At 65.7% G+C, this 57,516-nt stretch carries 47 protein-coding genes and 1 tRNA gene (1 of these 48 only partly in view); 18 read left to right on the forward strand and 30 right to left on the reverse strand.

What is annotated here, in order from left to right:
- Window positions 1-101: 101 nt before the first annotated feature.
- The 8 genes from QX128_RS14925 to QX128_RS14960 form a co-directional block, all read right to left on the reverse strand.
- The gene (locus QX128_RS14925) at window positions 102-1,019 is read right to left on the reverse strand and encodes an SDR family NAD(P)-dependent oxidoreductase (RefSeq protein WP_315803159.1); all 918 of its coding nucleotides are present in this window, start codon (window positions 1,017-1,019) and stop codon (window positions 102-104) included.
- Window positions 1,020-1,151: 132 nt separating this feature from the next.
- Window positions 1,152-1,628 carry a MaoC family dehydratase gene (locus QX128_RS14930; RefSeq protein ID WP_316237814.1) on the reverse strand — a complete coding sequence of 159 codons (477 nt, stop codon included), beginning with the start codon at window positions 1,626-1,628 and terminating at the stop codon, window positions 1,152-1,154.
- Between the two features lie 6 nt (window positions 1,629-1,634).
- On the reverse strand, window positions 1,635-3,365 hold the full coding sequence (locus tag QX128_RS14935; protein ID WP_316237815.1) for an AMP-binding protein: 1,731 nt from the start codon (window positions 3,363-3,365) through the stop codon (window positions 1,635-1,637).
- Window positions 3,365-4,255 (reverse strand): 3-hydroxyisobutyrate dehydrogenase, encoded by an 891-nt coding sequence (gene mmsB / locus QX128_RS14940; RefSeq protein WP_316237816.1) that lies wholly within the window; start codon window positions 4,253-4,255, stop codon window positions 3,365-3,367. The genes QX128_RS14935 and mmsB overlap by 1 nt, the downstream gene beginning before the upstream one ends.
- Window positions 4,256-4,283: 28 nt before the next feature.
- Entirely contained in the window at window positions 4,284-5,360 is a 1,077-nt protein-coding gene (locus tag QX128_RS14945) for an enoyl-CoA hydratase/isomerase family protein (protein ID WP_316237817.1), read from the reverse strand.
- Window positions 5,357-6,502: an isobutyryl-CoA dehydrogenase gene (locus QX128_RS14950; protein ID WP_316216313.1), complete on the reverse strand. Its 1,146-nt coding sequence runs from the start codon at window positions 6,500-6,502 to the stop codon at window positions 5,357-5,359. Before QX128_RS14950 ends, QX128_RS14945 begins: the two co-directional genes overlap by 4 nt.
- A gap of 168 nt (window positions 6,503-6,670) precedes the next feature.
- On the reverse strand, window positions 6,671-8,167 hold the full coding sequence (locus tag QX128_RS14955; RefSeq protein ID WP_316237818.1) for a CoA-acylating methylmalonate-semialdehyde dehydrogenase: 1,497 nt from the start codon (window positions 8,165-8,167) through the stop codon (window positions 6,671-6,673).
- Between the two features lie 187 nt (window positions 8,168-8,354).
- A complete protein-coding gene (locus QX128_RS14960; protein ID WP_316237819.1) occupies window positions 8,355-9,011 on the reverse strand; it encodes a TetR/AcrR family transcriptional regulator in 657 nt (218 codons plus the stop codon).
- Between the two features lie 154 nt (window positions 9,012-9,165).
- Here QX128_RS14960 and QX128_RS14965 point away from each other — a divergent pair, with 154 nt between their 5' ends.
- From QX128_RS14965 to QX128_RS14975, 3 genes are all read left to right on the forward strand, one after another.
- Window positions 9,166-9,936: an enoyl-CoA hydratase gene (locus QX128_RS14965; protein ID WP_316237820.1), complete on the forward strand. Its 771-nt coding sequence runs from the start codon at window positions 9,166-9,168 to the stop codon at window positions 9,934-9,936.
- Between the two features lie 137 nt (window positions 9,937-10,073).
- Window positions 10,074-11,261: an acetyl-CoA C-acyltransferase gene (locus QX128_RS14970; RefSeq protein ID WP_316237821.1), complete on the forward strand. Its 1,188-nt coding sequence runs from the start codon at window positions 10,074-10,076 to the stop codon at window positions 11,259-11,261.
- A gap of 85 nt (window positions 11,262-11,346) precedes the next feature.
- Complete coding sequence (locus QX128_RS14975; RefSeq protein WP_316237822.1) at window positions 11,347-12,630, forward strand: MFS transporter; 1,284 nt, start codon at window positions 11,347-11,349, stop codon at window positions 12,628-12,630.
- A 2-nt stretch (window positions 12,631-12,632) separates the two neighbouring features.
- Here QX128_RS14975 and QX128_RS14980 read toward each other — a convergent pair whose 3' ends face one another.
- Both QX128_RS14980 and QX128_RS14985 read right to left on the reverse strand, forming a co-directional pair.
- Entirely contained in the window at window positions 12,633-14,192 is a 1,560-nt protein-coding gene (locus QX128_RS14980; protein ID WP_316237823.1) for an acyl-CoA carboxylase subunit beta, read from the reverse strand.
- A complete protein-coding gene (locus tag QX128_RS14985; protein ID WP_315803147.1) occupies window positions 14,122-15,108 on the reverse strand; it encodes an IclR family transcriptional regulator in 987 nt (328 codons plus the stop codon). Before QX128_RS14985 ends, QX128_RS14980 begins: the two co-directional genes overlap by 71 nt.
- Before the next feature lie 381 nt (window positions 15,109-15,489).
- Here QX128_RS14985 and glsA point away from each other — a divergent pair, with 381 nt between their 5' ends.
- Window positions 15,490-17,349, forward strand: coding sequence for a glutaminase A (gene glsA / locus QX128_RS14990; RefSeq protein ID WP_316237824.1), 1,860 nt, complete (start codon window positions 15,490-15,492; stop codon window positions 17,347-17,349).
- 675 nt (window positions 17,350-18,024) lie between these two features.
- Here the strand turns inward: glsA and QX128_RS14995 are convergent.
- From QX128_RS14995 to QX128_RS15010, 4 genes are all read right to left on the reverse strand, one after another.
- Window positions 18,025-18,381, reverse strand: a complete 357-nt coding sequence (locus tag QX128_RS14995; RefSeq protein WP_315803145.1) for a Zn-ribbon domain-containing OB-fold protein — start codon at window positions 18,379-18,381, stop codon at window positions 18,025-18,027.
- Window positions 18,378-19,514: a thiolase family protein gene (locus QX128_RS15000; RefSeq protein ID WP_315803144.1), complete on the reverse strand. Its 1,137-nt coding sequence runs from the start codon at window positions 19,512-19,514 to the stop codon at window positions 18,378-18,380. Before QX128_RS15000 ends, QX128_RS14995 begins: the two co-directional genes overlap by 4 nt.
- Before the next feature lie 346 nt (window positions 19,515-19,860).
- Window positions 19,861-21,027, reverse strand: a complete 1,167-nt coding sequence (locus QX128_RS15005) for an acyl-CoA dehydrogenase family protein (protein WP_316237825.1) — start codon at window positions 21,025-21,027, stop codon at window positions 19,861-19,863.
- A 4-nt stretch (window positions 21,028-21,031) separates the two neighbouring features.
- The gene (locus QX128_RS15010; protein WP_316237826.1) at window positions 21,032-22,237 is read right to left on the reverse strand and encodes a CoA transferase; all 1,206 of its coding nucleotides are present in this window, start codon (window positions 22,235-22,237) and stop codon (window positions 21,032-21,034) included.
- Between the two features lie 264 nt (window positions 22,238-22,501).
- Between QX128_RS15010 and QX128_RS15015 the strand changes: the two genes are divergently transcribed.
- A complete protein-coding gene (locus tag QX128_RS15015) occupies window positions 22,502-22,927 on the forward strand; it encodes a GFA family protein (RefSeq protein WP_011926088.1) in 426 nt (141 codons plus the stop codon).
- Window positions 22,928-23,719: 792 nt separating this feature from the next.
- Here QX128_RS15015 and ybaL read toward each other — a convergent pair.
- Window positions 23,720-25,459, reverse strand: coding sequence for a YbaL family putative K(+) efflux transporter (gene ybaL, locus QX128_RS15020; protein ID WP_316237827.1), 1,740 nt, complete (start codon window positions 25,457-25,459; stop codon window positions 23,720-23,722).
- 165 nt (window positions 25,460-25,624) lie between these two features.
- On the opposite strand from ybaL, the gene QX128_RS15025 reads away from it, so the two are divergent.
- Window positions 25,625-26,188 (forward strand): DinB family protein, encoded by a 564-nt coding sequence (locus tag QX128_RS15025; RefSeq protein WP_316237828.1) that lies wholly within the window; start codon window positions 25,625-25,627, stop codon window positions 26,186-26,188.
- A gap of 84 nt (window positions 26,189-26,272) precedes the next feature.
- Here QX128_RS15025 and QX128_RS15030 read toward each other — a convergent pair whose 3' ends face one another.
- The 7 genes from QX128_RS15030 to QX128_RS15060 form a co-directional block, all read right to left on the reverse strand.
- Window positions 26,273-26,827 carry a GNAT family N-acetyltransferase gene (locus tag QX128_RS15030; RefSeq protein ID WP_316237829.1) on the reverse strand — a complete coding sequence of 185 codons (555 nt, stop codon included), beginning with the start codon at window positions 26,825-26,827 and terminating at the stop codon, window positions 26,273-26,275.
- Between the two features lie 169 nt (window positions 26,828-26,996).
- A complete protein-coding gene (locus QX128_RS15035) occupies window positions 26,997-28,166 on the reverse strand; it encodes an acetyl-CoA acetyltransferase (protein WP_315803139.1) in 1,170 nt (389 codons plus the stop codon).
- A gap of 72 nt (window positions 28,167-28,238) precedes the next feature.
- Complete coding sequence (gene denD, locus QX128_RS15040; RefSeq protein WP_316237830.1) at window positions 28,239-29,222, reverse strand: D-erythronate dehydrogenase; 984 nt, start codon at window positions 29,220-29,222, stop codon at window positions 28,239-28,241.
- 271 nt (window positions 29,223-29,493) lie between these two features.
- On the reverse strand, window positions 29,494-30,429 hold the full coding sequence (locus tag QX128_RS15045) for a carbohydrate ABC transporter permease (RefSeq protein WP_316180726.1): 936 nt from the start codon (window positions 30,427-30,429) through the stop codon (window positions 29,494-29,496).
- Window positions 30,426-31,382: a sugar ABC transporter permease gene (locus QX128_RS15050; protein ID WP_315803136.1), complete on the reverse strand. Its 957-nt coding sequence runs from the start codon at window positions 31,380-31,382 to the stop codon at window positions 30,426-30,428. Before QX128_RS15050 ends, QX128_RS15045 begins: the two co-directional genes overlap by 4 nt.
- A 247-nt stretch (window positions 31,383-31,629) precedes the next feature.
- Window positions 31,630-32,952, reverse strand: a complete 1,323-nt coding sequence (locus QX128_RS15055; protein ID WP_315803135.1) for an ABC transporter substrate-binding protein — start codon at window positions 32,950-32,952, stop codon at window positions 31,630-31,632.
- A 69-nt stretch (window positions 32,953-33,021) separates the two neighbouring features.
- Entirely contained in the window at window positions 33,022-34,083 is a 1,062-nt protein-coding gene (locus QX128_RS15060; protein ID WP_315803134.1) for a sn-glycerol-3-phosphate ABC transporter ATP-binding protein UgpC, read from the reverse strand.
- Between the two features lie 288 nt (window positions 34,084-34,371).
- Between QX128_RS15060 and QX128_RS15065 the strand changes: the two genes are divergently transcribed.
- The 7 genes from QX128_RS15065 (at window position 34,372) to QX128_RS15095 (ending at window position 40,846) form a co-directional block, all read left to right on the forward strand.
- Complete coding sequence (locus QX128_RS15065) at window positions 34,372-35,451, forward strand: LacI family DNA-binding transcriptional regulator (protein ID WP_316237831.1); 1,080 nt, start codon at window positions 34,372-34,374, stop codon at window positions 35,449-35,451.
- Window positions 35,452-35,589: 138 nt separating this feature from the next.
- On the forward strand, window positions 35,590-37,413 hold the full coding sequence (locus tag QX128_RS15070) for an IlvD/Edd family dehydratase (protein WP_316216298.1): 1,824 nt from the start codon (window positions 35,590-35,592) through the stop codon (window positions 37,411-37,413).
- A 137-nt stretch (window positions 37,414-37,550) separates the two neighbouring features.
- The gene (locus QX128_RS15075; protein WP_315803131.1) at window positions 37,551-38,285 is read left to right on the forward strand and encodes an SDR family oxidoreductase; all 735 of its coding nucleotides are present in this window, start codon (window positions 37,551-37,553) and stop codon (window positions 38,283-38,285) included.
- 126 nt (window positions 38,286-38,411) lie between these two features.
- A complete protein-coding gene (locus tag QX128_RS15080) occupies window positions 38,412-39,158 on the forward strand; it encodes an SDR family NAD(P)-dependent oxidoreductase (protein WP_316216297.1) in 747 nt (248 codons plus the stop codon).
- A 97-nt stretch (window positions 39,159-39,255) separates the two neighbouring features.
- Window positions 39,256-39,645: a GFA family protein gene (locus QX128_RS15085; protein ID WP_316237832.1), complete on the forward strand. Its 390-nt coding sequence runs from the start codon at window positions 39,256-39,258 to the stop codon at window positions 39,643-39,645.
- 54 nt (window positions 39,646-39,699) lie between these two features.
- Window positions 39,700-40,380, forward strand: coding sequence for a site-2 protease family protein (locus QX128_RS15090; RefSeq protein WP_316216295.1), 681 nt, complete (start codon window positions 39,700-39,702; stop codon window positions 40,378-40,380).
- A 61-nt stretch (window positions 40,381-40,441) separates the two neighbouring features.
- Complete coding sequence (locus tag QX128_RS15095; RefSeq protein ID WP_316180740.1) at window positions 40,442-40,846, forward strand: hypothetical protein; 405 nt, start codon at window positions 40,442-40,444, stop codon at window positions 40,844-40,846.
- Window positions 40,847-40,888: 42 nt separating this feature from the next.
- Here the strand turns inward: QX128_RS15095 and QX128_RS15100 are convergent, their stop codons facing one another.
- The 7 genes from QX128_RS15100 to QX128_RS15130 form a co-directional block, all read right to left on the reverse strand.
- Complete coding sequence (locus tag QX128_RS15100; protein WP_316237833.1) at window positions 40,889-41,680, reverse strand: TonB family protein; 792 nt, start codon at window positions 41,678-41,680, stop codon at window positions 40,889-40,891.
- A 14-nt stretch (window positions 41,681-41,694) separates the two neighbouring features.
- Window positions 41,695-42,165 (reverse strand): biopolymer transporter ExbD, encoded by a 471-nt coding sequence (locus tag QX128_RS15105; RefSeq protein WP_316237834.1) that lies wholly within the window; start codon window positions 42,163-42,165, stop codon window positions 41,695-41,697.
- Window positions 42,166-42,171: 6 nt separating this feature from the next.
- Window positions 42,172-43,131, reverse strand: a complete 960-nt coding sequence (gene exbB / locus QX128_RS15110; RefSeq protein WP_316237835.1) for a tonB-system energizer ExbB — start codon at window positions 43,129-43,131, stop codon at window positions 42,172-42,174.
- An 11-nt stretch (window positions 43,132-43,142) separates the two neighbouring features.
- On the reverse strand, window positions 43,143-43,832 hold the full coding sequence (locus QX128_RS15115; RefSeq protein ID WP_316237836.1) for a Fe2+-dependent dioxygenase: 690 nt from the start codon (window positions 43,830-43,832) through the stop codon (window positions 43,143-43,145).
- 2 nt (window positions 43,833-43,834) lie between these two features.
- Window positions 43,835-46,258, reverse strand: coding sequence for a TonB-dependent receptor (locus QX128_RS15120; RefSeq protein WP_316237837.1), 2,424 nt, complete (start codon window positions 46,256-46,258; stop codon window positions 43,835-43,837).
- Window positions 46,259-46,517: 259 nt separating this feature from the next.
- A complete protein-coding gene (locus tag QX128_RS15125) occupies window positions 46,518-46,778 on the reverse strand; it encodes a hypothetical protein (protein WP_316237838.1) in 261 nt (86 codons plus the stop codon).
- Window positions 46,779-47,153: 375 nt separating this feature from the next.
- Window positions 47,154-47,615, reverse strand: a complete 462-nt coding sequence (locus QX128_RS15130) for a MarR family transcriptional regulator (RefSeq protein WP_315803121.1) — start codon at window positions 47,613-47,615, stop codon at window positions 47,154-47,156.
- A gap of 146 nt (window positions 47,616-47,761) precedes the next feature.
- Here QX128_RS15130 and QX128_RS15135 point away from each other — a divergent pair, with 146 nt between their 5' ends.
- Both QX128_RS15135 and QX128_RS15140 read left to right on the forward strand, forming a co-directional pair.
- Window positions 47,762-48,943: an efflux RND transporter periplasmic adaptor subunit gene (locus tag QX128_RS15135; protein ID WP_409997941.1), complete on the forward strand. Its 1,182-nt coding sequence runs from the start codon at window positions 47,762-47,764 to the stop codon at window positions 48,941-48,943.
- Window positions 48,940-52,086 (forward strand): multidrug efflux RND transporter permease subunit, encoded by a 3,147-nt coding sequence (locus tag QX128_RS15140; protein ID WP_316237839.1) that lies wholly within the window; start codon window positions 48,940-48,942, stop codon window positions 52,084-52,086. Before QX128_RS15135 ends, QX128_RS15140 begins: the two co-directional genes overlap by 4 nt.
- A gap of 26 nt (window positions 52,087-52,112) precedes the next feature.
- On the opposite strand, the gene QX128_RS15145 is transcribed toward QX128_RS15140, so the two are convergent.
- Window positions 52,113-54,392, reverse strand: a complete 2,280-nt coding sequence (locus QX128_RS15145; RefSeq protein ID WP_316237840.1) for an arylsulfatase — start codon at window positions 54,390-54,392, stop codon at window positions 52,113-52,115.
- 168 nt (window positions 54,393-54,560) lie between these two features.
- Here QX128_RS15145 and QX128_RS15150 point away from each other — a divergent pair, with 168 nt between their 5' ends.
- The 3 genes from QX128_RS15150 to QX128_RS15160 all read left to right on the forward strand — a co-directional run.
- A complete protein-coding gene (locus QX128_RS15150) occupies window positions 54,561-55,271 on the forward strand; it encodes a TetR/AcrR family transcriptional regulator (RefSeq protein ID WP_315803117.1) in 711 nt (236 codons plus the stop codon).
- A gap of 181 nt (window positions 55,272-55,452) precedes the next feature.
- A tRNA-Gln gene (locus tag QX128_RS15155) sits at window positions 55,453-55,526 on the forward strand.
- A gap of 227 nt (window positions 55,527-55,753) precedes the next feature.
- A protein-coding gene (locus tag QX128_RS15160; RefSeq protein ID WP_316237841.1) for a tetratricopeptide repeat protein crosses the window boundary here: on the forward strand, window positions 55,754-57,516 show its 5' portion. It continues 466 nt past the right edge of the window; the window shows 1,763 of its 2,229 coding nt (coding positions 1-1,763); it begins with the start codon at window positions 55,754-55,756; its stop codon lies off the right edge, out of view.

Raw genomic sequence — 57,516 nt, forward strand, 5'->3', positions numbered from 1 at the left:
AAAAACCCACAACAGTTGAGCCTCGCAATATGCGGAAGCTGAACCGGACAGCCGTGGGTCAAGCCCGGCCATGACGGTGAGTGTGGAGCGGGCTTCGTGCCCTACAGCTTGATCCCCAGCCGTGCCGCGGCCTGCGACACGTACTTCTGGGTCTGCTCGAACGCACCCTGCAGCGCTCGCGCCTTCGACATGTCGCTGATCTCTTGGAAATGCGCGGCGACCGCGTCCGGCGTCCACTCCTCCGGCGGCAGATTGATGCCCTCGCTCTCCAGGATCCTGATCACCGCGAACGAGCCCGCACCCGCACCCATGATGGTGCGCGTGGGCGCGTCCTCGCTGAGCAGATACTCCACCGCAGGCGTGATCGATTCCGGCTTCATCAGCTCCAGCGCCTGCGGCGGCAGCAGCTCCTCGGTCATGCGCGTGGCCGCGGTCGGCGAGATGATGTTGACGCGGATGTTGGTCTTGCGGCCCTCTTCCGCCAGCACGTTCATCAGGCCGACCATGCCGGTCTTCGCCGCGCCGTAATTGGCCTGGCCGAAATTGCCGAACAGGCCGGAGGACGAGGTCGTCATGACGATGCGGCCGTAGTTGCGCTCGCGCATGCCGTTCCACACCGCCTTGCAGCAGTAGAAGGTGCCGACCAGATGCACGTCCAGCACCTTGGCGAAATCCGCCACCTCCATCTTGGCGAACGACTTGTCTCTGAGGATGCCGGCATTGGCGCACATGATGTCGACGCTGCCCCACTCCTTGGTGGCGCGCTCGACCATCGCCGTGACCTGCTCGAAATTCGAGACGTCGGCGCCGTCGGCCATCGCGGTGCCGCCGGCCTTGCGGATCTCCTCGACCACCGTCTCGGCAGCGGTCATCGAGCCGCCGGTGCCATCGCGCGCGCCGCCGAAATCATTGACCACGACCTTGGCGCCGCGGCTCGCCAGTCCCAGCGCATGCGCGCGTCCGAGACCATTGCCTGCGCCGGTAACGATGGCGACGCGTCCGTCAAATCTGATTGCCATGATCTTTTCCTTCAGTGAGGTCGTCATGCCCGGGCCTGACCCGGGCATCCATCCACTTCGAAAGACTCTCAGTCTTGATGGATCGCCGGGTCAAGCCCGGCGATGACGATGGGTGGATTGTGACGAAGATTGTTAGCTCAGATAGATCAGCCCGATCCAGTCGGCGACCAGCGCGGGCTTGTCCTCGCCCTCGATCTCGACCGTGACATGGGTGCGCGACTGCAACTCCTTCGGCTTGCGCAGCGTGGCTTCCACCAGCACGAAGCGGCCGCGCACGCGTTTTCCCGATTTCACCGGCGAGATGAAGCGCAGCTTGTCGAAACCGTAATTGACACCCATCGCCGTGCCCTCGATCGCCGGCATGACCTCGTAGGACATCACCGACAGCAGCGACATGGTGAGGAAGCCGTGCGCGATGGTCGTGCCGAACGGCGTCCCCTTGGCCTTCTCCGGATCGACGTGGATGAACTGATGATCCTCAATGACATCGGCATAGGTGTCGATGCGCTTCTGATCGAGCACGTGCCATGACGACACGCCGATCTCCTGGCCGACCATGGCCTGATAGGCTGCAAGCGAAATCGGCGGCTTCTTCCAGATCTGGTTCATGCGTTCCTACACCTCGTGCCCGGACGGCCTGGTCTTCAGCTCCGGGAAATCCTCTTCCTTGAACTCTGTGCCGCGCAGATGATCCGTGCGGTTGTCCTCGTGCTCCAGCCGGCGCAACTGCACGCGGCGGATTTTTCCGGAGATCGTCTTCGGCAGTTCGCTGACCAGCTCGAGCCGACGGATCCGCTTGAACGGCGCGAGCCGCGCCTGCAGATGCGCGAAGATCGACAGCGCCGTCGCGCGCGAGCGCTCCGCGCCGGAGGTCAACAGCACGTAGGCTTTCGGGATCGCAAGCCTGATCGGATCAGGGCTTGGCACCACGGCGGCCTCAGCGACCGCCTCGTGCTCCAACAACACGCTTTCCAGCTCGAACGGCGAGATGCGGTAGTCGGACGATTTGAACACGTCGTCGGAGCGGCCGACGAAGGTGAGGTAGCCCTCATCGTCCCGGAACACGACGTCGCCAGTGCGATAGCGCGTGCCGTCGGCGCCGGACAGCTTGCCGTCGTCGCCCTGATAGCCCTGCATCAGCCCGGCCGGGCGCTCGCCTGACAGCGCCAGCGTGATCTCGCCCTCGCTTGCCAGATTGCCGTCGATGTCGGCGACCTCGACGCGATAGCCCGGCAGCGGCCGGCCCATCGAGCCGATCTTCAATTTCTGGCCCGGCGAGTTACCGACGATCGCGGCGGTCTCGGTCTGGCCATAGCCGTCGCGGATCGTCAGCCCCCAGGCGGCGCGCACCTGATCGATGACTTCCGGATTGAGCGGCTCGCCGGCGCCGCAGGCCTCGCGCAGGCTGACCTTGAAGTCGGCGAGATGCTCCTGGATGAACAGCCGCCACACCGTCGGCGGCGCGCACAGCGTGGTGACGCCGCAACGTTTGATGATCGCGAGCAGCCCCTTGGCGTCGAAGCGCGGCTGGTTGACGACGAACACTGTCGCGCCGGCATTCCACGGCGAGAAGAAGCAGCTCCAGGCATGCTTGGCCCAGCCCGGGGAGGAGATGTTGAGATGCACGTCGCCCGGCTGCAGGCCGAGCCAGTACATCGTGGAGAGATGGCCGACCGGGTAGCTGCGATGGCTGTGCCGCACCAGCTTCGGCTTGGCCGTGGTGCCCGAGGTGAAATAGAGCAGCATCGGATCATCCGGCTGCGTCGGCCCATCCGGAGTGAACGCCTCGGCCGTATCAGCCGCCTGCTCGAACGGCAGCCAGCCGGCAGGTGCCGCCGGCGCGCCGACGACGATGCGGACGAGATCATCGGCGCCGAGTTCGGCGAACTTCGCCACCTGATCCTGCGCGGCGACGACGGCTTTCGCGCGGCCGCGCTCGAGGCGATCACGCAACTCGTCGGTGGTCAGCAGTGTGGTCGCGGGGATCACGACGACGCCGAGCTTCATCGCCGCCAGCATGGTCTCCCACAGCGGCACGACGTTGCCGAGCAGCAGCAGCAGATGGTCGCCGCGTTTCAGCCCCTGCGCGCGCAGGAAATTCGCAACCTGGTTGGAGCGGCGCGACAGCGCGGCAAAGGACAGCTTGGTCTGGCGGTCCTGCGCGGCATCGAAGATCCATAACGCCGTGCGGTCGCGGCTCTCCGGATCGGATGCAAGCTCGGTATCGAACCAGTCGAGCGCCCAGTTGAAGGGCACCGGATCGGGCCAGCGAAAACCCTTCACCGCGGCATCGTAGTCGGTGCGATGCGCCAGCAGAAACGCGCGTGCGTCCTTGAATGTCGTCATCAGGTGGTCCCAGCGAGCTTGCGGACGTGCTGAATGATCCCGGAGAAATCGACGCCACCATGGCCGGCGGCCTCGAACGCCTTGTAGATCTCCTGCGCGTGCTGCCCGAGCGGCGTGGCCGCGCCGGCGGCCTTGGCGGCATCCTGCGACAGCGTGAGATCCTTCAGCATCAGCGCGGTCGCGAAGCCGGGCTTGTAGTCGTTGTTGGCGGGCGAGGCCGGCACCGGGCCCGGCACCGGGCAATAGGACGTCAGCGACCAGCACTGGCCCGACGAGGTCGAGGCGACGTCGAACAGCGCCTGATGCGACAGGCCGAGCTTTTCGCCTAGCGCAAAAGCCTCGCTGACCGCGATCATCGAAATGCCCAGGATCATGTTGTTGCAGATCTTGGCCGCCTGACCGGCGCCGGCGCCGCCGCAATGGACGATCTTCTTGCCCATCTTCTCCAGGATCGGCTGGGCCGCGGCGAACGCGCCCTCCTCGCCGCCGCACATGAAGGTGAGCGTCGCGGCCTTGGCGCCGCCGGTACCGCCGGACACCGGTGCATCGACGGCAGCGATGCCGTGCTTGGCGGCCAGCGCATGCGCGGCGCGCGCGCTCTCGACGTCGATGGTCGAGGAGTCGATGATGACAGCGCCCTTGGACATCGCCGGCACGACCTCGTTCCAGACCGCCAGCACATGCTTGCCGGCCGGCAGCATGGTGACGACGGCGTCGGCGCCTTTGGCCGCCGCGACGGCGCTGTCGGCGATCTCGGCGCCATCGGCCTTGGCCTGCGCGCGCGAGGCTTCGACCAGATCGAATGCCACCACCTTGTGGCTGGCCTTGACCAGGTTGGCGGCCATCGGGCCGCCCATGTTGCCGAGGCCGATGAATGCGATCGTTGCCATGGTTCGTTCTCTCCCCTCGACCTGATTGTTATCTCGTTTGCGGAAAGGCCAGCTCGTCGGCGCCGATCTCAGCGAGATAGCGCGCCAGCATCTCCGGCGTCACCTGATCGACATCCGGCGGCGACCATTTGGGATTGCGGTCCTTGTCGATGATCGCGGCGCGGACGCCTTCGCGAAAGTCGTCGCTGCGGAACACTTCGAGCGCCGCACGATACTCGCGCACCAGGCATTCCTCCAGCGACGCCGCTCCGCGCGCCAGCCGCAGCAGCTTGAGCGTCACGACCATGCCGCGCGGCGACTTCTCCTTGAGCGTCTTCTGCGTCGCCAGCGCCAGCTCCGATCCATCCGCGTCCAGCGCCGCGAAGATGTCGTGCATGCTGTCCTGGGCAAACCAGGCGTCGATCTTGGCCTGCTGCGCAGCCACCGGCCCGGCCGTCTCGTCCGTTGCGAAGCCCGCGATCAGCCGATCGATCTCGATCGAGAGCGTGCCCGGCCGGACCTTGGTCAGAACCTCGCGCAGCGCCGGCCAGCTCGAAGTCGGCACGACGGCATCGGCAAAGCGCGCATGGATCGCATCGGGCCCGTTCATGGTCTGCCCGGTCAGGCCGAAATAGGCGCCGAGTTCGCCCGGCGCGCGCGATAACAGCCAGGTGCCGCCGACGTCGGGAAAGAAGCCGAGGCCGACCTCGGGCATCGCAAGCTTCGTTTTCTCGGTCACGATGCGGTGGCGGCCATGCGCCGACAGGCCGACGCCACCACCCATCACGAGCCCATCCATGTAGGCGACATAGGGTTTTGGGAACGCCGCGATGCGCGCGTTCATGATGTATTCCTGACGCCAGAACACCTTGCCAAGGTCGCCATTCACCTTCGAGCTTTCATAGAGCCCGCGAATGTCGCCGCCCGCGCAAAGTCCCCGCTCGCCCGCGCCTTCCAGCACGACAACTGCGACGGCCGGATCGACCTCGAACCGATCCAGCGCGGCGTCGATGCCCATCGACATCTCCAGCGTCATCGCATTGATCGCCTTCGGCCGGTTCAGCCGGATGATGCCGGCCGAGCCCTCGCGGCGGACGATCAGGTCGCCTTCGAGGACCTCGCTCATCGCGCGGCCTCGATCAGCTTGCGCGACACGATCAGCCGCATGATCTCATTGGTGCCTTCGAGGATCTGATGTACGCGCAGGTCACGCACGATCTTCTCGATGCCGTATTCGCTCAAATAGCCGTAGCCGCCATGCAGCTGCAGCGCCTGGTTGGCGACCTCGAAGCCGACATCGGTGCCGAAGCGCTTGGCCATCGCACACAGCATCGTCGCATCCGGATCCTTGCGGTCGAGTGCCGCCGCCGCGCGCCACACGAAGGTGCGCGCGGCCTCCAGTTCGATCGCCATGTCGGCAATCCGGAACTGCAGCGCCTGGAATTCGTCGAGCCGCTTGCCGAACGCCTTGCGCTCTTTCGTATAGGCCAACGTCTTGTCGAGCGCCGCCTGCGCACCACCGAGCGAGCACGCGGCAATGTTGAGGCGGCCGCCGTCGAGCCCGGCCATCGCGATCTTGAACCCGATGCCCTCCTCGCCCAGCCGGTTGGCGACCGGCACGCGCGCATTCTCGAAGATCACGGCGCGGGTCGGCTGCGCATTCCAGCCCATCTTGCGTTCATTGGCGCCGAACGACACGCCGGGGGTATTGGCGTCGATCACCAGCGTCGAGATGCCGCCGGGACCGTCTGCTCCCGTGCGCACCATAGCGACCAGGATGTCGGTCGCGCCCGCGCCGGAGATGAACTGCTTCTGCCCGTTGAGCACATAGTCGTCGCCGTCGCGCACCGCGCGCGTGCGCAGCGCCGCCGCGTCGGAGCCTGCGCCCGGCTCGGTCAGGCAATAGCTCGCGATCAGGTCCATGGCGCAGAGCTTCGGCAGGTAAGCTTGGCGCTGCGCCTCGGTGCCGAATGTGTCGATCATCCACGAGGCCATGTTGTGGATCGAGATGAAGGCCGAGACCGTGGGGCAGCCCGTCGCCAGCGCCTCGAAGATGAGCGCAGCGTCGAGCCGGCTCAGGCCGGAGCCGCCGACATCGTCGCGAATGTAGATGCCGCCCATGCCAAGGCTTGCGGCCTCGCGCATCACATCCACCGGAAAATGCTTCTCCTCGTCCCAGCGCAGCGCATGCGGGGCGATCTTCTCCGCGGCGAAGGCGCGTGCCATGTCGCGCACCGCGATCTGATCCTCATTGAGAGCGAACTGCATTCGTTCTCCGCGTTTCCCAAATCTTGTTTGTTGGCCTTCGGCGTGTCCTCATTCTCCGTCATTGCGAGGAGCGAAGCGACGAAGCAATCCAGACTCGCAGGCGACGCCCTGGAAGGCTTCGCTTCGCTCGCAATGACGTGGAGGAGCCCTCGCGGGCTCCCCCTCTCGTCACTTCATCAGCGGGATCGAGAACTCAGCGCCTTCCTTGACGCCGGACGGCCAGCGCGAGGTGACGGTCTTGGTCTTGGTGTAGAAGCGGATCGAATCCGGGCCATGCTGGTTGAGATCGCCGAAGCCGGACTTCTTCCAGCCGCCGAAGGTGTAGTAGGCGATCGGCACCGGGATCGGCACGTTGATGCCGACCATGCCGACATTGACCCTGGCCGCGAAGTCACGGGCTGCGTCGCCGTCCCGGGTGAAGATCGCAACACCGTTGCCGTAATCATGCTCCGACGGCAGCGCCAGCGCCTCGGCATAGTCCTTGGCACGCACGACCGACAGCACGGGTCCGAAGATCTCTTCCTTGTAGATCCGCATATCCTTGGTGACGTTGTCGAACAGACAGCCGCCCATGTAGAAGCCGTTCTCGTAGCCCTGCATCTTGAAGCCGCGACCGTCGACGGCGAGCGTCGCGCCCTCCTTGACGCCGATCTCGACATAGTTCTTGACGCGCTCGACCGCCTCGCGGGTCACCAACGGGCCGAAATCGGCGGACGGATCGACGGATGTGCCGATCTTGAGGCTTTCGACGCGCGGGATCAGCTTATCCATCAGCCGATCGGCGGTGGTCTTGCCGACGGGCACCGCGACCGACACCGCCATGCAGCGCTCGCCGGCCGAGCCGTAGCCGGCGCCGATCAGCGCGTCGACCGCCTGGTCGAGATCGGCGTCGGGCATGATGATGGCGTGGTTCTTGGCGCCGCCGAAGCACTGGCAGCGCTTGCCGTGGGCGGCGGCGCGCTCATAGATGTACTGCGCGATCGGCGACGAGCCGACGAAGCCGATCGCCATGATGTCCGGATCCTCGAGGATGGCGTCGACCGCCTCCTTGTCGCCGTTGACGACGTTGAGGATGCCCGGCGGCAGACCGGCCTCGATCATCAGCTCGGCGAGCTTCATCGGCACGCCCGGATCGCGCTCCGAGGGCTTCAGGATGAAGGCATTGCCGCAGGCGATGGCAGGGGCGAACTTCCACATCGGAATCATCGCCGGGAAATTGAACGGCGTGATGCCGGCAACGACACCGAGCGGCTGGCGCATCGAATAGATGTCGATGCCCGGGCCCGCGCCTTCGGTATATTCGCCCTTCATCAGGTGCGGAATGCCGCATGCGAACTCGACGACCTCGAGCCCGCGCTGGATGTCGCCCTTGGCATCGGGGACGGTCTTGCCGTGCTCACGCGCGAGCAACTCGGCGAGCTGGTCATAATCGCGCTGGGCGAGTTCCAGAAACTTCATCATCACGCGCGCGCGGCGCTGCGGATTGGTGGCGGCCCAGGCCGGCTGCGCAGCCTTGGCGTTCTCGACCGCGGCCCGGAGCTCGGCGCGCGAGGCCAGCGCGACCTTGGCCTGAACATCGCCGGTCATGGGCTCGAAGACATCGGCCGTCCGTCCGGACGTGCCCTTGACCTCTTTGCCGCCAATGAAATGACCGATCGAACGCATGGGGTATCCTCCGCAGGGGTAAGCAGTGCCGATTTGGCCGGCATCTTGCAGTCTTTGCGGCGTTTGGGAAGGGTCTAGGCGCTGATCGGCGCTGCGAAAATGCAGCCCCTTCGCTCGGTCGGCACGATCACGGCAGACCCCGCGACGTGCAGCGTGCCGCGTCCAGCATCCGACCCCACACGAGGGATCAGCGCTTTGCGGCGGCCGTCTTCTTCGCAGGCCTGTTCGCGGGCGTTCGCGCGGGGGAATTCCCCGCCGGTCCGCCGCCACTGGCGACGGCCAGCGCCACCTCGCGCCCGGAGCTCAGGATATCGTCGGACAATTCGCCGCTGCCGGTCAGTCGCGCCATCACGAGCGTCCCCGTCAGCGTCGCAAGCATCGCCGAAGCGCGCTTTCGCGCCGTCCTGACCGGAACGTCGACGATGTACTCGGCGAACAGGTCGATCAGCTCTTCCAGCTTCGCGGCAAAAGCCTTGCGGGTCTTGGCGCTCTCACGGGCGATTTCCGCCCCGAGCGCAGGAACCGCGCAGCCGTGACCGACATCGTCACGATGCCCCGCGGACAGATAGCCATCGACGATCGCCGCAAGCCGCTTCTGCGGCGGCAACTGGTCCAGCAGCTTGCGCCAATGCTCCATCGAACGGTCGATCGCATAACCGAACGCCTCCACCACCAGCGCCTCGCGCGAATCGAAATGCGCGTAGAAGCCGCCGTGCGTCAGTCCGGCCTCCTTCATCAGGTCGGCAACCCCGACGCCGTGAGCGCCGCGCTCGCGCAGCCGCACCGATGCCTTGCGCACGATCCGCGCGTGGGTTTCCGCCTTGTGTTCCGGAGAGTAGCGCATTGCCGTCCCATTGAATGTCTGCGGTCATACTATAACAGTTCTGCGTCCTGCTCGCTGCAGCTATTTGATGAATTCGAGTTGATCTAAATCAACTTCGCTGGCCTGATTTATTCCCGACACACCCCTGTTGCCCAGGAACCCGACGAGGACGACGATGGACATGCTCAATTCCCACTGCGGCGTGAGTCGTGACGGCCGCGGCGTGGTCCGGCTGACGATCTGCAATGCCGGCCCGCTCAATATTCTCGGTTCGGCGGCGATTCTCGACGTGGAAGCCGGCCTGCAATCGCTCGCTTCCGAGGCCGGCATTCGCGTTCTCGTTTTGGCCGGCGAAAGCGGGAAGAGCATGATCGGCGGCGCCGACATCAAGGAGATGGCGACGCTCGACCAGGCGTCAGCGGAAACCTTCATCTCGCGACTTGCCGGGCTCTGCGAAGCGGTGCGACATTTTCCTGTCCCCGTGATTGCGCGGATGCCGGGGTGGTGCCTGGGTGGCGGATTGGAGGTCGCAGCAGCCTGCGATATCCGCGTCGCGGGGCATGATGCCAAGTTCGGCATGCCCGAGGTGCGTGTCGGCATCCCGTCGGTCATTCATGCCGCGCTGTTGCCACGTCTCATCGGCTGGGGCCGCACGCGCTGGCTGCTGATGACCGCCGAGACGATCGACGCGCCGACCGCGCTCGCCTGGGGCCTCGTCGATGCCGTCGCCGCCGAGGGAGAACTCGACATCGCGGTCGAGAAGGCCGTGGCATCCCTGCTCGCCTGCGGCCCCGAAGCGCTGCGGACTCAGAAGGCCCTGCTGCGTCAATGGGAGGAGCTGCCGCTGAAGGAGTCGGTCGAGATATCGATCGGCGCCTTCGGACGGTCGTTCCTGACCGATGAGCCAAAACGGCTGATGCAACATTTCATCGACCGCAAGCGATAGCAATTTCCTCCAAGTCTCGGCTCTCGGAGCCCGGCAGCCTTGCGCCAGCTTCACGATGGTTCAGCAGGGATCGCCGGGGTTTCCTTTTGCGAGACGCTATTATATGATGGTCATCATCTTTTATCAGGGAGCCTGTCATGGCCTCATCCGATTCCGTCGTGATCCTGTCCGCCGCCCGCACTCCGTTGGGCCGTTTCATGGGCGAATTGTCACCGCTGAGTGCGAACAAGCTCGGCGCGCACGTGATCGGATCGGCGCTCGAACGCGCCACCGTCCCGCCCGATGCGGTCGAGGAGGTGTTCATGGGTAACGTGCTGTCGGCCGGCCAGGGCCAGGCTCCGGCACGGCAGGCCGCGCGCGGCTCCGGCCTGCCGGACGCCATCGGCGCCACCACGATCAACAAGGTCTGCGGCTCCGGCATGAAGGCGACGATGCTGGCGCACGACATCATTCGGGCGGGCTCCGCCGAGATCGTCGTGTCGGGCGGCATGGAAAGCATGAGCAACGCGCCGTATCTGCTGACCAAGGCGCGCGGCGGCTATCGTGCCGGCCACGACCGGATCCTCGATCACATGATGCTGGATGGCCTGGAGGACGCCTATGAGACCGGACGCTCGATGGGCGATTTCGGCGAGGCCACGGCCGAGGCCTATCAGTTCACCCGCGCCGACCAGGATGCCTACGCCATCGAGACGCTGACGCGTGCGCGCAAGGCGGTCGAAGGCGGGGCATTCAAGGCCGAGATCGCCCCGATCACGATCGTCGAGAAATCCGGCCCCCGCCTGGTCGTCAATGACGAGCATCCGCTGAAGGTCGATCCGGCGAAGATCCCGGCACTGAAGCCGGCGTTCCGCAAGGATGGCACGATTACGCCCGCGGCGTCCTCCGCGAATGCGGATGGTGCTGCGGCACTCGTGCTCGCCACGCGATCGCGTGCCGACCGCGACGGGCTGCCTGTCCTCGCGGAGATCAAGGGCCACGCCACGCACAGCCAGGAGCCGCAATGGTTCACGACGGCGCCGATCCCGGCGATCCGGAAGCTGCTCGACAAGGTCGGCTGGCAGGTCGAGGATGTCGACCTGTTCGAGATCAACGAGGCGTTTGCGGTCGTCGCCATGGCCGCGCAGCGCGACCTCGGCATTGCGCGCGACCGGCTGAACGTCAACGGCGGCGCCTGCGCACTGGGCCATCCGATCGGCGCCACCGGCGCGCGGCTGATCGTGACGCTGCTGCATGCGATGCAGGCCCGTGGACTGAAGCGCGGTGTCGCCGCGCTATGCATCGGCGGCGGCGAGGCGACGGCGATCGCGCTCGAGCGACCGTGATGTCCTGAATCGAGGGAACTTAGCCATTTATGTCGTCGACGCGTCCTGGCAAAATGGGCGCAATCCTCATCGGACTGAGAAGCACATGATCTCGAACCGGCTCGCGGCAGCACTCGCACGGCGCAACATCCACTATGGCTGGGTCATGGTGGCCGTAACATTCTTTACGGCCCTGGTGTCGGCCGGCACGGTGGGGGCGCCGGGCGTGTTCATCGTGCCCCTTCAGCAGGAGTTCGGCTGGAGCACCGCCGAGATCTCCTCGGCACTCTCCATCCGCTTCGTGCTGTTCGGGCTGATGGCCCCGTTCGCCGCCGCCTTGCTCAACCGCTATGGCCTGCGCAACATCACGTTGCTGGCCCAACTGATCGTGGTCACTGCGCTGCTTTCGTCGTTGGCGATGAGCCAGGTCTGGCACCTCGTGCTGCTGTGGGGCGTCGTGATCGGCATCGGCACTGGCATGACCGCCTTGGTGCTGGGCGCGACCATCGCCACGCGCTGGTTCGTCGCGCGTCGCGGCCTCGTGGTCGGGGTTCTCACCGCCAGCGTCGCCACCGGACAGCTGGTGTTCCTGCCGCTGCTCGCCAGCCTCACCGAGCGGCTCGGCTGGCGCGTCGCGCTTGCGCTCGTCTGCATCGCGCTCGGCGTGTCCGCGACCGCCGTGCTGCTCTTGATGCGCGACCGGCCGAGCGACCTTGGCCTGCGCCTGTACGGCGACAAGGGCACCGAACCGATCGCAACGCCCGCGCCCGTCACGACGCCGATCCTGACGGCTGCGCTCGGCACCCTCCGCGACGCGGCGCGCGCGCCGGTGTTCTGGATGCTGTTTGCGACCTTCTTCATCTGCGGCGCCTCGACCAACGGCCTCGTCCAGGTGCACCTGATCCCGATGTGCCTCGACTTCGGCATCCCGCAGGTCCAGGCCGCCAGTCTGCTCGCCGCGATGGGCATGTTCGACTTCGTCGGCACGATCGTGTCGGGCTGGCTGTCGGACCGGTACGACAATCGCTGGCTGCTGTTCTGGTACTATGGCCTGCGCGGCCTCTCGCTGCTGTTCCTGCCGTTCACCGACTTCTCGTTCTATGGCCTGTCGCTGTTCGCGATGTTCTACGGCCTCGACTGGATCGCTACCGTGCCGCCGACGGTGCGGCTGACGGCGCAGCGGTTCGGGCCCGAGCGGGCCAACCTGGTGTTCGGCTGGGTGTTCGCCGGACATCAGCTCGGCGCCGGCACCGCCGCATTCGGCGCGGGCCTGTCGCGCACGCTGTTGCAGAGCTATCTTCCGGCATTCTTCACCGCCGGCGCGCTCTGCATCGTCGCAGCCCTGCTCGCGCTCGCGATCGCGCGGCAGGCCAAGCCTGCCGCGGCGTGAGCTCACGGCCGCGTCGTCATCGCCGTCGGCGGCCCCGGCGTGCGCAGCGGCTCGGCGAGACGCGCGAACTCGCACAGCAGCGCGCGCGTCTTGCGGGGGTCGATGATCTCCTCGACCCAGAACTTCTCGGCGGAGCGGAACGGCGAGCGCAGCCTGGTCAGCCGCTCCTCGATCTCCTTCAGCTTCGCCTTCGGATCAGGCGCGGCATCGATCTCGGCGCGATAGGCCGCCTCGATGCCACCCTCGAGCGGCAGCGAGCCCCAATGGGCCGACGGCCAGGCATAGCGGATCGAGAAGCGATCGGCCGGCTGATGCACGACGCCGGCGACGCCGAAATTGTTGCGCACGATCACCGTGCACCACGGCACCGTCGACTGGTTGACCGCGGCCATCGCGCGCACGCCGTGGCGGATGGTCGCCGCCTTCTCCGCCTCCAAACCGACCATGAAGCCCGGGCAATCCATCAGGTAGACGATCGGCAGATGGAAGGTCTCGGCGAAGTCGACCCAGCGGATCACCTTCTGGCAGGCGTCAGCGGTCCATGAGCCGCCGTAGTGATAAGGATCGCTCGCCAGCACCATCACCGCACGGCCTTCGAGCCGGGCGAGGCCGACGATGAGCGGGCGGCCGTAATTCTGTGACACCTCGAAGAACGAGCCGTTGTCGACGACGGACTCGATGATCGGGCGCATCTTGTAGACGCGGCGGCGATCCCGCGGCACGGCGCTGATCAACTGATCGTCCGTGCGCTGCGGATCGTCGGTGCAGGGCAAGGTCGGCGGCAGCTCATGGACCGACGACGGCAAATAGGACAGGAAGCGGCGCGCGCAGGCGAACGCTTCCGCCTCAGTGTCGACCGCGTGGTCGACGCCGCCCGCCTTGGTCTGGATGTCGGCGCCGCCGAGCTCCATCTTGCCAAGGTCCTGGCCCAGCCGCTTCACCACCGGCGGACCGGCGACGAACATCGCCGACTGCCTGGTCATGACGGAGTAGTGGCTCGCCGCGAGTCGCGCTGCGCCCAGGCCGGCAACCGAGCCGAGGCCGAGCGCGACCACCGGGACCAGCGACATGTTCTCGGTCGTGTAGCGGTACCAGCGATTGCCGCCGATGCCGCCAGGCAGGTTCGCCGCGCCCTTGGTCTCGATGGTCTTGACCGAGCCGCCGCCGCCGGAGCCTTCGATGATGCGGATGATCGGCAGACGGAAGTCGTGCGCCATCTCCTCCGCCATCAGCGGCTTGGCGGCGATCGACGCATCGGCCGAGCCGCCGCGCACGGTGAAATCGTCACCGACCACGACCACGGTGCGGCCGTCGACGCGCGCGCGCCCGAACACGCAATTCGCAGGCGTGACGTGCTTGAGCTCGCCCTGCTCGTCATACTCGCCGAGGCCGGCGACCGCGCCGATCTCGTGAAAGCTGCCGGGATCGACGACCCCGTCGATGCGCTCGCGAACGGTGAGGCGGCCCTGGTCGTGCTGACGCTTGACCTTGTCAGGCCCGCCCATCTCCCGCGCGAAGGCTTCGCGCCGGGCCAGTTCCTCGAGCTCCGGCTGCCAACTCATTCGTTCCCCCTGCCCCGGTGATGGTCTTGTTCTTATGGTTGGTCTTCGCGTTCACCTGGAGCGGTTTTCTGTCCATCCGGTTGTTGAAGACGTCGGCTTCGGCGCCCTGCAATAGCGCCGCGATGCTGCGGCCCAGCTCGCGCATCGGCTGGGCGACCTCGTCGTGCAGCCGCTGCTCGTCGTACATCGCCGACAACAGCCCGATCGTGAGCACGACATAGGTCTGGTATTGCGGCGACCACAGCGGCAGCGCGACGCCGTTGATGTGAGCACTCCACAGGCCGCAGGCCACGACGTAGCCGTGCTCCTTTAGAAACTGCCTGTTGTGCTCGAGGCGTGGCCGCAGCAGCTTGGCCGCGTCCGGCATCTCGCGCTCCATCTCGGCCAGCAGGGCGTCGCCGACCTCCGGCTCGAGCGCGGCGACATAGGCATGCCCGGCCGCGGTCGAGGCCATCGAGATTCGGCTGCCGGTGGTTTCATGCAGGCCGAGCGCATTCGCGGCGCGGCCGAACTCGAGATAGACGAGGTGGAATCGGTCGGGAATCACGAACCCGACCGTGCCGGGCAACTGCTCGGCGACGTCCTGCAGCCGCTGCCGGATCAGATTGCGCAACTGCAAGCCGCGGGTCATCGACGTGCTCATCGCCACCGCGCTCGGGCCGATGCGGTATTTCTGATCGCGCGGCAGGTAGACCAGCTGGCCCATGCGGGTCAGCGTGTGCGTGAGCCGCGACACCGTCGACCGCGGCAGACCGCAGCGGTTGGAGATTTCGAGATTGCCGAGCCGCGCCTCGTGCCCTTCGAAACAGCGAAGCACGTCGAACGCCCGCGACACCACCTGAATGACCTCGCCCTCGCCGGCGAGATCTCCGGGCAGCATGCTGCCCCTGCTCAATCGCTCAGACCGTCGTCCCATCCGTTTCCCACCAATTCCGTCATGCGGAATGATATTCCGCTTATCGAACAAGCTAGCCCAGCCATTTTGCCGTCACAACAGTAGACCGTCTCTAAAAGCCACCGTTCTTCAGCGTGTTGGCACAAGACTCGACGCCCTCGCACAATCGGCAGCGGGATGCGGGAGTAACGATCATCGCCGGTTCCAAATGGCGGTACCGGAGCGCTGGCTTTCGATCGGCATCCGCTCCTGCGCATGGCAACACCGGGTCATCACGCCCGCGAGCCCGCTCAAACGGTGGGCAGCGGCAACATTTGACCAGCCTTGCGACAAGTGTGGGCTGGCTGCGCCCTCGCGGCTGCGACATAACCGGCGCGAGACCTTGTTCCCGCCGAGCTTCCGATGACCACCCACCCGACGCCGATCAGAAATCCTCAGCATTGGGCGACGGCCGCCATGCCGCCGCTGCAGCGCTTCCTGTCCGCATGCCATGCCGACTTCTGGCCCGATCATGACGGCGCCGTCGCGAACTACATCCCCGAGCTCGGCAAGGCCGACCCGTCGCATTTCGGCATCAGCCTCGCCACGCTCGACGGCCACATCTACGAGGTCGGCGACAGCCGTGTGCCGTTCACGATCCAGTCGATGTCGAAGCCGTTCGTGTTTGCGCTCGCGCTCGATACGCTCGGCTCCGACGAGGTCGAGCGCGTGATCGGGGTCGAGCCGTCGGGCGATCCCTTCAATTCGATCCGGCTCAATGCGCAGAACCATCCGTTCAATCCGATGGTCAATGCCGGCGCGATCGCCTGCAGCGGCCTGATCCGCAAGGCACGGCACGACGACGCCTTCGATACCATCCGCGACGCGCTCGGCCGCTTCGCCGGCCGCGAGCTCGATGTCGACGACGCGGTGTTCGCATCGGAAGCCGCCACCGGCGATCGCAATCGCGCGATCGCCTATCTGCTGCGGACCTCGGACGTCATCAGGGAGCCAGTCGACGAGGTGCTCGCGGTCTACTTCCGGCAATGCGCCGTGCTCGTCACCGCGCGCGACTGCGCGATCATGGCGGCGACGCTCGCCAATCGCGGCGTCAATCCGGTCACCGGCGAGCAGGTGGTGACGCCCTATGCGGTGTCGCGCACGCTGTCGGTAATGACCTCCTCGGGCATGTATGACTTCGCCGGCGAGTGGATCTACCGCGTCGGCATTCCCGCCAAGAGCGGCGTCGGCGGCGGCATCCTGGCAAGCCTGCCGGCGCGGCTCGGCCTCGGCAGCTATTCGCCGCGGCTTGACGGCCACGGCAACAGCGTGCGCGGCATCAAGGTCTGCGAGGCGCTGTCGGCGCATTACGGCCTGCACATGCTCAACCGCTCAGACGATGCGCGCACCACGATCATCGCCGACTACGACATCGGCGCCAGCCCGTCGCGGCGCAGCCGCCGCGCCCAGGAGCGCACCATCCTCGCCGCACATCCCGACGCGGTGCGCGTGCTTGAGCTGGTCGGCACGCTGTCCCTCTCCAACGTCGACTACGTCTCGCGCCAGCTTGCGGCGGGCACGCGACCGCAATTCGTCATCGTCGACCTCCATCGCGTCACCGCGATGACGCAAGCCGGCCTGCGCCTGCTCTCCGAGCTGTTTCACGAGCTGGCCGACTTTCACGTCACCGTCGTGCTGTCGGGCATCCGCCGCAGCTCGCCGGAATGGCAGGAGATCGCGGCCCGCACCGGCGACATCAAGAACGTGCGCGACTTCTACCTGCTCGACACCGCGATCGAATGGGCCGAGGACCAGATCGTCTATCGCTATGGCGGGGCGATCGACTTCCTCGAAACCACCGAGCTCGCCGAGCAGCCGCTGCTTGCGGGGATCACCGAAGACGAGCGCCACGAGCTCGCGGCGCTGGCAACCATCCGGCACTATCAGCAGGGCGAACGCATCCTGGCGGCCGGCGATGCGGCGGCCTCGCTGTTCTTCCTGCGCTCCGGCGTCGTCCACGTCACCCTGCCCGACGGCATCCGGTTGGCGACGCTGACGGCAGGGCAATGCTTCGGCGAGATGGCGTTGCTTGAGCCCGTGCGCTCCGCCGACGTCGTCGCTGATTTCTCCGCCACCGCCTTCGAGATCTCGCTGGTGGATTTCGAACGTTTCCGCGTGCGACATCCAAAAGCCGGCGAGCGCATCATGCGCAATCTCGCGCAACTGCTGGCCGAGCGTCTGACAATCGCCAATGCGCGGCTCAACCTGCTCGCGGCAGACTGATTTCGCTGCATCGGCCTTCGTCATCGACGTGTCGCACGCGGCCGAAGCGAACAAATACTCAAGGTTGTAATTCACAGCAGTTAGTAGCTTCCGGTCGACATCTTTCATCACTCGTATTTGTACGGGCTCGCCCAAACGTTACCGGGACTCGGTCGCAGGACAACCATAAGCGAGCCCAATTCGCGCCGCATTACCCGACGATGTTCTGAACCGTCGATGAACGCCGAGTGGGGACTCGCAAAGCGGACATCGAAGTGGGGTGTTCCGAGTAAAATTCCAGCCGACGTAGCGTGTGTATTTGCGCCACGGAGAGTCGTGTCCAGTGTCCAGGGAGGAAACGGCATGAAGGAAGCCACTAAGAGGGCAACGTCGGAGGCACTCGCGCATATGCTGGCGGTGACGTCCATGATCGTCATCGCCAGCGTCCTGTTCTACGGGCGATGAAGGGCTGTCTGGAGGTTCTGCGTCGCAGTTTCTTCATCGCCCGTAGGTAGGGTTGTGAGCTTGATTGCTCACGCGAACGACCGAGTTGAGTTGCGTTTGAGTTAGTGAGCGTAGCGTAACAGTATTGCGTCAATCGCGCGGCGATCCGGGTCGGGACGAATTTGTGATGCGTATCGTCCCGCCTCGGCCGCCCGCGGTCGACCTCTCCCGACGTCGCCCTGTTTTCCATCATCATTTGGCTTTCCCGAAGTAAGGCACGATGCCGCCCGCGAAGGTGACGAAGCGGGCCGTGACGGGATCGCCGATCGCAAGTTCGTGGTCGCCATGGGCCATGATGCGAAAGCCCTCGCGCATATCCACCAGCACGATGTTGTAGGGCACGTGCGCGCGCGTCTCCGGCGTCGCCGCGCGGCACACGAGTGATGCCGCATAGATGGTGCCTTCACCCGTCGCCGCGTGGTCGGTCAGCGCAAGCGAGCCGCAGGCCGCGCAGAAGTCGCGGCGGAAATACTGCAGGTGGGCGCAGCACGCGCAGCGCTGAAAGCGAATCGCTGCAACACCCCTGGTCCAGTCCGCCGATTCGCTCATCGCACACGCTCCCAGAACATGCTGACATGCGACGACAGCACGCCGCCATCGCCGTGCAGCAGCGCCAGCTCTGCTTCGCGTACCTGGCGAGGTCCGGCGCGCCCCGTCATCTGCAGATGCGCTTCGCTCAGATGCGCCATGGCGCCGCCGACGCCGCAATGGCCGTAGCTCAAGAGGCCGCCATGGGTGTTGAGCGGCACGGCGCCGTCGCGGCCGAAATGACCGGCCCTGACCCGCGCCGCCGCCTCGCCGCGGCCGGCCAGGCCAAGATCCTCGAGCAGCATGCAGAGCGTGATGGTGAAGCTGTCATAGACGGCGGCGTAGTCGACGTCCTTGATGTCCACACCCGCTGCTGCCTTCGCCTTCGCGATCGCAATCTCGGCGCCGAGCGCGCTCAGGGCCGGCGCCGCCGTGACGTGCTGATGCGTGTGCGCCTGGGCGCAGCCGCGCACGCGCACCGCCGTCGCTCCGGTCGGCTCGCGGCTGATGATGATGGCGGCGCCGCCGTCGGAGACCGGACAACAGTCGAGCAGCTTCAGCGGCCGCGCGACCGGCTTCGATGCCATGACGTCGGCCACCGTGATGGACTCGTGAAATTGCGCACCGGGATGATCCAGCGCGTGCGTCCGCATCAGGACGGCGAACTCCGCGAGATCCTGTTCGGTGACGCCGTATTCGTGCATGTAGCGCGAGGCGACGAGGCCGTAATAGGCAGGGATCGTCGGCCCGAGCGGCAACTCATAGTCGGGATGGCCGACTTGCGCCAGCGCCTGGATCGAGGCGTCGCGGCTCTGCCCGGTCAGGCGGTTCTCGCCGGCGACGACGAGCATGTGTCTGACGACGCCGGCTTCGACCAGATGATGCGCCAGCATCACCATCGCGAGGCCGGTGGCGCCGCCGACCTGCACGGCGTGGGCATAGGAGGGCGTGATGCCGAAATGCTCGGCGAACACGGTGGCAAGCATGATGTGCGGCGACACCGTGGAATAGCCGCACAGGATGCCGTCGATGTCACGCCGTGTCAGCCCGGCATCGTCGAGCGCAAGCTGCGCGGCCAGGCTCATCAGGTCGAGCGAGGAGCGGCCGTCGTGACGGCCGAACGAGGTGAGGCCGGTGCCGGTGATGTAGGTCATCGTGCCACTCGCTCCCCCGTCATTCCGGGGCATCGCGCAGCGATGAACCCGGAATCTCGAAATGAGAGACGATCGTGCACGACAAGCTCGAGATTCCGGGTTCGCGACTTCGTCGCGCCCCGGAATGACGAGGTCTGACGTACAGAGTCTATTTTTGATCGAGGACGATGCTCCGAGGACAACTGCGCTCCCCTCCCCCTTGCGGGGAGGGGTTGGGGGTGGGGGTAGCCACACAACGAGTCTTTGTGGGGTACCCCCCTCCCTGCCCCTCCCCCACAAGGGGGGAGGGAATGCTGGCATTGTGCGTCCATCACGCCTGCGTTCGCCATCTCAGTGCAATTCATCCTCAATACGATTTCGGCAGGCCGAGGACCTTTTCGGCGATGAAGCTCAGGATCAGTTGCGGGCTGATTGGGGCAATGCGGGGGATCAGGGATTCGCGCAGGTAACGTTCGACGTGGTACTCGCGCGCGTAGCCGAAGCCGCCGTGAGTCATCACCGCCTGCTCGCAGGCGTGGAAGCCGGCCTCTGCAGCGAGATATTTGGCGGCGTTCGCCGCTGGCCCGCACGCCATGCCCTGGTCATATTGCCAGCCGGCCTGCAGCACCATCAGCCAGGCCGCCTCCAGCTCCATCCAGTTCTTGGCCAGGGGATGCTGGATGCCCTGGTTCTGGCCGATCGGGCGGTTGAACACGTTGCGCGTCCGCGCATAGGCTGACGCGCGCGACAGCGCGAGCTGGCCGAGGCCGACGGCTTCGGCCGCGATCAGGATTCGCTCCGGGTTCATGCCGTGCAGGATGTAGTCGAAGCCCCGGCCCTCCTCGCCCAGCCTATCCTCGACTGGAATTTCAAAATCCTCGAAGAACAGCTCGTTGGAGTCGACCGGCTTGCGGCCCATCTTCTCGATCTCGTGCACCTTGATGCGGCCGCGATCGAAATCGGTGTAGAACAGGCTGAGCCCATGGGTCGGGCGCTGCACCTCCTCGAGCGGCGTGGTCCGCGCCAGCAGCAGGATCTTCTCGGCGACCTGCGCGGTCGAGATCCACACCTTCTGGCCGTTGACGATGTAGCGGTCGCCCTTGCGCACGGCGCGCGTCTTGAGCTGTGTGGTGTTGAGGCCGGTGTTCGGCTCGGTCACGGCGAAGCACGCCTTCTCGCTGCCATCGACGATGCGCGGCAGCATCCGCGCGCACTGCTCTTTGGTCCCGAACACGACGACCGGATTGAGCCCGAACACATTCATGTGGATCGCCGAGGCACCGGACATGCCGGCGCCCGATTCCGCGATGGTCCGCATCATGATCGCGGCATCGAGGATGCCGAGACCGGAGCCCCCATACTCTTCGGGGATGCAGATGCCGAGCCAGCCGGCCTCGGCCAGCGCCTTGTGGAAGTCGGCGGGAAAGCCGCCCTCCTTGTCCTTCTTCAGCCAATAGGTGTCGTCGAAGCGCGCGCAGATTTTCGCCACCGCATCGCGGATCGATTCCTGGTTGGCGGAGAGTGCGAAATCCATGCGCTCACTCCATGGCTGGCGGCGGCATCGTCGCGCCGTCGCGGATCATCGCTGCGATCTCGTCCTGCGAGAAGCCGAGCTCGCGCAGAATGGCCTCACCATGCTCGTTCGGCCGCCCCGCCAGATGCTGCGGCTCGGCCTTGGTCTCGGACCAGGTCGCCGACACGCGGGTGCTGCGGATCGGGCCTTCGGTCGGATGCTGGACGATGGGAAAGAAATCCGTCGCGACGAGATGCGGATCGTGCAGCAGGCTTTCGAGATCGTGCATCGGCATGACCGGAATGTCGGCCTTATCCAGCAATACAGTCCATTCCGCAGTGCTGCGCGTCTCGAAGATGCGCGCGAGCTCGGCATAGACGATGTCGATGTTGGCGGCGCGACGGGCAAAGCTGTTGAAGCGGTCATCGGCGCGGAGGTCGGTGCGGCCGGATGCTTCGAAGAACGCGTCCCATTGCTTGTCGTTGTAGACGATCACGCAGATGTGGCCGTCGGCGGTCTTGTAGGGCCGGCGGTCCTGCGACAGATGCCGGGCGTAGCCGCCGCGGTCCAGCGGCGGCTCATAGGTGAGACCGCCCATGTGATCGCCCATGATGAAGGCCGACATGGTCTCGAACATCGGCACGTCCAGGCGCTGGCCGCGGCCGGTGCGGTCGCGATGCACAAGGCTGGCGCAGATTGCGCCGACCGCCGTCAGGCCGACGATGCGGTCGACCAGGGCATTCGGCACATAGCGCGGCGTGCCGTCGCCGGCGACGGCCATCAGGTGAGACAGCGCCGCCCCGCCCTGGATCAGGTCGTCATAGGCCGGCTTGGCCGCATAAGGTCCGTTCTGGCCGAAGCCGAACACGCCGGCATAGACCAGCCGTGGATTCAGCGCGGCGACCACCTCGTAGCCGAGGTTCAGCCGTGCCATCGCCTGCGGACGGATGTTGTAGAGCAGGACGTCGGCATCCTTGACCATGCGCAGCACGGCTTCCCGTCCCGCCGGCTTCTTGAGGTCGAGGCAGATCACGCGCTTGCCGCGGTTGGTGTTGAGGGTCACCGGCCCCATGCCGGGATGACGCCAGGGGCCGATCTTGCGGGTGACGTCGCCGTCGGGTGATTCCACCTTGATCACGTCGGCGCCGTAGTCGCCGAGCGTCTGGGCGGCATACGGCCCCATCAGCACGGTGGTCATGTCGATGACCTTGATGCCGGCAAGCGGTCCCATCGCGGCGTCAGCTCCCTCGTTCGTCGTTATGGACAGAGCTAACGGCACACCCGGTTCCGGGGCAAGCGGGCGCGCGCGTATGGGGCCATGCGTGGGATTGCGCCGTCGCAACATTCCGCCGCGCGGATCACTGCCGGACGCCCGCCGTTGCATCGCACCAGATGTTCCGTGCCAACACCTGCATTCTGCGATTCCCTTTCGCCGGGCAGCTGTGTCAGCATGGCAGTCCAACATCCAAAAAGACGATTGAGGGAGAACGCTGTCATGACGCTGTATCAGGGCAAATGCTTCTGCGGCACGGTCGAGCTCGAGGCCGATGGCGAGCCGGAGGCGATGGGTTATTGCCACTGCTCGTCCTGCCGCTCCTGGTCGGCCGGCCCCGTCAACGCCTTCACCTTGTGGAAGCCTTCGAACGTGCGGGTCACCAAGGGCGCGGAGGCGATCGGCACCTATCACAAGACCGACATGAGCCACCGCAAGTACTGCACCAAGTGCGGCGGTCATCTGATGACCGACCATCCGCCGCTCGGCATGATCGACGTCTATGCCGCGACCATTCCGACCTTGAAGTTCACGCCCGGCGTCCACGTGAACTACGCGGAGAGCGTGCTGCCCATCAAGGACGGCCTGCCGAAGCTGAAGGATTTTCCGGCCGAGTTCGGCGGCTCCGGCGAGATGATGCCGGAGTGAGCCAAGGTTCGCTTTCAACAGGCGGGCAAGCATCACCGGCCTCGCGACAGGATTTGTCCGAGCTCTGCTGATCGATGTGGCCCTCTCTTGAAAAAGAGGGCGCAGGGAAGGCCGGGTGCCGACTGGCACCCGTGGCCCCCGTGCGAAAGAAAGCACGGGGAGAGAACCACAGGTTCAGCCGGATCAACCCGGCCCTCCCTGCGCGATGGTCTTCACGCTTATTTCGCGCTCTCCTCGGTGCACCGGCTTTTGGCCACCGTCGCCCTTGGGCTCATCATCACCCGCAGGCTTGGCATCAGCGTCGGGATGCCGGGACCACGCGACTTCACGTCCGCAACCTGCCGTTCGTCCACGCGAGCCAAGCTGCGCTGCGACACGTCGCGGCCACCGCATCCCTGCCTCAACGTTCGTGACGATCGCGAAGCGCCCCTCGTGGCGAAGCAGGATGGCGGGAGTGAACCATACTTTCTGGAAAAGCGAAACAACTATATTTTTCGCTCAGGGACTGGACACGCCAAATCAGCTTGATCGCGCAGGCAAAATTCGCCGCTCGGCGCAACCACAGCCACCGTCATTCCGGGCAAGGCTGCAGGCCTTGAACCCGGAATCTCGATCTTGTCTTGCATCTCGTGCAAACCAGCTCGGGATTCCGGGTTCAATCGTCAACGCGCAAGCGCCTTGACGATTGCCCCGGAATGACACTGAGAGTGAGGTTGCCGCGGCGGAAAAGGCATTGTTGGCAAAGCCGCGTCCCGAAGACTTGTAGCGACATCGCCCGCCGGCGTGATCAGCTCAAATCGGGATACTCTCCGCTCGCTGCGGCGCCAGCTCCGGCGCTGGATCAGGCGGCCGCGTATCCAGCTCCTCGATCATGCCGCGCGCGATCTCGCGCTCGCCCATGATCACCATATCGGCGCCGAGGGATCTGAGATGCTCGACCTCGGCATCGGAATGGGCGCGCGCCACGATGTGCAGCGCCGGATTGGCGGCGCGGGCCTGCTCGACGATCTGTCCGGCCTCGAACGCCTCGGGAATGGCAATGACGAGCGCATGCGCGCCGGCCAGATTCGTCGCCCGCAGCACGTTGCTGCGCGCGGCGTTTCCGGTGATGGTCTCGACACCCGCGCTCTTCAGCTGCTTCAGGATGTCCTCCGACGTTTCCACCGCAAGGAACGGATGCCCGCGCTGCTGCAGCGCCTCGCCGACGAGGCGTCCGACGCGGCCATAGCCGACGATGATCGTGTGCTCGGTCAGTTGCGTCACCGGGATCTCGGCCGGCGGTGTTGCTGAAGGCGTCGAGGCATCGGCCCGGCGGCGCTCCAGCCGCGGCATCAGCCAATCGAGCGCGGCGAACATCAGCGGATTGAGCATGATCGAGATGATGGCGCCGGCCAGGATCAGGTCGCGCCCGGCTTTCGGCAAGAGATTCGAGGCGCCGCCGATCTCGGCGAGGATGAAGGAGAATTCGCCGATCTGCGCAAGGCTCGCGGAGATCGTCAGCGCGGTCGAAGCCGGACGGCGGAAAGCGATCACGATCAGGAACGCGGCAACCGACTTGCCGAACAGGATGATGAACAAGGTCGCGAGCAGCGGCCAGGGCTCGCGGATCACGCTTCCCGGATCGAACAGCATGCCGGCGGAGACGAAGAACAGCACCGCGAAGGCATCGCGCAGCGGCAGCGATTCCTGCGCGGCGCGCTGGCTCAGCGGGGACTCGCCGAGCATCATGCCGGCGAAGAAGGCGCCGAGCGCGAGCGACACGCCGAACAGCTTTGTCGAGCCGAAGGCGACGCCGAGCGCGATGGCGAGCACCGCCAGGCGAAACAGCTCGCGCGAGCCGGTGTGGGCGATGTAGTGCAGGATCCACGGGATCAGGCGGCGGCCGACCAGCAGCATCACCGCCATGAACACGCCGATCTTGACGAAGGTCAGCAGCAGCACGCCGGTCAGCCCGAGCCCGAAGCGGGCGGCGAGCGGATCGGCGGCGGCGACGTCGCCATTGCCGTTCTGCAGGCTGGCAAAGGCCGGGATCAGCACCAGCGCCAGCACCATCGCGAGATCCTCGACGATGAGCCAGCCGACCGCGATGCGGCCGCGCTCGGTGTCCATCAGCCGGCGCTCCTGCATCGCGCGCAGCAGCACCACGGTGCTGGCGACCGAGAGCGCGAGACCGAACACGAGGCCCCCGCCGATCGACCAGCCCATCGCCCAGCTCAAGGCCATGCCCATCAGGGTCGCCACCGTGATCTGCACGATCGCGCCGGGCACGGCGATGGCGCGCACCGACATCAGGTCCTTGAGCGAGAAATGCAGGCCGACGCCGAACATCAGGAGAATGATGCCGAGCTCGGCGAGCTCGGTCGCCAGCGCCTGGTCGGCGACGAAGCCGGGCGTGAACGGACCGACGGCGACGCCGGCGAGGAGGTAGCCGACCAGCGGCGGGAACCGGAACCGCTGCGCGAGCGCTCCGAAGACGAAGGCCAGTCCAAGGCCGGCGACGATGGTCGCGATGAGGGGTGTGTCGTGCGGCATCTCAACTTGTTGCACAGGAGGCGCAGCGATGCACCGCGACCAATTGTGGCAGAGTTCCGCAAATGCGCATGGGGATGGTGCACGGACGGCTGCGGAAATCGGTGGTGAATGGCGTCATCAGTTCCGTATGATGTGAAGCGAGCCATCACGGGGTGCCCTGTCCCAATGCCCGCCGATCTTGTTCAGACGTTTCGCGCCTTCGCCTATAACAACGCCTGGGCCAATCACCGGCTGCTGACCTCCTGCGGCCAGCTCAGCGCCGAGGACTTCGCCGCCGAGCGCACCGGCTTCTTCCCGAGCCTGCAGAAGACGCTGAACCACATCTACATCATCGACCTGTTCTACGTCGACGCGCTGGAAGGCGGCTGGCTCGGCCCGATGGCGTGGCAGAACCAGGTGCCGTTCCCGCGTCTCTCCGATCTCGTCAAGGCGCAGGGCGCAATGGACCGCCGGCTGATCGCATTCTGCGAGGCGCTGACGCCGGCCCGGCTCGACGACACCGTCCGCATCAACCGCGAGAGCCGGGTGCAGAACGAGCGCTGCGACCGGCTGCTGCTGCATCTGTTCCAGCACGACATCCATCACCGCGGCCAGGCGCATGCGATGCTGTCGGCGACGTCGGTGAAGCCGCCTCAGCTGGATGAGTTCTTTCCGGCCGATGACGCCGGCCTGCGCGCGAAGGATTTCGCCGAGCTGGGGTTCAGCGAGGAGAAGATCTGGAAGCCGTAGCCCCGATGACTGCGCACGACGCACACTCTCTCCGTCATTCCGGAGCGCGCGCTGCGCGAGCCCCGGAACGACGAGGAGGAGAGATCAGCGCGAGGCGCCTTCCCACAGGGCGCGCGGGAGCCGGTACATCACTTGCCGGCGCAACGGGCTGTCCGCCTCGACGCGCGGATGATCGAAATCGGAGGCCTCGTCCCTGATCATGCCGAGCTTGCGCATGACGTTCTGCGAGGCTTCGTTGGCCGGCGCGGCGTAGGCGATAATCTCATCAAGACCGAGCCGATCGAAGCCGAAGGCGAGCGATGCGCGCGCGGCTTCCGTCGCGATCCCCCGCCCCCAGGCCGCGCGCGCGAGCCGCCAACCGATCTCGACCGCCGGCGTGAACGGCGCATCGAAGAACACGCGAAATAAGCCGGTTGCTCCGAGGAAGCTGCCGGTGGCGCGGTCTTCGACCACCCAGAAGCCGAAGCCGTGCTCGGCCCAATGCTTGATCTGAAAATCGATCCACTGATCGCAGGCCTGCCGCGTCGGCAGCGCGCGCAAGTATCGCATCACCGCGGTATCCGCCGACATCGCCGCAAACGGCGCGCGATCATCGTCGCACGATTTGCGCAAGATAAGGCGGTCGGTTTGGATGATCATGACAGATCACTGAGGAGGCTGACGACCAGATTACCCTGCCTTGAAGCCCCCCCTGGGTCACCGTCATTGCGAGGAGCGAAGCGACGAAGCAATCCAGAGTCCCGCGCGCGGCCCTGGATTGCGTCGCTGCGCTCGCAATGACGGTGGATGGCCCCTCTTGAAACGCAGCCTACTTCGTCGGCTCCAGAATCGACACGTAGTTGGCCACCGCGGCGCCGCCCATGTTGAAGATGCCGCCGAGCTTGGCGTTGGGGAGCTGCATGCCTTCGGGCGCGGTGCCGGTGAGCTGCATCGCCGTCATGACGTGCATGGAGACGCCGGTGGCGCCGATCGGGTGACCCTTGGCCTTGAGGCCGCCGGACGGATTGACCGGCAGCTTGCCGTCCTTGAGCGTCCAGCCCTCCTTGATGGCGCGGGCGCCCTGCCCCTTCGGGGTCAGGCCCATCGCCTCGTACTCGATCAGCTCGGCGACCGTGAAGCAGTCATGGGTTTCGACGAAGGAGAGATCCGACAGCGTGACGCCGGCTTTCTCCAGCGCGCGCTGCCAGGCCACGGTGCAGCCCTCGAAGGCGAGGATGTCGCGCTTGGACATCGGCAGGAAATCCTGCGCATGCGCCGTGGCGCGCACGTTCACCGCCTTGGCGAACGATTTTGCCGTCTCGCTGTCGGTCAGCACCAAAGCGGCGGCGCCGTCGGAGACCAGCGAGCAGTCGGTGCGCTTCAGGGGGCCGGCGACATAGGGGTTCTTGTCGCTCTCGGAGCGGCAGAACTCGAAGCCGAAATCCTTGCGCATCTGCGCATAGGGATTGGCGACGCCGTTCTTGTGGTTCTTGGCCGCGATCAGCGCCAGCGCGTCGGACTGGTCGCCATATTTCTGGAAGTAGCCCTGCGCGATCTTGCCGAACACGCCGGCGAAGCCGCCGACGGTGTCGCCGTCCTCCGGAAGATAGGAAGCCTTGAGCAGGTTCTTGCCGATCTCAGGCCCCGGCGTGCGCGTCATCTGCTCGACGCCGACGACGAGCACGATCTTGGCGGCACCGGCGGCGATGGCGCGGATGCCCTGGTGCACGGCGGCCGAGCCGGTCGCGCAGGCGTTCTCGACCCGCGTCGCGGGCTTGAAGCGCAGCGCAGGATCGGCCTGCAGCACCAGCGAGGCGGTGAAGTCCTGCGGTGAGAAGCCGGCGTTGAAATGGCCGAGCACGATCTCGTCGACGTCGCCTGCCGAAATGCCGGCATCGGCGATCGCCTCATTGGCGACCTTGACGACGAGGCTCTCGACGGTCTCGGCGTCGAACTTTCCGAACGGCGTATGCGCCCATCCGACGATGCTGGCGGTCATGATTTCTCTCCCGAATGTCTCCCTGCTCAAATGGCGCTTTGCGCCATTGGAGTCCAGAGGCTGGTGGCGTTCTCAGGCCACGAACTTACCACCGAGCTCGTCCTCGATGTGAATCCGGATGATGTCGTCGAACGTCTTTTCCTCGGTGGTGAAGCCGAGCTCGCGGGCCCGCTTGGCCTCGAAAGTCCGCGGCCAGCCGGCGACGATGCCGATGATGAACGGATCCGGCTCCCGCCTGATGCGGGCCGCGACGTTGTCGCCGGCGACGCGCCGGAGCGCGGCAATCTGCTCGCCGACGGTGGCCGTCAGGCCGGGCATGGTGAGGTTCCGGCGCGGCCCGATCTTGGCCGTATTCATCGTCGCGGCATGCAGCAGGAAGCCGACCGCCGAACGCGGCGTGGCATGCCAATGCTGGACGTCCTCGGACACCGGCAGCACGGCCTCCTTGCCGGCGAGCGGCTCGCGCAGGATGTTGGAGAAGAAGCCCGAGGCGGCCTTGTTCGGCGCGCCGGGGCGGATGCAGATGGTCGGCAGGCGAATGCCGACGCCGTCGAAGAAGCCGCGGCGGCTGTAGTCGGCCAGCAGGAGCTCGCCGATCGCCTTCTGGGTGCCGTAGCTGAGCAGCGGCGCATTGACGAACTCGTCGCCGATGGCGTCGGGGAACGGCGCGCCGAACACCGCGATCGACGAGGTGAAGACCAGGCGCGGCTTGTAACCGTCGCCGATCAGCCTGACCGCGTCGAACAGCATCCGCGTGCCGTCGAGATTGATGCGGTAGCCCTTGTCGAAATCGAGCTCGGCCTCGCCGGAAACGATCGCGGCGAGATGGAAGATCACGTCGGGACGCGCGGCGACCAGCTTCTCGGCGAAGCCCGGCACGGCAAAGTCGCCGGCGATGGTCTCGACCGCGATGGGCGTGTCGGGCTTCGCCGGCGCGACGATGTCCTGCAAGGTCATACGGGTGATGGCCGCCTGGCCGAGGCGGCCGTCGCGGACCAGACGCTCGACCAGCTTGCGTCCGACCATGCCGGCGGCGCCGAGAACGAGAATATGCAAGGGGATGCTCCTTGTTTCTTGTTGTTTCACCAAGCGCGACGACGATCATCGACGCAAAGCGGTGCTCATGACTGCGCCCTCTCCCCTTGTGGGAGAGGGCTACACTGCCAGTGCCGCACGCTCGCTTGGGTGAGGGGTTTGGTCCCACAAACTCCGCCATCGCGGAGAGAGACCCCTCACCCGGCGGCGCGCTTCGCGCGTCACCACCCTCTCCCACAAGGGGAGAGGGTGCACCGCCCGTGCGGTGAGATTGAAGTGCTGTGCGAGCGCCCTACTCCTTCACCGCGCCGGTCATGGCCGACACATAATGCTCGACGAAGAAGGCGTAAAGGATGACCAGCGGCAGCGAGCCGACCAGGGCGCCGGCCATCAGCGATCCCCATTTGTAGATGTCACCGTCGACGAACTCGTTGACGATGGCGACCGGCACGGTCTTGTTCGGCGTCGACTGCAGGAAGGTCAGCGCGTAGATGAACTCGTTCCAGCACAAGGTGAACGAGAAGATGAAGGCCGAGATCAGGCCGGGCACGGCGAGCGGCACTACGATCTTGACCAGGATCTGCCAGCGGCTGGCGCCGTCGATCAGGGCGCATTCCTCGAGCTCGAAGGGGATCGTCTTGAAGTAGCCCATCAGCAGCCAGGTCGAGAACGGGATGAGCAAGGTCGGATAGACCAGGATCAGCGACAGCGGCGAGTCGAACAGCCCGTAGGCCTGGATCACCGAGGCCAGCGGGATGAACAGGATCGACGGCGGCACCAGATAGGCGAAGAAGATCAGCACGCCCACCGTGTCGGCGCCCTTGAAGCGCAGCCGCACGATCGCATAGGCCGCGAGCACGGATGCGAAGATCGACAGCGTGGTGGCGCCGACCGCGACATACATCGTGTTCCACAGCCAGCGCGGATACTGCGTCTCGAACAGCAGCTTCGAGATGTGCTTGAAGGTCGGATGCACCACCCAGAACGGGTTGTACTTCTCCATGTCGATCAGCTGCTCGTCCGGTTTGATCGACGTCAGCCCCATCCAGTAGAACGGGAACAGCAGCACCAGGAGAATGATGCCGAGCGGCAGATACAGCGTGATCAGCCGTCGCGGCAGCGACTCGAGATAGCTCATGCCCTCGCTGTCGTCGTCGGCCGCGAGCGCGGCCGCCGTCGTCGTGGCGTTGGATTGCGTCTTGGATTGCAGCGCAGCAGTCTCGGTCATTGGTCGGATCCTTGCTGCCATTTGCGCCGTTGCATGCCGAACCAGGAGATCGCGATCGCCGCGAGCAGGAACGGGATCATGGCGGTGGCGATCGCTGCACCCTCGCCGAGGCGGCCGGAGATGATGCCGCGCTGATAGCTCAAGGTCGCCATCAGGTGGGTGGCATTGACGGGACCGCCGCGGGTCAGCGCCCAGATCAGCTGGAAATCGGTGAAGGTGAACAGTACCGAGAACGTCATCACCACCGCGATGATCGGGGTCAGCAACGGATAGGTGATGAAGCGGAAGCGCTGCCAGCTGGTGGCACCGTCGAGCGTGGCGGCCTCATACAGGGAGGGCGAGACGGTCTGCAGGCCGGCCAGCAGCGTGATCGCGACGAACGGTACGCCGCGCCAGATGTTGGCGATGATCACGGAGGCGCGTGCCCAGTTGGTGTCGCCCAGGAAGTTGATGTTCTGGCTGATGAGGCCGAGCTTGATCAGCGACCAGGAGATGATGGAGAACTGGGAATCGTAGATCCACCAGAACGCGATCGCCGACAGCACCGTCGGAACGATGAAAGGCACCAGCACGATCGCACGGACCATGGCCTTGAACGGCATCCGCCGGTTCAACAGCAGCGCCAGATAGAGGCCGATCGCGAATTTGATGGCGCTTGCGACGATCGTGTAGAGCAGCGTGTTGAACACCGCGAGCCAGAAGATCGCGTCATCCCACAGCCACTCGTAGTTCTCCAGCCCGACGAAGACGCCGGCGCGGCCGATCTTCTCGTCGGTGAAGCTCATCCAGACGCCGAGGCCCAGCGGATAGGCCAGGAACAGGATCAGGAATGCTGCCGCCGGCAGCATGAACCAGAGCGCGACGAAGTTGCGGTTGGTCTTGATGCGTTCCCACGCGGAGGGCTCGCCGGTCACGGCCGCGCCACGTGGCAGCGAAGTCTGAATGGTACTCATCGTATCGAGCAGCTCCCTTCGAACCTTGGGATGGGCAAACCGCAGCATGCCCACCGGCGTTCGGGACGGATGGTTCTGGTCCGCCATTGCGAGAAGCCCCCCGGGTCTCGCCGTCGGCGAGCCCGTGGGCAGGCTCCGTGACGAAGCAATCCAGAGTCGAGCGCACTGCCCTGGATTGCTTCGCTTCGCTCGCAATGACGGCGAGCACGGCGGGTTGCGCCCTTGCCCACCCTACGCAGTCATCACCTCAGCGGAAGATGCGCTTGGCGGAGCGCTCGGCGCTCGCCATCGCCGTCTTCACGTCCTCGCGGCCCGTGCAGTAATTCGCGAACATGTCGACCACGACGAAGTCGGCGATCGCGGCGGCTGCCGCCTCGCCGAGCTTGCCGACGCCGGCCGGCGTGACAGCCGTCGCCGCGACGTCGCGATACGGCGTGTTCTTCGGATCGGCGGTCCAGATCGGGTTGGCGTCGTAGGCCTTGAGGAAATGCGACAGGTAGCCCTGCGCCGCCTCGATCCACGGGTTGAACTGCTCCGGCTCCAGCAGGAAGGCCGTGAACGCCTTGCAGGTCTGCGGGAACTTGGTGAAGTTGTAGATCAGGATCGGGAAGCCGAGATGCAGCTCGCGGGTCTTGCCGTCGAGGCCCGCCGGCAGATGCGCGTGGTTCATGTCCTTCGCGACTTCCGGATTGTCCTTCTTCGCCGCGACGTAGATCGAGATGCCGTTCACCGTCAGATAGAGCTGTCCGGCCACGAACGCCTTGTTGTTGGACGAGTCGTTCCACGACGCGGTGCCCGGCACGAAATTGTCGTACAGGCCCTTGACGTATTCGAGCGCCTTGGCGGTCTCCGGCGAGTTGATGACGACCTTGTTGTCCTTGTCGATCAGGTTGCCGCCATGCGCCCACAGCGCCCAGTGCAGCCAGCCGTTGGCGTCGCCCGAGGCGTGGCCGAGCGCCATGCCGCCCGGCGTGCCGTTCTTGTTCATGCCCTTAACAAGGTCGGCGAAGCCCGCGAGATCCTTCGGAAACTCCTTGTGGCCGGCCTTCTCCATCGCCGAGATGCGGTAGTTGACGAGGCCGCCGGTGGCCGCCACCGGGATGCCGATCCACTTGCCGTCGAGCATGCCGTAGGCCTTGCCCGAGTCGGTCCAGCCGCCGCACTTCTTGCCGAGATAGTCGGCCACGTCGCTGACATCGGTGACCTTGTTGGAGAACAGGAACGGCAAGGTGTAGAGGCCCCACACCATGTCGAGGCCCTGACCGGTGTTGGCGGCGACCGAGGCCTTCGGCTGGATGTCGTCGTAGGATTCGTTGGAGACGTTGATGGTGACGTTGTTGGCCTTCTGGAACGCATCGACGATCTTCATGAAGGCCACGTCCTCGGCCTCGACGAAGCGCTTCCAGCGCAGAAGATTGATCTTGGCACCGGCTTCCGGCTTCCACGGCGAGGTCTGCGCCCAGGCTTTGGCATAGCCGAGCAGTTCGTCGGCCGACATCGTCGCCGCGGCCGCCAGCAAGGTCGCGCCACCCTTGAGCAGGGACCGGCGATCGGTGGGGAAATGAGTCATCTGAAGTTTTCTCCCGTTGAGTATTTGCTTGTTTTGTTTGTTGTCAGTTCTGCGCCTCGAGCGCCCGGATCAGAGTCTCCGGCCGCTGTCCTTGTCGAACAGATGCGCCGCCGACGCGCGCGGGCGCAAATGGATCTTCTCCCCGGGATTGACCTCGTGGCGGTCGCGGAAGACCGCGATGATGTCCTGGGTGCCGATGCGGGCGACGATCTGCGTCTCCGAGCCGGTCGGCTCGACGACGACGACCTCGGCCTCGATGCCGTCATCGGCAAGCTCCAGATGCTCGGGCCGCACGCCGTAGACCACGGGGCGACCGTCGGAGGCGGCCGGCGCGGTCAGCAGCGGCAGCTTGGCGCCGTTGTCGGTCTCGACATAGACCGAGCCGTTCGACTTGAGGTGGCCGTTGAGGAAGTTCATCGCCGGCGAGCCGATGAAGCCGGCGACGAACTGGTTGTCCGGCTTGTCGTAGAGATCGAGCGGCGAGCCCATCTGCTCGACGATGCCGTCATGCATGACGACGATCTTGTCGGCCATCGTCATGGCCTCGATCTGGTCGTGAGTGACGTAAACGGTGGTGGTCTTGAGCCGCTGATGCAGCTCCTTGATCTCGGTGCGCATCGCGACGCGCAGCTTGGCGTCGAGATTCGACAACGGCTCGTCGAACAGGAACACCTGCGGATCGCGCACGATGGCGCGGCCCATCGCGACGCGCTGGCGCTGGCCACCGGAGAGCTGGCGCGGATAGCGGTCGAGCAGCGGCGTCAGCGCCAGGATCTCGGCGGCGCGCGCGACGCCCTTCTTGATGTCCTCGGGCCGTGCGCCGCGCAGCTTGAGCGAGAAGCCCATGTTGTCGGCGACGGTCATGTGCGGATAGAGCGCGTAGTTCTGGAACACCATCGCGATGTCGCGCTCTTTCGGCTGCACGTTGTTGACGACGCGTTCGCCGATCGAGATGGTTCCGGAGGTGATGTTCTCGAGCCCTGCGAGCATGCGCAGCAGCGTCGACTTGCCGCAGCCGGACGGCCCGACCAGCACGACGAACTCGCCATCCTCGATCGGAATCGTCACGCCGTGCAGCACCTCGAATCCGCCGAATGATTTGCGCACGTCGCGAATTTGCACCGACGACATCAATTTCCTCCTCAAAGACCGACAGCATTAGCTGCTTGCCGGCGGCATTCTGACCGTTGTTCTCGGCCGTTTGATCAGGCCGTTTGTCGTTTTGTAGTCCTGGTCGTGCAGTCTTGTGCTTGGTGGTCTTGTTGTTGGCTCCGGTCGCTCCGACTGGCTCCGAAACAGGGCCAGCTCGGCTGGCATTGTCCGCAGTTCAGTTCGCTTCCGCAATGTCTCGCTTAGCAACCGCGTGATAGCGCTGTCAATATCGCTTGTGTACCAGACCGCCTATGCTATGAGCGAGGCATGGGACGGAAACGCATCGAGCCGGGCAAAGTCCGGCTGACCGAAGTTGCGGCACTGGCGGGCGTCAGCCCGATCACGGTGTCACGCTTCTTCCGTAATCCCGCCACGGTCTCGGCCGCCCGCCGCACGCGGATCGAGAGCGCCGCCAAGGAGCTCGGCTACGTGCCGAACCTCGCCGCGCGCGCGCTCGCATCGCAGCGCACCGAAGTGATCGGCGTGCTGATACCGTCCCTCACCAACAACGTGTTCTCCGACGTGCTGCGCGGCATCTATGATGCGTTCGAAGGCAGCCGCTACAGCATCCAGCTCGCCAACACCCGCTACAGCGTGTTGCAGGAGGAGCGCCTGCTGCGGTTGTTCCTGATGCAGAAGCCGGCCGGCCTGATCGTGACCGGTCTCGACCAGACGGCGGAGAGCCGGTTGATCATCCAGGCGGCGGACTGTCCCGTCGTGCAGATCATGGAGCTCGGCGCCGAGCCGATCGACATGATGATCGGATTTTCGCACGTCGATGCCTGTTTTGCAGCCATTTCACACCTTCTCGCGCAGGGCTGCCGCCGCATCGGCTTCATCGGCGCCCGCATGGACCCAAGGGTGCAGCGCAGGCTGCAGGGCTATCAGAACGCGATGAAGGAGGCCGGTTTGTTCGACCCGCGTCTCATCGTCACGGCGCCTGTTCCGACCTCGACCACGATGGGCGGCAGCCTGTTCTCCGATCTGCTGATGAAGGCGCCGGATCTCGATGCGGTGTTCTGCGCCAATGACGATCTCGCGCTCGGCGTGCTGTTCGAATGCCAGCGCCGGCACATCGCGGTGCCCGAGCAGATCGCGATCGTCGGCTTCAATGACATGGAATTCATGGCCGCGGCGGTTCCGACGCTCACCAGCGTGCGCACCAATCGCTACGAGATGGGTCGGCGTGCGGCGACGATGATCATGGACGCCGTGGAAGGCCGTCCCGTGGCGCAGCGTGTCGTCGATCTCGGCTTCGAGGTGATCGAACGGCAGAGCTCGACCTTGCAGCGCGGCACCGCAAATCCGCAGCCTGCGTCGGGGCGCGCTGCCGGAACAAAATGGTAGCGCAACCAAAAACCATGCACTAGAACCACTCGAACCAACAACGACTTGAACGAAAGACGTAGGCGATCCTCGACAGCGGGCCGATGGCGCACAGACGACGGACCGGCCTCGCCACGTTTGCACTGCGGGAGAAAACACATGACGAACTCGAACGGGCATGCCGGCAACGGCGCTGACAAGAGCCGCAAGCTGCGCTCGCAGGCGTGGTTCAACGATCCGCACAATCCGGGCATGACCGCGCTCTATCTCGAGCGCTACCTGAATTACGGCCTGACCCGGGCTGAGCTGCAGTCGGGCAAGCCGATCATCGGCATTGCCCAGACCGGCAACGATCTCTCGCCCTGCAACCGCCACCACATCGAGCTGGCGCACCGCGTCCGCGAGGGCATCCGCGCCGCTGGCGGCATCGCGATGGAATTTCCGACCCATCCGATCCAGGAGACCGGCAAGCGCCCGACGGCCGCGCTCGACCGCAACCTCGCTTATCTCGGCCTGGTCGAAATCCTTTTCGGCTATCCGCTCGACGGCGTGGTGCTGACCACCGGCTGCGACAAGACGACGCCGGCCTGCCTGATGGCCGCGGCGACCGTGAACATCCCCGCCATCGTGCTGTCGGGCGGCCCGATGCTGAACGGCTGGCACGAGGGCCAGCGCACCGGCTCCGGGACCGTGGTGTGGAAGTCGCGCGAACGGCTCGCCGCCGGCGAGATCGGCTATGAGGAGTTCATGGAGATCGTCGCCTCCTCGGCGCCGTCGGTCGGCCATTGCAACACCATGGGCACGGCCTCGACGATGAATGCGCTGGCCGAGGCGCTCGGCATGTCCCTGCCCGGCTGCGCCGCGATTCCAGCTCCGTATCGCGAGCGCGGCCAGATCGCCTACGAGACCGGAACGCGCATCGTCGACATGGTGTGGGAAGACCTGAAGCCGTCGGACATCCTGACGCGCAAGGCATTCGAGAACTGCATCGTCGCCAACTCCGCGATCGGCGGCTCGACCAACGCGCCGATCCACATCAACGCGCTGGCGCGCCATGTCGGCGTCGAGCTCGACATCGACGACTGGCAGAAGGTCGGCCACGACGTGCCGCTGCTCGTCAACATGCAACCGGCCGGCTTCTATCTCGGCGAGGAATTCCATCGCGCGGGCGGCGTGCCGGCCGTGATCGGCGAGTTGATGCGGCACAAGCGCATCCACGAGGATGCTGTGACCGTCAACGGCCGCAGCATGGGCGACAATTGCCGCGACGCCGCCAAGCCGGACAACGACGTGATCTGGTCCTACGACAAGCCGCTGGTGAAGGATGCCGGCTTCCTGGTGCTGCGCGGCAACCTGTTCGATTCCGCGATCATGAAGACCAGCGTGATCTCCAAGGAGTTCCGCGACCGCTATCTCGTCAATCCGAAGGACCCGAACGCCTTCGAGGGCCGCGCCATCGTGTTCGAGGGTCCGGAGGACTATCACGACCGCATCGACGATGCATCGCTCGAGATCGACGAGCACTGCGTGCTGTTCATCCGCGGCGCCGGCCCGATCGGCTATCCCGGCGGCGCCGAAGTGGTGAACATGCAGCCGCCGGCAGCGCTGATCAAACGCGGCATCCTGTCCTTGCCCTGCATCGGCGACGGCCGGCAATCCGGCACCTCGGGCTCACCGTCAATTCTCAACGCGTCGCCAGAGGCCGCCGCCGATGGCGGGCTCGCAATCCTCAAGACCGGCGATCGCGTGCGCATCGACCTCAACAAGGGCTCGGCCAACATCCTGATCTCGGACGAGGAGCTTGCGACGCGGCGCGCCGAGCTGAAGGCCAAGGGCGGCTTCCCACACCCCGCCAACCAGACGCCGTGGCAGGAGCTCTATCGCAACACCGTCGGCCAGCAGGCCACCGGCGCCTGCATGGAGCTTGCCACGCGCTATCACAACATCGCTGGCACTGTCGGCGTGGCAAGGCATAATCACTAGACACGCCGCGCAAAGCCGGCCACCGTCATTGCGAGGAGCGAAGCGACGAAGCAATCCAGAGCCGCGCGCGCAGCCCTGGATTGCTTCGCTGCGCTCGCAATGACGAAAGAATCAACGAGCATCCCAAGGGAGACCCCATGTCCGACCGCCTCAAGGGCAAGCGCGCCTTTGTCACCGCCGCCGCAGCCGGCATCGGCCGCGCCTGCGCGATCGCTTTCGCGCGTCAGGGCGCGACCGTGTTCGCCACCGATATCGATGAGAACGGCCTGAGCACGCTGAAGAGCGAAGGCATTGCCGAGGTCGCGACGCTCGACGTGCGCAACACCGCGGCCGTGAACGCGATGGCCGATCGCGTCGGCAAGGTCGAGATCCTGCTCAACGCTGCCGGCTTCGTGCACAACGGCACCATCCTCGACTGCTCCGACGACGACTGGGATTTCTCGTTCGACCTGAACGTCAAGTCGATGCATCGCACGATCCGCGCCTTCCTGCCTGACATGCTCGATCAGGGCGGCGGCGCCATCGTCAACATCGCCTCCGCCGCCGGCGTGTTCAAGGCGGCACCGAACCGCTACGTCTACGGCGCGACCAAGGCGGCGGTGGCGGCGCTGACGCGCTCGGTCGCAGCCGATTTCGTCGGCAAGAAAATCCGCTGCAACTGCATCTGCCCCGGCACGATCGAAACGCCCTCGATGCTCGGACGCGCGGCCTCGGCCGGCCCGAACGGGCTCGAGATGTTCATCTCGCGCCAACCGATGGGCCGGCTCGGCACGGCGGAGGAGATCGCCCATCTCGCGGTCTATCTCGCCAGCGACGAGAGCGCGTTCACGACCGGCGTCGCGCACACCATCGACGGCGGCTGGACACTGTAGCTTCTCCTCATCCTGAGGAGCCGCGCAGCGGCGTCTCGAAGGATGAGGCCCGGATGTCAGGGGCCTCATGGTTCGAGACGCGCTGCGCGCTCCTCACCATGAGGGTCGAAAGAGGAGTCTTTCTTCATGAACCACATCGATCTCGCCAACCGCTGCGCCGTCGTCACCGGCGGCGCGCAGGGCTTTGGCCGCGCCGTCACCGAGCGCTTCAAGGCCTCCGGGGCCAAGGTCGCGATCTGGGATCACGACATCGCGCTGGCGGAGAAGACCGCGCAGGAGATCGGTCCGGAGGTGCTGGCGCTGCAGGTCGACGTCACCGACACCAAAGCGGTCGAAGGCGCGCGTGACGCGACGCTGGCCGCGTTCGGCAGCATCGACATCCTGGTCAACAATGCCGGCATCGCCGGCATCAACAAGACGGTGTGGGAGACCGATCTCGAGGAGTGGCGCAAGGTGCTGCGCATCAATCTCGACGGTCCCTTCATCTGCGCCAAGACGATCGTGCCGGTGATGCTGAAGCAGGGCTATGGCCGCATCGTCAACATCGCCTCGATCGCCGGCAAGGAAGGCAACCCGAACGCTGCGCACTACTCGGCGTCAAAAGCCGGCCTGATCGCGCTGACCAAGTCGCTCGGCAAGGAGCTGGCGCAGCACAACATCACGGTCAATGCGGTGACGCCGGCGGCGGCGAAGACCGCGATCTTCGACCAGATGACGGACGCGCACATCAACTTCATGCTGTCGAAGATCCCAAAAGGCCGCTTCGTGCTGGTGGAAGAGCTCGCCGCGCTGGTGTCCTGGCTGGCCTCGGAAGAGTGTTCGTTCTCGACCGGCGCCGTGTTCGACATTTCCGGCGGCCGCGCGACCTATTAGTTTGCGGCGGGGTGGGCAAAGGTGCCATCGCAGACGGCGATGGGCCCACCTTCGTCTCGCTGGCGATACGGATGTCCCGATCCATGGAGCTTGCCTGATGACCCACCATGGCGGCTGCTTCTGCGGCGCGGTGCGCTTCCAATGCACGGGCGAGCCGATCAATGTGCGCGTCTGCCATTGCCGCAACTGCCAGCGGGCGACGGGCGCGCCGTTCTTCGCCCGCGCGCTGTTCTCGCACGACGCTTTGACGATCACCGGCGAAACCGCGCGCTTCCCCTCCTCCGACGCGCTCGACCGCATGTTCTGCCCGCGCTGCGGAGTCAGGCTGTTCTCATGGCGCACCACGCGCCCGGTGGTCGGCGTGGCCCTGGCCTGCTTCGACGACCGCAACGCCTTTGCCCCGACCGAGCACATCTGGGTCTCGGAAAAGATGGATTGGGTGCAGCTCAGCGACGGCCTGCCGCAATTTCCGGAAAATCCCGCGTAGCATCAAGGAACCATCGTGCCTATGTAGGGCACAACGCGTCCGGAAACCCGATCCTTGAACATCTCGCTCTACGGCATTTCCGTCTGGATCCTGCCGATCATCATCGCCATCACCTTTCATGAGGCTGCTCACGCCTTCGTCGCGTGGCGGTTCGGCGACGAGACCGCGTTGCGACTCGGTCGCGTCAGCTTCAACCCGGTCCGGCACATCGATCCGTTCGGCACGATTCTGCTGCCGGGCATGCTGCTGCTGTCCGGCTCGCCGTTCCTGTTCGGCTACGCCAAGCCGGTGCCGGTCGATTTTCGCAATCTGCAGCCGCTCCGCGCCGGCATGGTGATGGTGGCGCTGGCGGGACCCGCCACCAACATCGCGCTCGCGCTGGCGGCGGGACTGGCGTTCCACGCCCTTCCGCTGGTTCCACCTGAGGCCGCGCGGTGGGTGGCGAGCAATCTATGGAATATTTTCTCGTTCAACATTCTGCTCGCCGTGTTCAACATGCTCCCGATACCGCCGCTCGACGGGGGCCGGGTCGCGGTCGGTGTCCTGCCGGCGGTGCTGGCGCGGCCGCTGGCCCGGCTCGAGCCGTACGGCATGCTGATTCTGATCGGATGCCTGATCCTCCTGCCGCTGGCGGGTTCCCAGTTCGGTCTCAATCTTGATCTTGTGTCGGGGCTGCTCCGCGCCACGACCGATTCTCTGAAGCAACTGCTTCTGCTATTGACGGGTAATGCCTAGATCTACCCGTCAGGGATGGTAACGAACGAGCCCCGAGGCACTCTTGGTCAAAGCCGCCGACATGATGATCGCACGCCGCGCCGACACCCGCGCCCGTGCCGATTTCGCGACCTGGAAGATGATCGCCAAGCTGAACGGCGCCTCCGGCCTGCCGCCGGCGGCGCAGGAATTCCTGGCAAGCTACAAGGCCCGCCTCGGCGACATGCCGGAGGACGAGGCGACCGAGGCCACCATCCGCGAGATGTACAAGGCCTATTATGCCGAGATGGGCGGCGGCGGCGCCCCACCCGAAGTCAAGCCGGTCACAGCTGAGCCGGTGACCGACAATGTCACCGCCTTCCGCAAGCTGCCGCCGAAGCCGAAGGCGGCGCAAAGCGGGACGACCGCTCCGCGCAAGCTGCCGGTCGGGCTGATCTTCGCCGCGCTCTGCGTGGTCTATGTCGGGATCAGGCTGTATTGGCAGTGACGCTCGCGGCCGGCCGTGAGAGGTCGGCCGCTCGTCCTGGCGTCAGGTCTTGGTCGCCGGGAACTTGACGACGATGTTGAACGGGATCTCGTCGTCGGAGACTTGCGCCGGCGGCTTGGGGAACGGGTCGGAGCGGCGGACCATCGCCACGGCCTCGCGGTCGTAGTCCGGATCTCCGGACGATTGGATCACGTCGACAGAGATCACGTTGCCGCGGCGGTTCAGCTTGAACGACACCCGCACGCTGCCGCCTTGCGTCTTGCCGGCCGGATATTTCTGGTTCTTCTTCACGATCAGGCTGAGCTTGCGCTGCCAGTTCGTCGTCTGCGGATCCCGGTCCTTGCCCATGCCGGTCGGATCGGGCGCCTTGACCCGCTCGGCGTCGGGCACCTTCGCATCGAGCGTCTTCCGCGAGCTGTCGATGGCCGAGTCGTGCGCCTCGGAGGCGTTCGTCTCGACGGCGGCGACCTTCTCCTCCTCCGTCGGCTTCTTGACCTCGGTGGGCGAGACCCGCTGGTCGGCCTCCTCCGTGGTGGTTGGAACACCCTTCTGCAGATCCGCCTGCTCGGTCTCGGCCTTCTGCTCCGGGGTCGCGACCGAAGCCGTCTCCGCGACGGAATCGACGCCGTTGGGCAGATCGTTCTCCTCGACCTTCGGTGCAGCCAGCTCGACATCGATGACGTCAGCGGCGGTGCCGAGCCCGCCGCCGTCATCGTCGCCATGGGCCGTGGTCAGCGCCACCGCGACGCCGCCGACATGGAGCGCGACGGCCACCATCGCGGCCGCGAACCACGCGACCCGCGAAGTCGAAAGTCCGGTCTCGAGGTCACTCATCTCAGAACGGCCGCTCAGGGTTGTGGCGCCGGCGTAGCAGCGGCGTCACCCGGCGCGCCCGGCACGCGCTCCAGCGCCACCAGCTTGAATTTATAGCCGGCACTGCGCAGCAGCTCCAGGACCTCCATGACCTCGCCATAGGGCGCCGCGCGGTCGCCGCGCAGGAACACGGTTCGGTCGTCCGCGGCGTGATCGGCCATCACCCTGTTCAGCTCGGACAGCAGGTCGACCCGCTTCACGGGGTTCTCGCCGATCGCCAGCGTGAGGTCGGGCTTGATCGAGACGTAGGTCGGCTTGTCCGGCTTCTTCTGCGGCGTCGCCGTCGACGACGGCAGATCGATCGGAAGGTCGACGGTCGAGAGCGGCGCGGCCACCATGAAGATGATCAGCAGCACCAAGATGACGTCGATGAACGGCGTCACGTTGATGTCATGGGTCTCGTCGAAATCGTCGTCGAGATCGCCTTCGGAGAGCGAGACGGCCATCGTCGGCTACTCCGCGGCCCGGACGTGAAGGCCGCCATGGCTGCGATCGAGATCGCGGGAGCCGCGATCGAGATCGCGCGACAGCAATCGTCCGGTCGTGCCGGAGGCGCGGTTGACGAGCTCGAGATAGCCCTTCGTGACGCGCGAAAAGTGATTGTAGATGATCACGGCCGGAATCGCCGCGGCCAGACCGATCGCGGTCGCCAGCAGCGCCTCGGCGATGCCCGGCGCGACCACCGCGAGGTTGGTGGTCTGCGATTTCGAAATGCCGATGAAGCTGTTCATGATGCCCCAGACGGTGCCGAACAGCCCGACGAACGGCGAGATCGCGCCGACGGTGGCGAGCAGGCCCATGCCGGTGCGGACGCGGCGCGCTTCGGCGCGGACGATCTCGGTGAAGCTCGAGGCCGCGCGCTCCTTGATGCCCTCGTCACTGCCGAGCCCGGCCGAGAGCCGCGCCTCGGTAATCGCAGCCTGCAGCAGCACGGTCGCGACGTTCTTGCCCTGTCCGAGCGCGAGCTGGGCCTCGGCCAGCGACTTCGCTCCGGTCAATTTGCGCAGCGCCCCGACCAGCCGGCGGCGCAGGACGGAAAATTCGAGGCTCTTGGCGATCAGGATCGTCCAGCTCGCGACCGAGGCCAGCGCCAGCATGATCATGACCGCTTTGACGACGATATCGGCCTTGAGAAACATGCCGAGCGGCGACAGCTCGTCCAGCCCGGTGGTTACCGACTTGCCAGTTCGGGTGGCGCTCTCGCTGCCCGCCGGCGCGGCGGTCGTTGCGGCCGCCTGTCCCGACGCGGGCGGCGCCATCGTCTGCGCCGTGCCCGGTGCCGGCGCGGCAAGATCGGTCGAGACCGCCGGCGCGGACCTGGCCGGCTCCTGCTGCGCATGTGCAGGTAGCCCCGCAGCAACAGACAGACATGACAGGACGATTGCAAACCTAACGAGGAACGATGTCATCATATCTCGGCCCATTAGACCTCGGCCCACTGCCGGATCAGATTGTGATAGATGCCGGTCAGCTTGACAGCATCGGGATCGTCCCTCCCGAGGCGTTCCGCCAAGCTCTGAATCGCCGTGTCCAGATCGAAGATCATGCTCCGGACGTGGGCATCCCGTATCATGCTCTGCATCCAGAAAAAAGAGGCGACCCGGGCGCCGCGCGTGACCGGCGTGACCATGTGAAGGCTCGATGACGGATACAGCACCGCCTGCCCCGCGGGCAACTTGACTTCGTGTGAGCCGTAGGTGTCCTCGATCACAAGCTCGCCACCGTCATAGCTGTCGGGCTCGGCCAGGAACAAGGTCATCGACAGATCGGTGCGGATGCGCAGGCCTGTCAAGGGATCGCCGCGCACGGCATTGTCGACATGGATGCCGAAATGGTCGCCCCGCGCGGCGGTGTAGCGGTTGAACAAGGGCGGAAAGATCTGCAGCGGGATCGCCGCCGACAGGAAGCGCGGATTTTTCGTCAGCGCCGTGATGATGCGCTGGCCCAGCACCCGCGCCGCCTCGCCGCCGGGCGGCAATTGCTCGTTGCGCTTGACCATGGCCGACTGCGCCCCGGCCGTCGAGCGGCCGTCCTCCCACTCCGCCGCATCCATGATGCGGCGGAAGTCGGCGACCTCGTCTTTGGACAGAACGTCCGGGATGCAGATCAGCATGATCAGAACTTCGCAGTGGTGACGATGTAGAAGGCGCGCCCCGGGGCCACGGCGACGAACGGCACCGCGCTCCGATACAGCGTGTCGTAGTACAGCTTGTTGGTCAGGTTCTGCGCGTAGAGCTTCATCGTCCAGTTCTTGTCGAGCTGCTTCTCGACGAAGGCGTCGAAGCGCCAGTAGCTCGGCAGCTCGTTGCCGGTGTTGGCCGCGAAGGTGCCGCCATAGACCTTGGAGCGGTAGACCGCCTGCCCGCCGATCTCCCAGCCATTGTCGAACTTGTACTTCGACAGCATGCTGAACGACTGGTGCGCGATGTTGGCGAGCTGTAAGCCGATGTTGGAGGCGACGCCGCTCTGCGTGACCTTCGACTGCATCAGCACCAGGCCGCCGAAGATGCTCCAGCGATCGGTGAGCTTGCCTTCCGCCTCGATGTCGATGCCCTGGATGCGGTAGGCCGCGCCCGAGGTGAGCAGGCCGCCGACGGTCTCGCGCGCGTTGTCCTTGGTGGTCTGGAACAGCGCGGCTGAGACCAGCAGATGGCGGTCGACCAGCTCCCATTTGGTGCCGAGCTCGGCCGCCTTGTTGCGCTCCGGCCCGAGCAGGACGGCGGTGTTGGCGGGCACGCCGCCGTAGTCGGTGCCGGTGGCGTCGAGCTCGGAGCCGAACGGATTGGCCGAGGTCGCATAGGCCGCGTAGAGGCTGCCGATCGGCATCGGCTTGTAGACCAGGCCGACATTGTAGTTGACCAGGTCGGCGTTCATCTTGAGGTATTTCGGCGAGTTGGTCGACGAGCTCATGTTGTAGCCGTCATAGCGCACCCCGCCGTTGAGGATGATGATGTCCCGCCAATTGGCGGTGTCCATGGCGTAGACGCTGTTGGTGTTGACGCCGTAGCGCGTCGGATTGCCGGCCAGCGACGGCGTCGTGCTGAACGGGATGTAGGTGTATTGCGGCGAGTACACGTTGACGCCGGTGACGGCGCCATTGCTCGTCGAGCCACCGCCGAACAGCTCAGATGACAGTCCGGTGTAGCGGTCGATCGAGATGTTCTCGTTCGAGAATTCCGTGCCGAGCACGGCGGTGTGCTTGACGCCGCCGGTGTCGAGCTTGAACGTCGCATCGTTCTGGTTGGCCCAGACGTCCACCGTCTGGTAGCGGCTCTGCGCACTCGCCGTCGTGGTCCAGAGCAGCGGATTCGCGTTGGTCGTGTTCGGACCCTGCGGCAGCGTGCCGATATAGTTGAGAAGCGAGTGCTCGCCGCGGAACTTGCTGCTGAGGGTGATCGCCTCGTTGACCTTGTACTCGGCTGCGGCAGTGCCGAAATCCTGCCGCGCGGTCTGGAAGTCGCGATTGAGGAAGCCATACCAGGTGCCGCGCGGAATGCCGGCCGAGGTCACCGGCACGTTGCCCTGCTTGTAGTAGGGCACGCCGAAATCGGGATAGCCGGAGAGATCGGTGTGGACATAGTTGGTCGTGATCTTGAGATCGTCGATCGGCGTCCACTTGGTCGAGAGAAAGGCGCCCCAGCGGTCGTCGGTGACGAAATTGCGCCCGGCGACGTTGGAGTCCTGGAACAGGCCGCCGGTGCGCACCGAGACGGTCGGCGAGATCACCTGGTTGACGTCGAGCGTGACGCGCTTCTGCTGATCGGTGCCGAACTCGGTATCCATCCGCTTGAAGTTGGTGTCGCCGGCCTGCTTGGTGACGATGTTGATGGCACCGCCGGCGGTGCCGCGCCCGGCATAGGACGACGCCGGGCCGCGCAGGATCTCGATCTGCTCGGTGAAGAAGTTCTCGCGGATCGACACCGCGGGATCACGGATGCCGTCGATGAACACGTCGTTACGGGCATCGAAGCCGCGGATGAAGAAGCGGTCACCGAATGCGTTGCCGCCCTCGCCCGAGCCCAGCGTGACGCCGGCGGTCGAACGGCCGATCTCCTTGAGCGCCGTGACGTGCTTGTCGGCAAGCACCTCCTTGCTCATCACCGTGATCGTCTTCGGCGTGTTGAGCAGCGGCTCGGGAAACTTGCCCGACGCCTGCACGCGGTTGACCTTGTAGGGCTCGGCTGCGTCCGCGTAGGGGTTGGCGTCCGGCGCGGACAGCCCGCCCGCGTTCGGGAACGCCACCGCGGCCTGCTGCGCCGCCTGCTGGCGGGCCGCCGCGCGGCGCAGGGCATTGCGCGCGCGGACCTGCTCGGCGGTCGGCTTGGAGGACGTCGGCTTGGCCCGCGCGATCGGCGCATCGACGTTGACGGGCGGCAGGTCGGACGCCGGCTGCGCCGCCTCGGCCGACGACATCGATGCCACCGCCATCAGCCCGGCCACCGCCGACACCTTGGTGACGGAGGGCCCCTCTCCTCGTCCGTCATTGAACTTCATCGCTGCGATCCCACGCAGCGAACGCGGTGCTCTCACCTGTCCCATTTATTTTCACGCGCCCCAGATTTTCATTCCACGTCGCTCACGCGGATCATTCGCAGCGCGACGATGTGTCGTTGGTATCGGGCGCGTTTCAGGGGGTCAATTTGAGGAGCCCTAATTTGGCCTTGAATAGTTCCAGATCAAAACAATTCTAAAAATGCTCAACTAACAACATACGGAACTTGAAATCGTTCTAAACAGCGCGATTTTGACTCGCGCTGTCGTCGAATCACCACTGCGTCGCGCGCAACTCCGGCGCAGGTCAGTTCGACGAGCCAGCCGGCTCGTCGCTGCTCGGCGGCTTCATCAACGAGAACAGCTCGTCTACGGTCTGCACCGCGATCTGGCGCACGCGGTCGGAATCATCGATCCCCGCGATCCGCACGCCCTTGACGACGGCCCTGATCTCATCGCGAAAATCGCTCAGGAAGCGCAAGGGATCGCGCTGCTCGTTGGCGACGCGCGCGATCAGGCCAGTGACCAGGATCTGGCACGCGAGCATCTTTCCATTCAGTTCTTCCATCGTGAGCTCCCCATTCGCTATCGTCGCACGGCGCATCGTCGGACGACGCGGCCTCGCTCCGGTTGAATCCTGCCGCTGCCCGACGGCGCCATGACGGCGGCCGGACTCATCGGCTTCTAATCAGCTCCCATCGGGCGCGACAAGACGGCGAGAATAGGTCGGAGTGCGGCGTTAGCACGAGAGACCCGCGCGGCCCGCGAATGGTCCGGAGCGGCGCGCTGCCCGACGATGGCGGCAGAGGATCGCCACAGACCGCCCTGCTCTCGCGCAGGCCACGCTGCGCGGCAAGGCCAAGCTTGTCCGCGGCTTTTCGCACTCAAGATGTTTTACGATACGACACAACTCAAGATGAGACCGGTCTGCGCTGCGGCTCGGCTATTTGAGCGCCACCTCGGCTTTCGGATCGGACAGCGTCTTGATCCGATCCTTCAGGTCCCTGAGCGTCGACAGGCTGGTGGCGACGGCCTCGTCCGGAATGTCGTGCAGAACGTCGCCGGCGATCGCATCGCGCAGCTCGTCGAGATCATCGACGAGCTCTCGTCCCGCGGCGGTGAGATGGAGACGGTTCGCGCGGCGATCCCTCGGATCGTGCCTGCGCTCCAGCAACCCCTGCTCCACCAGCCTGTCGAGCAGACGCACCAGTGAAATCGGCTGCAGTTCCAGCACTTCTGCGAGATCGACCTGTGACATCCCCTCATGCGCGCGCAGCCGAAACAGCACCACCCATTGGGCGCGGGTCGTGCCGCGCTGTTTGGCACGATGATCAATATAGTTGCGCAGGATGCGCGAGCTTTCGACAAGCTGCGTAACGAGCTGCCGTCTCATATCCAGCGACATGGCTGTGAACTCCCTTGCGATCCCTCGAAGCTTGCCGATTGTTTAGGTTTGTCCACGCGCTCGTGTGTTTACACATTAATTGCGTGCGTACTATATCTGGCATGCTGGGAATGGTTTTAAAGACCGGTTATCCTGTTCGTCTCAGCATGTGGGCCAGCATGAAGACATCACGAACCCTCGGTTGGATCCTGCTTGTCGCGGCTCTCGGCGGCGCCGGCTATTATGGCTGGCAGCGTCATCAGGGCGCCGAGGCAGCGAAGAAGACCGCTGAGCAGAAATCGGCCCGACCGCAGGCGGTTCGGGTCTCGACCGTGCCGGTCGAGAAGACGGACTTTCCGGTCTTCCTCACCGGCCTGGGGACCGTGCAAGGCTTCAACACCGTCCAGGTCCGCACCCGCGTCGACGGCCAGATCGACAAGATCGCCTTCACCGAAGGCCAACTCGTCAAGGAAGGCGACCTGCTGGTCGAGATCGACCCGAGGCCGTTCCAGGCCGCGCTCGACCAGGCCAAGGCCAAGCGGGCGCAGGACGAGGCCAATCTCAACAACGCCAATCTCGACCTGCAGCGCACCACCAAGCTCGGCGAGTTCGCGACCCGGCAGCAGCAGGACACCCAGCGCGCCACCGTCGCACAGCTCACGGCGCAGATCGCCGCCGACGACGCCGCGATCGCCAATGCCCAGACCCAGCTCAGCTACACCCAGGTCAAGGCGCCGATCTCCGGGGTCGCCGGCCTCCGCCAGGTCGACATCGGCAACATCGTCAACGCCTCGAGCCAGACCGGCATCGTCTCGATCGCGCAGATCGAACCGATCGCGGTGATCTTCACCGCGCCGGAAGAGCAGTTGCCCTACATCAACGAGGCGCAGAAGACCGCCCCGTTGAAGGTGATCGCGTTCACCACCGACGGCAGGAAGCAGCTCGCCGAGGGCAAGCTGATGGTCGTGAACAACCAGGTCGACACGTCCAGCGGAACGATCCGGCTGAAAGCGGTGTTCGACAACAAGGACCACGTGCTGTGGCCCGGACAGTCGGTCTCGACGCGGCTCCTGGTGCGGACGCTGAAGGACGCCACGGTGGTTCCTGACGACGCGGTCCAGCATTCGACCAGCGGGCTGTATTCCTACACGGTGAGCCCGGACAACAAGGCCGAGCTGCGCAAGGTGAAGGTCGGCGTTTCGCTCGATGGCCGGACAGTCGTCGAAGAGGGTCTGACGCCCGGCCAGCAGGTGATTACCGGCGGTCAATTCAAAGTGCAGCCAGGCTCGGTCGTGACCACCGCGGTGGCCAGCTCGGAGCCGGCGCCAGCTAAGGTCCGGCAGGAATGAACGGCGGCGGCATCTCGGCACCCTTCATCAAATACCCCATCGGCACCTCGCTGCTGATGGCAGGTATCCTGTTCATCGGCTTGGTCGCCTACCCCCTGCTGCCGGTCGCACCGCTGCCGCAGGTCGACTTCCCGACCATCCAGGTGACCGCCAATCTGCCGGGCGCCAGCCCTGAGACCATGGCGACCTCGGTCGCCCAGCCGCTGGAGCGGCAATTCGCACAGATCCCCGGCATCGCCCAGATGACGTCGACCAGTTACCTGGGCACCGCATCGGTCACGATCCAGTTCGACCTGAATCGCAATATCGACGGCGCCGCCAACGACGTCCAGGGCGCCATCAACGCCGCCTCGGGCCAGTTGCCCAAGACCCTGCCGTCGCCGCCGACCTACCGCAAGGTCAACCCGGCGGACGCGCCGATCCTGATTTTGTCCGCCACGTCCGAGACGCTGCCGCTGACGACGGTCTCCGACTCCGTCGATGCGCAGCTCGCGCAGCAGATCAGCCAGATCTCGGGTGTTGCCCAGGTGATCATCGGCGGCCAGCAGAAGCCGTCGATCCGTATCCAGATCGACCCGGCCAAGCTGGTCGCCAAGGGCCTCTCGATGGAGGACGTGCGCAGCCAGATCGCGATCACCACGGTGGACAGCCCGAAGGGCAACATCGACGGCGAGCGTCGGGCCTACACCATTTACGCCAATGACCAGCTCACCGAGTCGAAGGACTGGAACGACGTCATCATCGCCTACCGCAATGGCGGTCCGTTGCGCATCCGTGACATTGGCCGGGCGGTGACCGGACCGGAGGATGCCAAGCAGGCCGCCTGGGCCAACGGCAAGCGCGGCGTGTTCCTGGTGGTCTTCAAGCAGCCTGGCGCCAACGTCATCGAAACCGTCGACAAGATCAAGGCGACGCTGCCGCGCCTGGTTGCGGCGATCCCGCCGGCCATCAAGGTCGAGCTGATGTCGGATCGCACGACGACCATCCGCGCCGCGGTCGAGGACGTCCAGTTCACGCTGCTCCTGACCATCTTTCTGGTGGTCATGGTCATCTTCATCTTCCTGCGCAGCTTCTGGGCCACGGTGATCCCGACGATCACCGTGCCGCTCGCCCTGCTCGGCGCCTGCGCGATGATGTGGGGGGTCGGCTATTCACTCGACAACCTCTCGCTGATGGCGCTGACGATCGCGGTCGGCTTCGTCGTCGACGACGCCATCGTCATGCTCGAGAACATCTCTCGCTATGTCGAGGAAGGCGAGTCCCCGATGGCTGCCGCCTACAAGGGGGCCAAGGAGATCGGCTTCACCATCGTCTCGATCTCGATCTCGCTGGTCGCCGTGCTGATCCCGCTCTTGCTGATGGGCGGCATCATCGGGCGCCTGTTCCGCGAATTCGCGGTCGTGCTGGCGATGACGATCTTCGTCTCGATGTTCGTCTCGCTGACGTTGACGCCGATGATGGCCTCGCGTTTCCTGCGCGGCGGCCACCAGGCTCATGGCAAATTCTACCAGTGGAGCGAGCGCGGCTTCGAGGCGCTGCTCAGGGCCTACGAGAAGGGATTGGACATCGCACTGCGCTGGCGCTTCACCACGCTGATGGTGTTCTTCGCCACGCTCGGCCTGTCGATCTACCTGTTCGTGCTGATCCCCAAGGGTTTCTTCCCGCAGCAGGACAACGGCCTGATCACCGCCGCGTCGGAGGCGTCGCAGGACATCTCCTTCAAGGCGATGCAGTCGCGCCAGGAGGCGCTGGCCAAGATCGTGCAGGATGATCCGGGCGTGGCCAGCGTCGCAATGGCGATCGGCGGCTCCGGCCGCGCCGGCAATACCGGCAATCTGTTCATCACCTTGAAGCCGCGTGACGAGCGTGATGCATCGGCGCAGCAGATCATCACACGCCTGAGGCCGCAGCTGGAGAAGGTCGAGGGAGCCCGGCTCTACATGCAGGCCGCGCAGGACGTCCGCCTCGGCGGCCGGCCGTCCCGAACCCAGTTCGAGTTCACGCTGCAGGACTCCAATCTCTCCGAGCTCAACGAGTGGGCGCCGAAGATCCTGGAGAAGATGCGCTCGCTGCCGCAGCTGCGCGACGTCGCCACCGACCAGCAGGCCGACGGCACCACCGTGCAGCTCACGATCAACCGCGACACCGCCTCGCGCTACGGCATCTCGCCGCAGCTGATCGACGACACGCTGTATGACGCCTTCGGCCAGCGACAGGTCGCGCAGTACTTCACCCAGCTCAACTCCTACCGCGTGATCCTGGAGATCCTGCCTGAGCTGCAGGGCAATATCGACACGCTCAACAAGCTCTACGTGAAATCGCCGACCACCGGCGACCAGGTGCCGCTCTCGACCTTCGCCAGTTGGACCAACGTGCCGGTGAGGCCGCTGTCGATCAGCCACCAGGGTCAGTTCCCGTCGATCACGATCAGCTTCAACCTCGCCCAGGGCGTCGCGCTCGGCCAGGCCACCGATGCGGTGCAGCGCGCGATGGTCGAGCTCGGCGCGCCCGCAACCTTGAACTCGAGCTTCCAGGGCACCGCGCAGGCGTTCCAGCAGTCGCTGTCGACCGTGCCGCTCTTGATCCTCGCCGCCCTCGTCGTGGTCTATCTGATCCTCGGCATCCTCTACGAGAGCTACATCCACCCGATCACGATTCTCTCGACGCTGCCCTCGGCCGGCGTCGGCGCGCTCGCGATCCTGATGGCGTTCGGCTACGATTTCAGCCTGATTGCGCTGATCGGCGTCATTCTCCTGATCGGCATCGTGAAGAAGAACGGCATCATGATGGTCGACTTCGCCATTGCCGCCGAACGCGACCAGCACCTGCCGCCCGAGCAGTCGATCCGCCAAGCCGCCCTGCTGCGCTTCCGTCCGATCATGATGACGACGATGGCAGCCCTGCTCGGCGGCGTGCCTCTGATGCTCGGCAACGGCACCGGCTCGGAGATCCGCCAGCCACTCGGTTATGCGATGGTCGGCGGCCTGATCGTCAGCCAGATGCTGACGCTGTTCACGACGCCGGTGATCTATCTCTATCTCGACAAGGTCAACAACGCCTTCGCGCGCTGGGGGCGCGCGCATATCGACCACGAGCCCGACGCGGCCGCTCTCGGCGGCGCCGTGAAGGAAGCGGCGGAATAACGATCCGCCGCTTCCCTGGTCGTCAACTATTGTCGCGCCATCTCGGCGTTGCCGACGCTTTCGCCATCCAGGCTCTGCTCGTTCTGCATCGTCACGGTCACGTGCGACAGCCGTCCGGTGAATGCGAACGGCGCCGCGTAGTCCGACACCGGGCTGCCGCGGTCGTGGCCGATGTCGAGCCCCGACCATGAGATCAGCGTGTGAAAGGCCAGCTGCGTCGTCAACGCGCCGGCCTCCTCGCCGTCGATCAGCAGCGTGTACTGGCTCAGGCCGGTGCGCGCGCCCTTGGCCGGCTCGGTCTGCCGCCTCAGACGTTCGACGCGCACGCCCAGGCGATGCGATCCCGCCGGCACCGGGCGGGCCGATCTGACGATCTCGTGGCGGCCGCCGATGTTGAGATCGTGCACGAGATGGCCGTCCTTGACGTAGAGGCTGTAGCCTGACGTGGCATCGCCATGGGCGATCAGTACGCCGGATGCGCCCTCTGCATCGATCTCGACATGGGCCTCGATCAGATAGTCGCGGCTGCGCACGTCGGGGGCGACGTCGGTCGGCACATGGCCCATGCCGGCGTGGAACGTGAAGCGCGTACGCGCACCGTGGAAACGCGCGGCGTTCTCGGCAAAGCGCGGGCCGAAGCGATCGTCGAGCGGCAGCACCTGGTGCGCCTCCGCCTGCTCCCACCACAGCTTCACCAGTGCCGCGAGCCGCTCCGGCTCGGCGGCGGCGAGATCATGCGTCTCGGAGAAATCCTGCGCCAGATGGAATAGCTCCCATTTGTCGTTGTCGAACGGCGTACCGGTGGGGTGAAACGCCACCGCCTTCCAACCGTCGTGCCAGAGGCCGCGATGGCCGAACATCTCGAAATATTGCGGCACGGGCTTCGACGGCGCGGACGGATCGGTGATGGAGGCGGCGAAGCTCACGCCCTCGAGCGGCATCTGCGGCACACCCGCGATCGTGGCCGGCGCATCGATGCCGATCAGGTCGAGCAGGGTCGGCACGAGGTCGCAGGCATGGACGAACTGGTGGCGGACTTCGCCGCGCGCCGCGATGCGCTGCGGCCAGGAGACGATGAAGGGATCGCGGATGCCGCCGCCATGGGTGTTCTGCTTGTAGCGGCGCAGCGGCGTGTTCGACGCCATCGCCCAGCCATGCGGGAAGTTCGCGTGCGTATCCGGCCCGCCGATGTCGTCGATCCGCGCGAGCTTCTCGGCGACCGGCTCCGGCTTGAAGTTGAATGGTCCCATCGCGTTGACGAAGCCGAGCGGCCCGCCCTCCTGGCTGGCGCCATTGTCGGACATGACGATCACGAGCGTGTTGTCGCGCTGGCCGGTCTTGTCGAGAAAGGCGAGCAGCCGCGCCAGGTGCTGGTCGGCATGATCGAGCATGCCGGCGAAGGCCGATTGCAGCCGGGTGAAGACGCGCCGTTCGTCGTCGGAATGCGCGTCCCAGGCCTTCACGCCGTCATTGCGCGGCGGCAGATCGGTATTTTCCGGCACCAGCCCCATCGCCTTCTGCCGCGCCAGCCGCTGCGCGCGCTCGGCGTCCCAGCCATGAGCGAAGGCCGGGTCGTAGCTCTCGATGATCTCGCGGGGCGCCTGGTGCGGCGCGTGGCAGGCACCGAGCGCGAGCCAGGTCAGCCACGGCAATTCCGGTCGGTCGGCGGTGTGGTCGGCGATGAAGCGAATGGTCTGATCGACCAGATCGGCAGTCAGGTGATAGCCGTCGGCGTAGCTGCCGGGCGGACTGACAGGGGTGTTGTCGAGCACGAGCTCCGGCGCATATTGATCGGTTTCGGCGTCGAGGAAGCCGTAGAAGCGGTCGAAGCCGCGCCCCAGCGGCCAGCCGTCGAACGGCCCGGTCGCGCCGCTCTCGGTCAAGGGCGTCACGTGCCACTTGCCGACCATGTAGTTGCGATAGGCATGGGTGCGCAGCATCTCCGCCAGCGTCCCTGCCTCGCGCGCGATCTTGCCGCGATAGCCGGGATAGCCCGAGTCGAAATTGGCAAGGCAGCCGACGCCGACCGAATGATGGTTGCGGCCGGTGAGGAGCGCCGCCCGCGTGGTCGAACACATCGCGGTGGTGTGGAAGCCCGAATAGCGCAGGCCCTGCGCGGCCAGCGCGTCGATCGCGGGGGTGCGGATGGGCGAGCCGTAGCAGCCGAAATCGGAAAAGCCGACATCGTCGAACAGCACCACCAGGATGTTGGGCGCGCCCTTCGGCGGCTGCTGCGGCGCCGGCCACCACGGCCTGGAGCCTGCAATGGTCCTGCCGATCGTGCCACCGAATGCGGGCTCGCTCATGCCTCGTCCTCCCTCTTGCTCGCGTCCCGGCCGCGCCTGGCAGCCCGCACGAGTTGTATCGTTCTGATGGCTCTGGGATCCGCGACGTCCCGGGCAGGGGCGGCACGGCCAGGCTTGCCTCAGATCATAATCATAATTATGATTATTGTTCTAGAGGGAGCCAGCGACATGCCTCAGCGGATCGCGCCGGACCACCTGCCCGGCGTCACCCCGTCGCGGCAGCAGCGCAGCCGCGAGACGACGCTTGCCCTGCTGACGGCCGGCGCGGAGCTGCTGCACACGCGCGGCCTCGCGGAGCTGTCGATCAGCGACCTCTGTGCGCATATCGGGGCAACGGTCGGCGCCTTCTACAGCCGGTTCGACAGCAAGGAGGCCTACTTCAACGCCCTGCTCTCGCTCACCCTGGCGGACGGGCGGAAGCAGCTCTTGAGACTCCAGCCGCCCGATCCCGCCCGCGCGGGCGACCTGAACCGGCAATGCCACCTGCTGGTGCGCGGCACCGTGCTGTGGATGCGCCGTCACAAGGGCGTGCTGCGCGCCGCGCTGGTGCGCAGCGAGCGCGGCGCGAACCACTGGAGCGGCTTCAAGGAGCTGGCACAGGCACTGTCGGAGCGTGCGGCGCTGCTGCTGCCTGGGGGCGGGCGCGCCGGCGCGGCGTCGCGCACGCGGTCGGGAACAGCGGACGCGCGAAAGACGGTCGCGTTCGGCGTCCAGGTCGTGCTCGGCACCCTGGTGAACGCCATCCTCAACGATCCCGGCCCGCTGTCGATCGACGACGACGAGATCGCGGAACGGCTCGGCGCCTGCCTGGTCCTGCTGGTGCGCGGCGGCCCGGACGGCGCGCCGCGAAAGCCGCGGGCCGCGAGAGCCGAGCGCTAGACCCGGCCAGCCCGTGGCGCGACGGGCGGCAGAGCACGTTGGAAATCCGTCATCCAGCGGCTTGCCAAAGCCTGATACATGCGGGTAGAAGGACGCGTCGCCGCCGCCCGAGCTTTGCCGGCCGGCGCGCAGAACGGTGCCAAACAGTCCGGCAATTGCTTGAAACTGCAGGGCATTCCGTTGGGGAATGGTGTAACGGTAGCACAACAGACTCTGACTCTGTTTGTCTTGGTTCGAATCCAGGTTCCCCAGCCAGCTTGATCATTGCCGCGACGGCTTGAAGCTCCACCGCCTCGTCCTTGTGATCTGAGAAGCATCCGGCTCGGTTTTGCCCTACGCCCGAGATTGCATGCCCATGCGGGACACGCTGCGGCGTCCGCCCCTTCGGCACGCGGTCCCGCGCGTTAACGTCTGCTCATTGCGAATCGGCGAGAACGGAACAACCATTGCGAGCAATGGACCGGTTCCGTGGAGGAAAGCACTTGCAAAGCAGCGTCGGCTCCCGCGCCTTCCAGAACGCAAGGCTGCAAAAGCGGGCCAAGAAGCAGGCGGACGTGCTGCTGCCGGCGGCGGTCAAGGCCTACCGCGAGGGCCGGCATCCGGAGGCTCAGGCCCTGTGCCAGCAGATCCTGCAGGACCTGCCGCACCATTTCGGAGCCCTGCATCTGCTCGGCGTGTCCGAACGGGACTGCGGCCGCTTCGACCAGTCGGTGCGCGTGCTGACACGCGCGACCGAGATCGACCCGCGCTCGGCCGACGCCCAGTCTGATCTCGGCCTGTCGCTGTCCCGGCTCGGCCGCCACGAGGACGCTCGCGCCCGCTTCGAGCGCGCCATCGCGCTCAGGCCGAACTTCCCGGCCGCGCTCACGCATCTGGGCAACGCGCTGATGAGCCTCTTCCGTTTCGAGGAGGCGATCTCAGCGCATGACCGCGCCATTGCCCTGAAGCCCGACTATGCCGAGGCCTACGCTAATCGCGGCATGGCGCTGCTGTTCACGAGCCGCAACGACGAGGCCGGTCAGAACTTCGATCGCGCGCTGGCGCTGCAGCCGCGGTTGCTGACGGCCCTGTTCGGCAAGGGCGTGGCCAGCATGAACCTGCGGGAGTTCGATTCCGCGCTGGCCGCGCTGGATGCGGCGCTGGCGATCAATCCGAAGGCCGCCGCCGTGCTCGCCCAGCGCGGCCGGGCGTATCAGGAGATGTGCAAGTTCGACCAGGCGGAAGCCGATTTCGACGCCGCGCTCGCGCTCGAGCCGCTGCTGGAAGAAGCACTTTGCGGCAAGGCCGCGGTGACTCTCGTCCATGGCAATATCGCGCTCGCGATCTCCGTTATCAACAAGGTGCTGGCACAGAACCCGGACTCGGAGATCGCCTGGACCCTGCTCGGCGTCTGCGCTGCAGCGCAGGGCGACACCGCCACGGCGATCGAACATTACGACCGGGCTCTCGCGATCCGACCGAACCATGAGGACGCGATCACCAAGAAGATCTTTGCGCTGGATTTCCTGCCCGACACCGGGGTGGAACGTCTTCAGGAAGCGCGGAGATATTGGTGGGATGCGATCGGCTCGCGATTGGAGCGCCGCTCGCTCGGCGTGCGAAACATCGACCCCGACCGGCGGCTTGTCGTCGGCTACGTCTCGTCCGATTTCCGCGACCATTCAGCGGCCTTTGCCTTCCTCCCCCTCCTGCGCCACCACGATCGCAACAAGTTCGAAATCCTCGCCTATTCCTGTTCGCCGATGAAGGATGCCAAGACCGACCTGTGCCGCTCGCTGGTCGATCGCTTTGTCGACGCCTCGCTGTGGGGCGACGACAAGCTCGCCGATCAGATCCAGGCCGACAAGGTCGACATCCTCGTCGACCTCTCGGGGCATTCCGCCGGCCACCGGCTCACGATGTTTGCGCGCAAGCCCGCCCCGGTCCAGGTCTCGGCCGTCGGCAGCGTCACCGGGACGGGCCTGCCCGTCATTGATTATCTGCTGGCCGATCCGGTGACGATTCCACCCGCAGTCCGGCATCTGTTCGCCGAGAAGATCTACGACCTGCCGTCGCTGATCACGATCGAACCCCCGCCTCCCATTCCGCCATCGCCGCTGCCGATGCTTCGTAACGGCCACGTCACCTTCGGCGTGTTCAATCGCATCGACAAGATGTCCGAACCTGCTCTCAGACTCTGGTCGCAGCTGATGGCTGCAACGCCCGGCTCGATCATCGTCGTCAAGAACCACTCGATGGGCGATCC

This window comes from Bradyrhizobium sp. SZCCHNR1015, from assembly GCF_032489875.1.
In the GTDB taxonomy this organism is placed as follows: domain Bacteria; phylum Pseudomonadota; class Alphaproteobacteria; order Rhizobiales; family Xanthobacteraceae; genus Bradyrhizobium.

What these genes read in the sequence shown, in the direction of transcription:
- QX128_RS14925 (WP_315803159.1), bottom strand. Translation starts at nt 1,019, where the DNA reads ATGGCAATCAGATTTGACGGACGCGTCGCCATCGTTACCGGCGCAGGC.
- QX128_RS14930 (WP_316237814.1), bottom strand. Translation starts at nt 1,628, where the DNA reads ATGAACCAGATCTGGAAGAAGCCGCCGATTTCGCTTGCAGCCTATCAG.
- QX128_RS14935 (WP_316237815.1), bottom strand. Translation starts at nt 3,365, where the DNA reads ATGACGACATTCAAGGACGCACGCGCGTTTCTGCTGGCGCATCGCACC.
- mmsB (WP_316237816.1), bottom strand. Translation starts at nt 4,255, where the DNA reads ATGGCAACGATCGCATTCATCGGCCTCGGCAACATGGGCGGCCCGATG.
- QX128_RS14945 (WP_316237817.1), bottom strand. Translation starts at nt 5,360, where the DNA reads ATGAGCGAGGTCCTCGAAGGCGACCTGATCGTCCGCCGCGAGGGCTCG.
- QX128_RS14950 (WP_316216313.1), bottom strand. Translation starts at nt 6,502, where the DNA reads ATGCAGTTCGCTCTCAATGAGGATCAGATCGCGGTGCGCGACATGGCA.
- QX128_RS14955 (WP_316237818.1), bottom strand. Translation starts at nt 8,167, where the DNA reads ATGCGTTCGATCGGTCATTTCATTGGCGGCAAAGAGGTCAAGGGCACG.
- QX128_RS14960 (WP_316237819.1), bottom strand. Translation starts at nt 9,011, where the DNA reads ATGCGCTACTCTCCGGAACACAAGGCGGAAACCCACGCGCGGATCGTG.
- QX128_RS14965 (WP_316237820.1), top strand. Translation starts at nt 9,166, where the DNA reads ATGGACATGCTCAATTCCCACTGCGGCGTGAGTCGTGACGGCCGCGGC.
- QX128_RS14970 (WP_316237821.1), top strand. Translation starts at nt 10,074, where the DNA reads ATGGCCTCATCCGATTCCGTCGTGATCCTGTCCGCCGCCCGCACTCCG.
- QX128_RS14975 (WP_316237822.1), top strand. Translation starts at nt 11,347, where the DNA reads ATGATCTCGAACCGGCTCGCGGCAGCACTCGCACGGCGCAACATCCAC.
- QX128_RS14980 (WP_316237823.1), bottom strand. Translation starts at nt 14,192, where the DNA reads ATGAGTTGGCAGCCGGAGCTCGAGGAACTGGCCCGGCGCGAAGCCTTC.
- QX128_RS14985 (WP_315803147.1), bottom strand. Translation starts at nt 15,108, where the DNA reads ATGGGACGACGGTCTGAGCGATTGAGCAGGGGCAGCATGCTGCCCGGA.
- glsA (WP_316237824.1), top strand. Translation starts at nt 15,490, where the DNA reads ATGACCACCCACCCGACGCCGATCAGAAATCCTCAGCATTGGGCGACG.
- QX128_RS14995 (WP_315803145.1), bottom strand. Translation starts at nt 18,381, where the DNA reads ATGAGCGAATCGGCGGACTGGACCAGGGGTGTTGCAGCGATTCGCTTT.
- QX128_RS15000 (WP_315803144.1), bottom strand. Translation starts at nt 19,514, where the DNA reads ATGACCTACATCACCGGCACCGGCCTCACCTCGTTCGGCCGTCACGAC.
- QX128_RS15005 (WP_316237825.1), bottom strand. Translation starts at nt 21,027, where the DNA reads ATGGATTTCGCACTCTCCGCCAACCAGGAATCGATCCGCGATGCGGTG.
- QX128_RS15010 (WP_316237826.1), bottom strand. Translation starts at nt 22,237, where the DNA reads ATGGGACCGCTTGCCGGCATCAAGGTCATCGACATGACCACCGTGCTG.
- QX128_RS15015 (WP_011926088.1), top strand. Translation starts at nt 22,502, where the DNA reads ATGACGCTGTATCAGGGCAAATGCTTCTGCGGCACGGTCGAGCTCGAG.
- ybaL (WP_316237827.1), bottom strand. Translation starts at nt 25,459, where the DNA reads ATGCCGCACGACACACCCCTCATCGCGACCATCGTCGCCGGCCTTGGA.
- QX128_RS15025 (WP_316237828.1), top strand. Translation starts at nt 25,625, where the DNA reads ATGCCCGCCGATCTTGTTCAGACGTTTCGCGCCTTCGCCTATAACAAC.
- QX128_RS15030 (WP_316237829.1), bottom strand. Translation starts at nt 26,827, where the DNA reads ATGATCATCCAAACCGACCGCCTTATCTTGCGCAAATCGTGCGACGAT.
- QX128_RS15035 (WP_315803139.1), bottom strand. Translation starts at nt 28,166, where the DNA reads ATGACCGCCAGCATCGTCGGATGGGCGCATACGCCGTTCGGAAAGTTC.
- QX128_RS15045 (WP_316180726.1), bottom strand. Translation starts at nt 30,429, where the DNA reads ATGACCGAGACTGCTGCGCTGCAATCCAAGACGCAATCCAACGCCACG.
- QX128_RS15050 (WP_315803136.1), bottom strand. Translation starts at nt 31,382, where the DNA reads ATGAGTACCATTCAGACTTCGCTGCCACGTGGCGCGGCCGTGACCGGC.
- QX128_RS15055 (WP_315803135.1), bottom strand. Translation starts at nt 32,952, where the DNA reads ATGACTCATTTCCCCACCGATCGCCGGTCCCTGCTCAAGGGTGGCGCG.
- QX128_RS15060 (WP_315803134.1), bottom strand. Translation starts at nt 34,083, where the DNA reads ATGTCGTCGGTGCAAATTCGCGACGTGCGCAAATCATTCGGCGGATTC.
- QX128_RS15065 (WP_316237831.1), top strand. Translation starts at nt 34,372, where the DNA reads ATGGGACGGAAACGCATCGAGCCGGGCAAAGTCCGGCTGACCGAAGTT.
- QX128_RS15070 (WP_316216298.1), top strand. Translation starts at nt 35,590, where the DNA reads ATGACGAACTCGAACGGGCATGCCGGCAACGGCGCTGACAAGAGCCGC.
- QX128_RS15075 (WP_315803131.1), top strand. Translation starts at nt 37,551, where the DNA reads ATGTCCGACCGCCTCAAGGGCAAGCGCGCCTTTGTCACCGCCGCCGCA.
- QX128_RS15080 (WP_316216297.1), top strand. Translation starts at nt 38,412, where the DNA reads ATGAACCACATCGATCTCGCCAACCGCTGCGCCGTCGTCACCGGCGGC.
- QX128_RS15085 (WP_316237832.1), top strand. Translation starts at nt 39,256, where the DNA reads ATGACCCACCATGGCGGCTGCTTCTGCGGCGCGGTGCGCTTCCAATGC.
- QX128_RS15095 (WP_316180740.1), top strand. Translation starts at nt 40,442, where the DNA reads ATGATGATCGCACGCCGCGCCGACACCCGCGCCCGTGCCGATTTCGCG.
- QX128_RS15100 (WP_316237833.1), bottom strand. Translation starts at nt 41,680, where the DNA reads ATGAGTGACCTCGAGACCGGACTTTCGACTTCGCGGGTCGCGTGGTTC.
- QX128_RS15105 (WP_316237834.1), bottom strand. Translation starts at nt 42,165, where the DNA reads ATGGCCGTCTCGCTCTCCGAAGGCGATCTCGACGACGATTTCGACGAG.
- exbB (WP_316237835.1), bottom strand. Translation starts at nt 43,131, where the DNA reads ATGATGACATCGTTCCTCGTTAGGTTTGCAATCGTCCTGTCATGTCTG.
- QX128_RS15115 (WP_316237836.1), bottom strand. Translation starts at nt 43,832, where the DNA reads ATGCTGATCTGCATCCCGGACGTTCTGTCCAAAGACGAGGTCGCCGAC.
- QX128_RS15120 (WP_316237837.1), bottom strand. Translation starts at nt 46,258, where the DNA reads ATGGGACAGGTGAGAGCACCGCGTTCGCTGCGTGGGATCGCAGCGATG.
- QX128_RS15125 (WP_316237838.1), bottom strand. Translation starts at nt 46,778, where the DNA reads ATGGAAGAACTGAATGGAAAGATGCTCGCGTGCCAGATCCTGGTCACT.
- QX128_RS15130 (WP_315803121.1), bottom strand. Translation starts at nt 47,615, where the DNA reads ATGTCGCTGGATATGAGACGGCAGCTCGTTACGCAGCTTGTCGAAAGC.
- QX128_RS15135 (WP_409997941.1), top strand. Translation starts at nt 47,762, where the DNA reads ATGTGGGCCAGCATGAAGACATCACGAACCCTCGGTTGGATCCTGCTT.
- QX128_RS15140 (WP_316237839.1), top strand. Translation starts at nt 48,940, where the DNA reads ATGAACGGCGGCGGCATCTCGGCACCCTTCATCAAATACCCCATCGGC.
- QX128_RS15145 (WP_316237840.1), bottom strand. Translation starts at nt 54,392, where the DNA reads ATGAGCGAGCCCGCATTCGGTGGCACGATCGGCAGGACCATTGCAGGC.
- QX128_RS15150 (WP_315803117.1), top strand. Translation starts at nt 54,561, where the DNA reads ATGCCTCAGCGGATCGCGCCGGACCACCTGCCCGGCGTCACCCCGTCG.